Raw genomic sequence first — 56,469 nt, 5'->3', positions numbered from 1 at the left:
CACCACTATTTACCAGGCCAACAAAGGCCAGATCCGCGATCCGGATCTGATCTATCCCGGTCAGGTTTTCCTGACACCGGAAGGGGACCTGAACTGGCCTGCACCTGACGCGGACACCGGCCGGAACGGCTGATAATTGTTGGGTTTTCGAAGCGATTACTGGGGCGGGCGCCAATTTGGTGGCCGCCTCAATTCGTGTTGGACCTTGTCTTTTTGGCAATTGATCGCATATCTACGATAATTGGCGCCGCCCGAAAGGAGTTCCCCGCATGAGCGATCAGGTTTGCCCGCACACCGCAAGCGGCGAAAACGCGTCCGGTCTGTCGGGATGTGAAAGCCTGGCTGCACAGTTCCGGGCGCTTGGGCACCCGGCACGTCTTGCGATCCTGCGGCGCTTGGCCGGCGAGAAAGAAGCTTGCTGCGGCGAAATCGTCAGCGCCTTGCCGCTCGCTCAATCGACCGTGTCTCAGCACCTTCAGGTCTTGAAAGATGCAGGGTTTCTGACCTGCGACACCCGTGGGCGCAATTGCCATTATGTTTTGAATTGGGATCAGATTTCAAAAACGCAGGAAGCATCGGACGCATTCTGGAAGCTTTTGAACTCCGAGCACGACAACGGCGTCCTTAGCGCGGTAAACGAGTTGGCGGCAAACGAATAAGTTACCGGAACGGCCCGCAAAGGGCATCGGGAGAGAATACTTGACGCAATCACATGGGACGTCGGCCGGTTCGGCCCCGTCAAACCCTGCTCATGCACAAAAAGGCGCGCCCGCACAAAAGGCTGTCAGCGCGGAGGAAGGTGACACGCTTTCCACGCTCAAGAACCTTTGGCCATATATCTGGCCGGCTTCACGGCCAGATCTGAAAAAACGGGTTTTGCTGGCAGTTGCTGCGCTTGTGGTGGCTAAGTTCATCACAGTTCTATCGCCCTACTTCTTCGCCTGGGCGACAGATGTTCTTGCTGGCGAGGATGTTGGCCTGCCAGCTTTCCTTTTGGCTCCGGTCATGCTGGTTCTGGCCTACAATGCGGCCCGGGTGATGGCAGTTGCGTTCAACCAGTTGCGCGATGCCCTGTTTGCCCGTGTAGGCCAGCATGCCGTCCGTCAGCTTGCCAAACTGACTTTCCGCCATTTGCATCAACTCTCCTTGCGGTTTCATCTGGCCCGGCGAACCGGTGGCCTGAGCCGTGTCATTGAACGCGGCGTCAAGGGCATTGAGTCGATTGTCCGCTTTACGATCCTCAACGGGTTCCCGACCGTTCTGGAATTCGCGCTTATGGCCGGTGTGATCTGGTTCCAGTTCGGCTTTGCCTATGTCGTAATTGTAGCCGTGATGATTGTGGCTTACGTCTGGTTCACGATTAAGGCCTCCAACTGGCGGATTGCCATCCGCCGGGAAATGAATGACAGCGATACGGATGCCAATTCGAAAGCCATCGACAGCCTGCTGAATTTCGAAACCGTCAAATACTTTGGCAATGAGAAGATGGAAGCCGAACGCTTCGATGTCTCAATGGCCAAGTATGAAAAGGCGGCGACCAAAACCTGGACGTCGCTTGCCTGGCTCAACTTCGGTCAGGCGGTGATCCTGGGGCTCGGCATGGCAGCCTGTATGGGACTGTCCGCCCGTGCGGTCATGGCCGGCGAACAGAACATCGGCGATTTTGTTCTGATCAACGCACTGCTCATGCAGATCTCCATGCCGCTCAATTTCATCGGCTTTCTCTACCGTGAAATCCGTCAGGGGCTGGCCGACATTGAATCGATGTTCGATCTCCTGCTTGTGCCGGCCGAGATCAAGGACAAAGACGGGGCAGCTCCGCTGAAGGCCGTCGAGGGTACCATCCGCTTCAAAGATGTCGAATTCCACTACGATGCAGACCGGCCTATCCTCAAGGGCGTGGATTTTGATGTTCCGGCCGGCAAGACAATCGCCATTGTCGGCCCGTCGGGGGCAGGAAAGTCAACGATCTCAAGGCTGTTGTTCCGGTTCTATGATGTGACCGGCGGCGCCGTTGAGATCGACGGTCAAGATGTCCGCGATGTCACCCAGGAAAGTGTGCGCCATGCGATTGGCATGGTCCCGCAGGATACTGTCCTCTTCAACGACACCATCGCGTACAACATCGGCTACGGGCGGCCGGACGCGAGCGATGATGAGGTGAGGGAAGCGGCGCGCATGGCGCAGATCCACGACTTTATCGAAAACCTGCCGCAAGGCTACCAGTCGGAGGTTGGTGAGCGTGGGCTCAAGCTCTCCGGTGGCGAAAAGCAGCGCGTGGCGATTGCCCGGACAATCTTAAAAGCACCGCCGATCCTGATCCTGGATGAAGCAACCTCGGCTCTGGACACTCATACGGAACGCGAGATCCAGTCGGCTTTGGATCAGGTGTCGAAGAATCGCACGACGCTGGTCATTGCTCACCGTCTATCGACTGTTGTGAATGCTGACCAGATCATCGTGCTCGAAGCTGGTGAAATTGCAGAACGGGGAACACATTCGGAACTGTTGGCAAACGACGGACTGTATGCATCGATGTGGGCGCGCCAGCGCGAAGCCGATGAGGCGGAAGAGCGTTTGCGGGCGGCGCGAGAGAACGACGATCTCGGGATCATTACCCGCGGGCAACCGGCAGATTATGTTCCAGCAAAATAGCCTTGGGACTTCGCTGCGATTGCAGTCATCAAGTAAGTAGCATTTATCGAGCAAAAGAACTCCCGCGCTTAAGCCGCGCGGGAGGTTGGAAAATCCTTGTCATTGGCGCTTGTGAGCCTGTTCGGCATTTTGGCGGCTGTCTCGACAGTCCGGCCGAACAAAAGGTCGGACAGGGCATGTCTCAAACGGCGCAGCTCGTAGTGACGTTCAGCGCGGGCGCGGTTTTCAAATTGGTCTCCGGTGTGGAACATAATGGTCTCCTTCGGTTCGGTGGAGATGTTGTCCCATATTGCGTGTACTTGAAGAATGTGGCTTATATCGTAAGGATATTTCGAAAGTTTGGTATAATGCGTCTAGACGATTTGGAGTTCTTTATCAGGGTCGCTGAGCTTGGCAGCTTGTCAGGTGCAGGCCGGGAGATCGGATTGTCGCCATCGGCAGCAAGTGCTCGGCTAACCAATTTGGAAAAGACGTTTGGAGCCCAACTTTTTGCAAGAACAACCCGGAAAACAGCACTGACTGAAGCTGGGCGCGTCCTTCTTGATCATGCGCGGTCCGCGATCCATGAGCTGCAGCAGGCACGGCAAGCGCTCGAGGCGACGCAGGATTCGCCGCAAGGCGCGTTGCGCATTTCGTGCAACACCTTCTTTGGCCGGAAACACATTCTTCCGCATCTCGTCGAATTCCGTAGCCTTTACCCGGATGTCCAGATTGAAATGGATATTTCAGACCGGATGGTAGATGTCGTACAGGAAGGCTACGACATGGCCATCCGGGGCGCGCCGCTTGCCGACAGCTCACTTCTCGCCCGACGGCTGGGCGGCAATCCGAGAGCGTTGTGCGCATCTCCCGATTACCTTGCCCGAAAAGGGCGGCCCAAAACGCCTGAAGACCTGAACAACCACGATTGCATCAGCATGGCCTCCGTCCCGGTTTGGTATTTCGATGGCCCGGACGGGGAGGTCGGTTTTGAGTTGAAGAAACCCGTCATCAAGGGCGACAGCGGTGATCTGACGTATGATGCCGCGATCCATGGCCTTGGACTGAGCCTGAAATCGCTTGCTCATGTGTGGGAGGATCTGCGGGACGGGCGGCTGGTGGCCGTGATGGAAGACTATCCGGTTGCCCGTGTCGGGGCGATTTGGGCGGTTTATCCGCCAACACGCTTTGTGCCGCCCAAGGTCAGTGTTTTTGTCGATTTTCTGATCTCCAAATACGGCAAACCAGCCTATTGGGAGAGCGATTACCGGGATGCCGTGGCAGCCGGTATCGGTACTGCTCCGGCAAAAAGCGCCTGAACTGCCCCGAAAACGGTTCTCATAGAGAAAAAAAGCTTCTAGAAGCGGGGCAGTGGCCCTGCGCAATAGGTGCGCTCGGCTACCAATGAGCAATTTGCGGTGAGATCTTCGCCGCTCGTAAATGATCCTGCCCGTTTGTGGATGCTGAAAGCAGAACTATGTCGATTGTCGATTCCGTAACGAAATCCCTGGTCCCAGTTCACCGTGAAGGCTGGCCTTTCGTGGCCATTGCGCTGGTTGCGACCCTGGTTGTCGGCTGGTTCGTCGATCCTTTGTTTTGGATCGGTCTCTTTTTCACAGGTTGGGTCTGCTATTTTTTCCGGGATCCGCAAAGGGTGACCCCCGTGGGCGACGGGTTGGTGATTTCCCCGGCGGATGGCGTCGTAAGTCATGTGGGTCCAGTTCGCCCGCCAGAAGAGCTTGAGCTGGGTGCTGAACCTTTGGTGCGGGTTTCGATCTTCATGAACGTCTTCAATTGCCATGTGAACCGGGCACCCGTTGGCGGCAAGATTGTTCGGGTCGCATACCGTGCAGGCAAGTTCCTCAACGCGGAGCTCGACAAGGCCAGTGACGACAACGAACGCAACGGTCTGGTGATTGATCACAACGGCACGAACATTGGCGTGGTCCAGATTGCAGGCTTGGTCGCGCGTCGGATCGTCTGTTTTGTGAAGGAAGGTGAACACCTTTTCGCCGGCGAACGCTTCGGTTTGATCCGCTTCGGCTCCCGGCTTGATGTCTACTTCCCGGCCGGTACGGTGCCAAAGGTCGCGCTTGGTCAAACCATGATTGCGGGTGAAACTGTCCTGGCAGACCTCAATCAGCCGCAGGCTCCGGCACCCACACTAACCCGGGTGAGTTAAGGCGCGATCGTGATCGAGGATACCGGCCCCACACCCGTTAAGACCAAGCGCCAGCCCCGCTTTCGCAAGGTGCCGCTGCGCCTGATTGTGCCGAACATGGTGACGCTTTTGGCATTATGTTCCGGGCTGACGGCAGTCCGCATGGCTTTTGAAGGCCGTTGGGAGTTTGCCGTTGGTGCGGTTTTGATTGCCGCAGTTCTGGATGGGTTGGATGGCCGGGTCGCGCGGCTGATGAAAGGCACATCGAAATTCGGCGCTGAGCTGGATTCGCTGGCCGATTTCGTCAATTTCGGCGTTGTGCCGGCGCTGATGCTCTACATATGGATCCTGAATGAAGCCGGATCGCTCGGCTGGATTTCCGCTCTGATATTTGCCATTTGCGCTGCTCTGCGTCTGGCAAGGTTCAATGTGGCCTTGGACGATCCGGACAAACCGGCCTGGGCTTCTAAATTCTTTACCGGCGTTCCAGCACCTGCCGGTGCATTGACCGTGCTTTTGCCGCTTTATTTCGACTTTCTTGGCCTGTTTCCGCACTGGTTTGCAGACAGTGCCGTGGTCGCCGCTTACACAATCGCAATTGCTTTCCTTCTGATCAGCCGGCTGCCGACATTTTCCGGCAAGAATTTCGGTACGCGAGTGCGCCGGGACTATGTCCTGCCGCTGTTTGTCTTTGCCGTTCTGATCGTTGCACTGACGGCCAGCTATCCGTTCCGGATGCTGGCAGGCGGGTCGGTGCTTTATCTCTTGAGCATTCCGTTTTCCTGGCAGCAACACCGCAAGCTTGTCCTGGCCGACACAGGCAAGAGCATCGATGAAGATGGCGATGAAAGCGATACGGATCTCGACAACATTGCAGACCGTGACAAGGATCACGGCAGCTAACCGCGATACGGTACCGGCGATATGATCTTTCGTGTAAGCACCAAAGGAGATCTGCAGAGCCTGGAGCGGATCTATCCGGCAGCATTTCCGGAAGAGGATCTTCTGCCGGTGGTCCGGTCTTTGGTGACCGGATCCGTCGATGTTCTCTCACTCGTTGCGGAAGACGACGGCAAAGTCGTCGGCCATGTCGCATTTACGATATGCAGTGTTGGCGATGTGTCTGCCGCTCTTTTGGCCCCGCTATGCGTGGACCCGGAACGGCATAAACAAGGGATCGGCACCGCCCTGGTTCGCGAGGGGTTCAAACGTCTGCAAAAGCGCGCAATTGATCAGGTCCTGGTGCTTGGGGATCCGCGATATTATGGCCGTTTCGGCTTCGCGGCTGAACGCGCGATTCGCCCGCCTTATCCAATGCCTGAAGACTGGGCGGATGCTTGGCAGTCCCTGTCGTTCGGGACAGGAGCGGACCAGATAGAAGGCACTCTGGTCGTATCCGGCGTCTGGCAGGATCCGTCCCTCTGGGGCTAGAACTCTCCGTCCTCTCAAACTGACCTCCAATAAGTTTGTATTAAAACCGGGCTCGGAAATCGGGTTTCTCGGTGGCGAATTGTGCGTCAATTAAGCTCCCTCACTTCAACGAGGGACTTAAAATGTTGCAAGACAAAACAATACTTATCACGGGTGCCAGCAGTGGAATCGGTGCAGCGGCTGTGAAGCTGTTTGCCGAAGCTGGCGCCAATCTGGTGATCACGGCAAGGCGAGTCGATCGTCTCGAAGAGGTCAGGAATAGTGTGGGCGATGACGCGGACCGGGTGTTGATTGTGCCTGGAGATGTAAACGATCCGCACTGCGCCAAAGGTCTTGTTGAGGCTGCAAAGGATCATTTCGGCGGACTTGACGGTGCATTTAACAATGCAGGGATCCTGGGCGATCTGGGTCCCGTTGAGGACATGCGCCAGGAAGCGTGGAATACTGTTTTGAATACGAACCTGACAAGCTGTTTTCTTGCAGCCAAACACCAGGTTCCGGCCCTTCGGGAAAACGGCGGAGGAGCCATCGTATTCACCTCCACCTTTGTCGGACACACGGTTGGCATGCCGGGGATGGCAGCTTATGCCGCGTCAAAGGCCGGACTGATTGGCCTGACCCAATGTCTGGCCGCGGAATGCGGTCCCGCCAATATTCGGGTCAATGCACTGCTTCCCGGAGGGACGAAAACGGATATGGCAGGAGACGACCCTGAGTTTCTTGAATTTGTGAAGGGGATGCATGCGCTGAAACGTATGGCTGAACCGGAGGAAATCGCCAGAGCGGCGATGTTCCTTTTGTCCGATGCGGGCTCCTTTGTCACTGGGTCTGCCATGTTGTGTGACGGCGGCAATTCCATCTCCAAAACATGACCCTGGCAACGGCCCGCACTATGCGGGCCGCTTCCTGATGAATTTCTGCTCCATGACCTCGTGGCCCCACTGATCGCCAAGATATTCCTCTGCCAGGTCAAAGCCGTTTTTTTCATAAAGGGCCCGTGCGGCGTCCAAACCCTTCAGGGTCCAGAGATGGATTTCGTTGAAGCCGAGGCGATCGCAATGCGCCAACGCTTTGTTGAGGAGCACTTTGCCGAGCCCCTTGCCGCGCAAACGTTCAGACAGGATGAACCAGCGCAGGTGGGCAATGTTGTTGCTCAGGTCTTCTCCGTCAATTGTGATGGACCCGATCACGGCTTCATTCTCCAAGACGCTCCAGCTGTTGTTCATCGGCCGGTAGACCCGCGGCATGAATTCCGCCATGGCTTGAGAAACAACCCTTTCAAAGGCCGGTCCCATTCCGACAATCGGGCCATGTGTCCGGGCGTGCAATGCCGAAATGTCACCGATCATGCCGGTCTGATAGCCTTCGACAACCGGATACTGTGTTCCGTCAGGCGCAGCTTTGGAGGCGTCGCTGCCAAGGGCCTGGGCATAAGAGGTGAGGGCGTTGGCGATTGTCGCCGTGTCGACGCCCGTGATGTTGGCAAGGGCGGTGCGGGCCTGATTGTCTCCAAACCGGTTGATCGCCATCCAAGTGTCTTTGCCCTTTGGGGTGAGGTGGAGCTGGAAGGCTCGTCCATCGGTCTTGGATTGGGTTTGTACGATTTCGCCCCGAGTTTCCAGCGACTTCAGAAGACGGCTGATCGTGGACTTTTCCAGCTTGAGCCGCGCACCCAACTCCTTTGCCGTCAGGCTGGGGGTGAGGCCAATTTCTATGATTGCGTGAACCCCCGAGCCGGAAAGATCTGTTCCTGCGATCGTCTTTTCCAGAAAGCCAAACTCGCGCACCAGTTTTCTGGACGCTGCACGAATGTCTTCGATGAGGTGAGGGGCCTGTGGTGTCATGACTTTAACATCCGAAATAGTTGTATTAAGCAACTATATAAGCAATGAGCGGTCAGACAGCAAGCTGAAAAAAGAAAAGGCCGCCGGAAACCGGCGGCCTCTTCCACAAGCGGCATTTACTGGAGGTCTACTCGGCCGCGTGCGGGAGTTCTTCCTGGTTCGGTACCTTCGGCGGCGCAGGTTTTGGCATCGACACCACTTTGGCAGCAGGGCGTTCCTTCTCTTGTTCCGGATCCGTCCACTCCACATCCTGGTCAGCGTCAGTGGTGGCTGCGGTGGCCGGAGCAGGTTTGCGCCGGAACCGCTGTGCGATGGATCGCGCCGAGCCGACCCAGACACTTGGCAGCGCAATCATGACCGGGATCATGATCAGTGTCAGGATTGTAGAGAAGGCGAGACCTGAAATCACCGCTGTCGACAGCTGGACCCACCACACCGCGGTGATGCCGCCATAAGCGGTCACCTGATTGGCGAAGTCGAAGTTGATCTGTGTCGCCATCGGGATCAGCCCGGCGATCGTGGTGATCGTTGTCAACAGGATCGGCCGGATCCGCTGTGCTGAGGTTTTCAGGATTGCCTCCAGCGGATCAAGTCCGTCGTCGATGAACCGGTTATACGTATCGATCAGAACAATCGCGTTGTTCACGACAATCCCGGCAAGTGCCACGACCCCGGTCCCGGTCATGATGATCGAGAATTTCTGGCCCGTAACCATCATCCCGAGCAACACGCCAAAGACCGACAGGACCACCGTGGAGAGGGTCAGGAAGGTCTGATAGAACGAGTTATATTGCGTCAGAAGGATGAGGAACATCAAGAAGAGCGATCCAACCATCGCCTTCATCAGGAACTCACCCGATTCCTTTTGGTCCTCATCGGCGCCGCGGAACTGCAGATACACGTTGTCCGGCCAGGTTTGCGCGTCCAGCCACTTCTCCAGCTCACCAACCTGTTCATCCGGTGTGGACCCGGAAGCAGGGTTGACCGTTGCCTTGACCATCATCGAATAGAGGCCATCGCGGCGGACGATTTCCGAAACCTTCTGGGCCGGAGAGCGGTCGACGAAGTTTGCCAGCGGCACAAGACCGAGCGACGTTTGAAGACGCAGTTGGTCAAACCGGTCGATCGTGCGTTCGTCTTCCGGCAAGCGGACACGAATGTCGACCTCGTCCTCGCTGTCGTTCGGACGGTATTTGCCGATCAGGACGCCATTGGTCACCAGCTGAACCATGTTGCCGACCGAGGCGATATGAGCCTGGTAACGACCGGCCTGTTCGCGGTCGATGGCAATTTGCCATTCAATCCCCGGCAGCGGACGGTCGTCTTCCTGGTCGATCAGCGCTTCAACACCGTTCAGATGATTGCGGACGCGGGCAACGTTCTCAACCAGCGTGTCGTAATCCGTCGACTTCAGCTCAAGCTGGATGTCTTTACCGGTCGGCGGGCCACCCTCGATCTTGCGGGTTTCCACCTTGATGCCCGGAATGGAAGCCGTGCGTTCGCGGATGTCTGCAAAGATCTCCTTGGCTTCCCGCCGGCAGCAGAAATTTGCAAGTTCGAGCTGTAGTTCGCCCATGACATCGGCAGGCTTGTCCTGGACACCGCCAACAGATGGGCCACCCGAAGAGCCTCCCGGTGTGAAGGCAGTGGTGACGATGTGGGCCACACCTGCGACCTCCATTACTTCCGCTTCCACCTTGGCAACCTGCTCAAGTGCTTCCGCAGCAGACATGTTGCCCCGTCCAGAGATCAGAACGACCGCCTGATCCGGCTCCTCATCGACGAAGAATTCCACGCCGGTCGGATTGGAGGCGAAGGACATCATGATGTAGCCACACACGGCAATCATTGCGACGATCGTCACGATGTTGCCAATCGGGTTCCCGGCGAGCAGCTTCAGGAAACGGACATAAAAGCCGGTGAAGCCTTTGACCTTCTTCACATCGAAGTGGGACTTGCCGGACAGAAGTTCGGCTTCCGCGCGGTCCTTTGCGGCACGAACAGCAGCCCGTTCCTGCGACCAGCGCACGAACGGACGCAAGATCCGATAGGAGACGTAGCCAAGTGCAACGAACGTGACCAACCCGGCCAAAACACTGACCAGCGGAACCACACCCTCAGGAAGGGCGCCTGCCAGAAGACCCGGCACCAACGGACCGCTTCCAATCGCAAATGCACCGCCGGCTGCAATTGTCACGGCCAGCAAGGCAGCTGCGTGGCGGCCGAGCCAATGCGAGACATCTGCCAGCACGCCACCGGTCACCGGCAGGAACACCATCGCCGTGACCAGCGAGGCCGCCAGAACGATGATCACCATGATGGGCAGGTAGCTCATGAATTCACCGGCAACACCCGGCCACAAAAGCATTGGCAGGAAGGCCACAAGGGTTGTCGCGGTGGACGAGACAATCGGCCAGAACATGAGCTTGGCAGCACGGATATAGGCCTCGCGGTCCTCCATGCCCTCATGCACCTTCCGGTCGGCATACTCTGTCATCACGATGGCGCCATCGACGAGCAGGCCAACGGTCAGAACGAGGCCGAACATGACCATTGTGTTGACCGTGTAGCCAATACCGCCGAGGATCAGGAAGCCCACCATGAAGGATGTCGGGATCGCAAGACCCACGAGCAGTGCGGATCGCATGCCAAGCGCTGCCAGCACCAGGATCATGACCAGGAAGATCGCGGTCAGGATCGAGGACTGCAGAGAGCCGAGGACTTCATAGATGTTGTCGGACTGATCGAGCAGGATGTCGACCTGGATCGTCTCCGGCCAGTCTTTTGAGGCTTCCTCGACAACCGCCCGCACAGCTGCGTTGTTCTCGATGATGTTCGTGCCGATCCGCTTGGTGACTTCCAGCGCGATGGCTGGTTTGCCGTTTACGCGGGTGTAGGAATCTGCATCCTTGAAGGTTCTGCGGATCTCAGCAACGTCGGCTAGGGTCACGACACCTTCACCACTTTGCTTTAGCGGCAGGCTGTAGACGTCAGCCGCGTTTTCAATAAGGCCCGGAACCTTGACGTTGAAGCGCCCTTTGCCGCCGTCAATGAAACCGGCTGGAACCAGCTGGTTGTTGGCGGTCAGCGTGTTCAAAAGCTCTTGCTGGGTGATCGCATAAGATTCCAGCTTCTGGGTGTCGATCAGGACTTCCAGGAGCTCTTCCCGGTGGCCGGAAAGATCGGCAGAGCGGACGGTGTCGACCGCCTCAATCTGGTCTTTCAAACGCCGCGCATGCTGATAGAGCGTACGTTCAGGGACATTGCCGGAGAGCGCCACGAACATGGTCGGGGCAAGGGCAAAGTTCATTTCCGTGATCGTCGGCTCTTCTGCGTCGGCAGGCAATTCACCCTTGGCCTGGTCGACCTTGTCGCGGACGTCTGCAAGGGCCTCGTCCTTGTCGAACGAGATGTCGAACTCCAGAACGATACCGGCATGGCTTTCAGAGGCAATCGCAGTGATTTCCTTCAGGCCATCCAACCCGCGCAGTTCGGTTTCCATCGGCCGCACAAGCAGGCGCTCGGCATCTTCCGGAGAAATGCCCTGCTGGGTGATCGAGATATAGAAGATCGGGAGATCGATGTCGGGGCTGTCTTCCTTGGGGATCGACACATAGGTCATGACCCCTGCGGCCAGCAGCGCGAGCATTAACACGAAGACCGTCTTTGGACGGCGTAGAATTCCTTCGAGCATATTGATCATTGGCTGATCTCCGCGGTTTCAAACACCGGATCCACGAGAACGCCATCAGAAACGTATTCCTGTCCGACCACGATTGCATTGACCGTTTCAGGTAGGCCGCCCACCCACATACCGTCCTGTTCGCCGCCAAGGACGTTGACCGGATAGAATACGGTGACGTTGTCTTCACCGACGCCACGGATGCCAACTTGCCCAGTGTCGTTCAACGTCAGGATGGCTGGCGAGATCTTGTGAGCTTTCTCGACGGGCAATGGCAGCCGGCTGACTGCTGTAACGCCGTCGCGGGCGACACCGTCTTCGTTCGGGATTTCAACCTCAATCCGGAAGGTGCGGGTGTCGGGATTAGCGGAAGGTGAAATGTAGCGGACGTGTCCTTCCAGGTTCTCACCGGTAACAAGCACGACGTCTGCCGGCATGTTCAGAGAGATCTGGCTGATGTTCAATTCGCTCACATCTCCAATAGCGATCATCGGATCGGAATTCACGACAGTGGCGCAGATGCTGCCCTTGTCGAGTTGGGCGCCGATTTCGGCCATCGGGCTTTCGATCACACCATCAATCGGAGAACGGATTACGGTCTGGCGCAAGGCTCGTTCGGCTTCTTCCAACCGAGCTTTGGCCGCATCATGTTGTGCCTGAACCGTCATAACCCGCGTCTCGGCAGTGAAACCCTTGCTACTCAGCTGCGTAGCTGCCTCTTTCAGCATCTCCGCCTCCGCAACTGCAGCCTTGGCTTCAAGAACACGAGATTCCCGCGCGCCGCGGTCAAGAACACACAAGATGTCTCCAGCAGACACCCGCGCGCCCTCACGCGCCGGACGGTCGACGACGTCGTCCGTGATGTGGGAGCGAACAGCAACCTTGGCTTCCGCTTCAGTTCGGCCACGCACTTCCAGAACAGCCTGACGTTCCTCGGCCGTCAGGGTAACAACCTGTACCTTGAAGAGATTGTCCGTGGCTTGTGCGATGCGCTGAGCTGGAGAAGGCGCGGCGTTTTCACCGTCGCCAACGCCACCGATCACCACGGTGCCGCTGTACATCCACGCGCCAATACCGGCGGCAAGGCCGGCAGCGAGGATATAGGAAAACTTGATACGCATTTCGGAGGTCTCCAAATCGGGCTTACTCGGCAGCGGCCTGGGAGGGGGCAGCTGCGTCTTCGGCGATCTTAATAAGGGCTTCCCCGTGGTCTTCGAGGTAGCGGAGTGTGAAATTCATGCAGGCTATCCCGTAATCTCGGGTCCAGTCAGAGCCTGCATGTGTGCATCCGTTCTCATTATCAATTCCGCTTAACAGGCGCAGTTCTTCGTGAACCTGCGCCTTACGGCGTTCAAGCGCACGGCGGAGGACATCCGGCGGAAGTTTTGCAGCGTTCAAGGCAATCAACAGGAAGGGAGATTTAAAAGTGTCTGGCGCTTGCGGTTCGCACAGGGACCGGATGAATTCATCTCGCCCGGCCTGTGTGATGGAATAGACCTTGCGGGATGGTTTTCCGGCTTGCGGTTCCTCACGCGCGGTGACCATGCCTTCCGCTTCCAGGCGCGCCAGGGCAGGGTAGATGGAGCCAAAGCTTGCGTCGTCGAAATAGCTGAACCGGCCTTCTGTCGATTCTTTGCGTATTTCGTATCCGGTGGCGTCCCCACCGGACAGTATGGCTAGGCACAAACCGCGCACACTCATGATTGGCTCCTTCAGCATCTGTCGATGCCGCCAACAGCAAATCTGCGAGTTGCTCTGCTCGCAGCATTCGCAAAACTGTCATATACCGGATCGATATATCGAACTAATATATATCAAGCCAGCATTCCGCAAGGTCTACGCCGCGAAAAAGAAAGCGGATCCTTAATGGAACTTGTACGACACATAGATACTGCGCGGATTTGACAGGTTGCGCCCACAAAGCCGAGCCCTAGGCTTTTACAAAGGCGTCGAACGACAGAGGGCTTCAGAAATGACCGTGAAAGTAGATGCAATCGCAAAACGGTTTCTGCCAAAGGATCCGTTTTTCCGGCTCCTGGTCGTAAACAGTTTGGCGGGTATTGGGATTTCCGGGCTGATGGTCGGCGGAATTCTTTATTCGAACATCGGCAATCTGACAGTTTTGATCAGAGGCGATGACAGCCCTCTGGTGCCGATACTCATGCTTGTCGCCGGATTGGTCATTACACTGGTGTCGGTTGTTGTCGGCTCCGCGATCATGCTTCTCGGGGCTGATCAAACAAAAGGCGGACCGGGTTCAAAATTGCCTTCGCTGTTTGAGCCGAGACTTGAGCCGATCCCGGTAAAGGTAGATACGGTGCGGGCGCATCGCTTTGATGTTCGATAAGCGCGATAAATAACGCCGCGGTTCCGAGTGACCAACCTGTAGATGGGTCACAATGACTGCTATTCAGATCGGCCGAAAAAGGCGCCGACGGTCTGCGGGTCGACCTGATATTGCGGGCTTGGCTGAATAAACAGCGTCATGACACATGCTGCCAAAATGAGCAGCAAACCCAGTGACGAAAGTCTCATTTCGCCGCTCCTGTCGAACATGTGTATCTCCTTGAACTTCTGCCGCGTTGTAAGGGGGCACTCCGTAAAACTACGGTAATTCTTCCTGTAAAACTTTATCGATCGGCAATTTGAGGTAAGAGCTCGCCTCTAAATTGCGTCTTTGTTTGTGGTCGGTATCGCCCTGCCGTTAACCATCACAGGGAAAATACTGGCGCGCAAACAGGCTGCCATCTTGCGTTTTGGTGCACCCACAATTACCAACATTAACGTGTTAATGAGTTGTTAACCTACCGTGGGGGTTGTGGTGGGATATTTCTTGAGAAATTTTCATATCCTTGTTTTTGCGTTCGTTTTTATCTCTGGAGCGGTTTGGGTAGGTCTTAATCCCGATCAGACTGTGACCATGATAAAGCCAGTGGTTGAAGATGCTGAAGAGCTCGCTCAGATGGCTGAAACGGTCTACGTGGCGGTTGCCAGCATCAACTTTGAGGCGTCTGTTAATGAGGCGATCGTTGTCTACACAGCAGCTCTGCGCATGCCGAGCATGGTTCTGGAGCGCGTGGACCACAACCTGAAGCACGCCTCGGAACGTATCACAGGGCTGGGCAGCCATTCCGTTGCGCCGCCATCCGCAGACAAGCTTACGCTTCGCGAAGTCAGTGCCAAGCTGAAGGACCTTTAACGTCCGTTGGCTGGGGGAGCGCCGCTCCTTTAGGAGTGGCGGACGATATCGTCTTCCTGAAGGTAGGTTCCGGATTGCACCTCGATCATTCGAACCGGAATGCGGCCGGGATTGTGCAGAGTATGCTGCGCTCCGAGCGGGACATATGCGGACTGGTTTTCCGTCAGAAGGCTCACCTGACCGTTGATGGTGATCTCCAGCGTCCCGGAAACAACGACCCAATGCTCGGCCCGGTGCAAATGGCTTTGAAGGCTGAGGCGCTTTCCAGGTTTGATCATCATGGACTGAACTGCAAAACGGTCGCCCGCATTGATGCGCTCCGTATAGCCCCAGGGACGGTAGGTGCGCGGATGGCGTTCGGTTTCGCTGCGCCCTTCCGATTCCAGCTGCTCGACCACCTTCTTTACATCCTGCGCCTTGTCCTTGTGGGCAACCAGCACACTGTCTGTGGTCGCAATCACCATGACATCTTCCAGGCCGATGACGGACACCAGCCGTTGGTCGGCATAGGCAAGGCATTCCTTGCAGTCGAGGAAACGGGCATCACCGATCGCCGAGTTTCCGCTGCCGTCTTTGTCAAGTACACCCCAGATCGCTGACCACGAGCCGAGATCATCCCAGTCCGGAGCCATCGGCGCGCAGACTACGTTGTCTGCCTTTTCCATGATCGCATAGTCGATTGAGATGTTTTCCAGAGCTGCAAAGCCGTCCTCATCGAGACGGGTGAAGTCGAGATCACCATGGCGGGTGGCCATCAGCGCGGTAATCGCCTCTGACAAAGCCGGTTGATAAGTCTTGAAGGCCTGGATCATTGTCTTCGCTGAATAGAGAAAAATCCCTGCATTCCAGACATGGGCACCATCGGCCAAAAAGGCTTTTGCCCGCTCAAGGTCCGGCTTTTCAACAAAAGCTGCCACGCCGCGAATCGGGTCGCTGCCCGGCTCAAGTTTGATATACCCGTATCCTGTGTTGGGCTCGGTCGGCGTGATGCCAAATGTGACGATTTTGCCCGACAGGGCAGCGTCCCGCGCATGGTGGACCGCCGTCATGAACACATCTTCCTTGCCGATCAGGTGGTCTGACGGAAGAAGCAGGATCAGGGCATTCGGATCCTGCTCATACGCCAGCAGAGCGGCCATGAGGGCAGGTGGGGCGGTGTTCCGGCCCACCGGTTCCAGCAGGATCGTTGTTGCCGCAGTGTCGATCTCGGCAAGCTGTTCGCCCATCAAGAAGCGATGGCTGTCACCACCGATTACGATCGGATTGGAAAAACCTTCGCCGGAGACCCGCTTGCAGGTCTTTTGGAACAGGCTCTCGCCGCCGAATATCGGCAAAAATTGTTTTGGGCGGTCTTTGCGGGACAGGGGCCAAAGGCGGGATCCAATACCACCAGACAAAATGCAGGGATAAATCATCGAGCCGATTCCTGATGTGAAATTCAATGCTTGTTTGTAAGCGGATAGTTTGCAGGGAAGTGTTAACGTTGCAGCACCAGCTTGCAACCGGAGACACGAAACAGTACTTACGTAATAATATAACAAATCGGGGCAAGCCGTTCCCACAAGGCGAAGTTAATGAGCGAAGCAGCCGACAATCTGGTGCAGTTGACCCGGGCCGGGATCCAAAAGAGCGGCAGCTGGCTTGTGCGCGGTGTCGATTTGACCGTTTCACCCGGTGAAATTGTTACCCTGATAGGTCCGAACGGGTCCGGGAAGTCGACGACGGCGAAGATGGCGTTGGGGATCCATAAGCCAACAGAAGGATTTGCAGTCAGGCGCCACGGTCTCTCCGTTGGGTATGTTCCACAGAAACTTTCGATAGACTGGACGCTGCCGCTAAATGTCAAAAGGTTCATGCGGCTCACCAACCCTTTGTCCGATGCCGAATGCATGGTCGCGCTCGAACGTACCGGTGCGGCCCGATTGGTGGGCGAGGAAATGCGCACGCTGTCTGGCGGCGAGCTGCAACGGGTGATGCTGGCCCGGGCTATTGCGCGGTCGCCGGATCTCCTTGTTCTGGATGAGCCTGTTCAAGGCGTCGATTATGCCGGCGAGATTGCGATTTACAGCCTGATTTCCGAAATCCGGAAGACGATCGGATGCGGCATCTTGATGATTTCGCACGATCTGCACGTGGTCATGGCAGCGGCGGATCAGGTGGTGTGCCTGAATGGTCATGTCTGCTGTCGCGGCACCCCATCCGATGTTAGCAGGGACCAGAATTATCATCAGTTGTTTGGGACTAGAGCCGGTGGTGCGTTGGCAGTCTACGAACACGATCATGATCATGTTCATCTGCCTGATGGTCGCGTCCGCCATTCAGACGGTACGGTCTGCGATCATTGCCCTGGAGAGCATGACCATACACATGAGGCTCACGGGATATCCGGGGGACAGCCTTCGGACGAAACAGCCCCTCATAAACGGGTCGCGGGCGGTGTAGCCGATGCTTGATGATTTTTTCACGCGGGCGTTGATCGCAGGCATTGGCGTGGCCTTGGTCGCAGGACCATTGGGATGTTTCGTGGTCTGGCGCCGCATGTCCTATTTTGGCGACACCCTTTCCCATGCAGCACTACTTGGCGTGGCGCTGGCCTTGTTGCTGGATGTCAACATCACGTTGTCTGTCGGGGCGGTCTCCATTGTGCTCGCACTGCTCCTTCTCGCCCTTCGCCATGGAGATACTCTGCCGTCCGATGCGCTTCTGGGTTTGCTGTCCCATTCTGCGCTCGCGATCGGCCTTGTCTGCCTGGCTTTCATGACCTGGGTTCGAGTGGATCTGTTAGGGCTTTTGTTCGGCGATATACTTTCGGTCACGAGGACGGACATCGCGATGATCTATGGCGGCGGCGCCATTGTTCTCGGCGGACTGCTGCTGATCTGGCGTCAACTTTTTGCGGCGACTGTCAGTTCTGATCTTGCCGGGGCAGAAGGATTGCGCCCGGATCGGGCGGAATTGGTCTTCATGCTACTGACGGCAATTGTCATTGCGATTTCGTTGAAGATCATCGGCGCGCTCCTGATCACGGCGCTGCTAATTTTGCCGGCAGCCGCGGCCCGCAGGTGGGCAGGGTCACCGGAACAAATGGCCGTTATTGCAGCATTCGCCGGCGTGGTAGCTGTGGTTGCAGGGCTCAATGGTTCTCTTTACTACGATACCCCGTCAGGACCGTCGATTGTGGTCGCTGCCATGCTAATTTTTGTGCTCAGCCTTTTTCCGGTTCGAAGGTTGATTCAGAAACTGACCGCTGAAAACCGGGGAGGGATTTAGGACATGGCGCATGCCCATCCGGATCTGACTAAAAACCAGGCGCTGGTGTTCGGCAAACTTTCTGACGCCAGCGGTCCGCTGACGGCCTATGCCCTTCTCGACGACTTGCGTGAGAAGGGGTTTCGCGCGCCGCTTCAGGTCTACCGGGCGTTGGACAAGCTGGTCGACTACGGTCTGGTCCATCGCCTTGAAAGCCTGAACGCTTTTGTTGCCTGCCGCCACAAAGGTTGCGCGGATCATAAGACCGCGGCGTTTGCGATTTGCGAGACTTGCGGCAATGTTCAGGAGTTTTCTCCGGATCGTGCGATAGAAGACTTGCTCAAGTGGACGAAAGAGCAGGAGTTCAGATTGTCGCGCACGACCATCGAGTTGCGCGGGCTCTGCAAGTCTTGTTCAGCGTCTCAGCAAGCTTAAGCCGCAAGCAGCACTGGCGCGATCAGTGATACAGCAACAGCAACAGTGACCGGAATGCGCAGTTTCGGATACCAGCGCGGTGCGGAATGCGACTGCGTTCGCCAGAGGTCGTATCCAAGCCATGCCAGGAAACAGGCGGTAAGCGCCAAACCGGGCCAGATACCGTTCAGGAACAGAGCGAGCCAGCCGAAGATAGATGGCAGGACACCAATCACCAGCCGCATTGGTGACACCGGGCGCGACTGGACAAACGTCATGGCAAATTCCCACCCCCAATAAATCCCGCCGAGAAAAGACAGGATTATGGCAGCGTAGACGTGCTGGGCCGGCAAGATCCAAGCCTGTGCCTCTGCTGGAAGAAACACTGCACCAAAAGAAAGGGCGCCGAAGGGAAGAAACCCCGCGGCAGTAAGCAGAAAAACAGTCAGCGGCACGTCATCATGTGAAACGAGCATGCGGGCAGTTGCTTCGGCACTGTTCGGCATGAAGTCTTCTCCGGGAATGCGTTTGCTTTGCCTACGTGATGAAAGGATTCCCGGATCAGGCAAATCCTGTTTCCATGCAGTTTGAGTATTGGTTGTTTTGGCTGAGCAACAGCGAGCACAGCCATGATCTTCTGGACTGCGTTTCGGATGCAGACGACGGAAACCTCGTTGTTTTTGCCCGTCTTGCTGTAGCCCGCCTCTTCGGTGTCTACTGGTGCTGGCAAAACAACCAAGAGGAAGCGCCGGAGACGCCCACCATGTCGAACGAGCTGGGTATCGGAATCTTGGGATGCGGCAAGACCTCACGGATCTATTTCAACCTCATCCCGAAGTTCAATGGCCTGCAATTGCGGGCGTGCGCGGACCTCAATCGGGAAGTCGCGCTGGTCCGGGCGGACGAGTTTGATATTCGCGCTGAAACAGTTCATGACCTCTTTCAGGCAGAAGACATTTCCGTGATCGTCAATCTGTCGGCGCCCGATGCACATGCCATGATGAGCCGGGAAATTTTGAACAACGGCAAGCATGTCTATTCGGAAAAGCCGTTTGCGCGCACCTCGGCAGAAGGTGCGGCAGTTCGGCAGCACGCGGAAAAGCTTGGGCTTTTTGTCGGATGCGCGCCTGACACGTTTATGGGCGGGGCGCCGCAAACGGCCCGAAAGGCCATTTCGGAAGGCCTGATTGGAGAGGTCACCGGCGCAACGCTTCATGCCATGAACCACGGCATGGAGGCCTGGCATCCAAATCCCGACCTTTTCTACACATCCGGCATTGGTCCAATGGCTGATTTCGGCCCTTATTTCATATGCAGCGTCCTCAATCTGCTTGGGCCGGTCGAGCAAGTATCGGCGATGTCCAGCACACCAGTTAAAACCCGGACAATTGGTCAAGGACCACGCAAGGGCGAAGTTTTCGACGTTGAAACACCGACGACAATCCACGCTGCTTTGTCCGTGATGGACGGACCGTTAGTTGCTTTTTCCGCAAGTTGGGACGTTCAGGCACATGCGCATTCCGCCATGGAAATCTATGGATCCGAGGGAACGCTCTTTTTGCCGGATCCCGTGTTTTTTGGCGGTGACGTAATTCGGGTTCTAAAGGACGGAACACGGGAGGTCCTGAACCAGGAAAACCACCCCTTCGGCCTGCCTAACTTCAAGATCCATGGCCGGGAACGGGCCAACTACCGGTCTGCTGGCTTGGCAGATATGGCCAATGCGGTGCGCCTCGGGCACGATTTCCGTTGTTCCATGGAACGCGCGCTCCACACTGTTGATGTCATCGAGGCTATTCAGACCGCAGCTGCAACCGGCCAACACGTAAAGATCAGCGAAATGCCCACACGGCCAGCTCCGCTCAGCCCGGACCAGGCCAAAGCCCTTCTGCGCTGATAAAATTCGCAATGAAACAATGGGAATTCCGGTTGCGGGCCCTTGATGCCGCTCTTATTGTCCGGCTTTGAAGAGGCGCGGATGAGCCAAGTGGTGGCCAATGCCTTGAGGGAGAGCGGGCATGTTTTTGCTGATTGCCGGATTGATTCTGTTTTTGGGGATACACAGCCTGCCTATGTTCGCTGACAAGCGGGCGGCATTGGAAGAAAAGTTCGGTGTTCTTGGCTACAAAGGCCTGTTTGCTGTGGTCTCCGCTATCGGCTTTGTCATGATCATTTATGGCTACGGCGCTGCCCGCGCCGAAGGCCCCGCGATCCTTTATGACCCGCCATTCTGGTTGCGTCACGTGACCATGCTGTTCATGATTCCTGTCTTCATCTTTCTTGTTGCTGCCTATGTTCCGTGCCGGATAAAAAAGGCACTGAAACACCCGATGCTGGTTGCTGTGAAAATGTGGGCATTCTCCCACCTTCTCACCAATGGCGATCTGGCGTCTGTTCTGTTATTCGGTAGCTTCCTGGTCTGGGCGGTTGCGGATCGCATTTCATTGAAGCGCCGGGGACTTGGCGGCGGTGCAGTGATGACAAAAGAGCCCGGCAAGTTCTCCGACATCATCGTGATTCTTGTTGGTCTCGGTCTTTATGTCCTGTTTGCCTTGAAGCTCCATATGCTTTTGATCGGGGTGCCGGTTGCGTAAGGCACGCGCAAGCGTGTAAATCGCACCTGGATCGGGACAAAAAACAACGAAAAACGGGCAGTTGCCCCACTTGCGCCACGAAGGGCGGTTTTAAGCCCGGTCGGGGAATTGCCCGAGCCGGATCAAATGGATAATGTGCGCCCCTTGATGGGGAGCCAATCCGGATTTCCGGACCGGCGCAGCAGAGTAAATTCAGGAACTAGCCACGTATGTCTGATATTTTTCGTGAGGTCGATGAGGACATCCGCCATGAGAAGTACCGCCGTCTCTGGGACCGTTTCGGGTCTTGGGTGATAGCGGTCGCTGTCTTGATCGTGGTTGGCACCGGTGGTTACCGGGGCTGGCTCTATTGGCAAGACACCCAGTCTCAGTCAGCGGGGGACACATTCCTTGAGGCCGTCAGCTTGTCGGAGGCTGGTCAGTACTCGGAAGCTTCGCAGCTTTATACCGAGCTCGGGTCTTCCATCGGCGGATACCCGGCGCTCGCACAAATGCGCCAGGCAACCGACAAAGCCAATGCCGGTGACGCCACCGCCGCACTGGCTGAGTTCGATGCTCTGTCACGAGATTCGAATCTCGCACCGGCTCTGCAAAACGTAGCGGCTCTTCGCGCTGCCTACATTGCAGTCGACAGCGAGCCGTATGATGCGATTGCTGACCGGATCGAAAGCTTGACCGGCGATACGGATGCTTTTCGTGCTGCAGCCCGGGAACTGCTGGCTCTGAGCGCCTGGAAAAACGGTGATGCAGAGACGGCACTCACCTGGATCACGGCACTGGAAGATGATGCGGAGACCCCGCAAGACATTCGTCAACGCGTGACACTCCTGGGCGGACTGATCCGGGGACAGACCGGGATACCGGCTGAAGAGGGCACTGCGCAGTGATCGGTTTTCTCAAAAACGTTTCAGTCCGGCCATTGGTGGTGACGCTCGCACTGCCGGTCTTTTTGGCCGGATGCGGGTCTGTCAGTGAATTCGGCAGCTCGCTCAATCCGTTCAGCAAGGAAGACATCTTGCCTGGTGAACGGCAGGCTGTTTTTGATGGTATTGACCCGGCAGCCCAAGCTCTTGGCAAGGCGGCGAGCATTGGAGCCGCAACTGGCGGTCAGACCTGGACAAGTGCAGGCGGCGGTCCGGCCAACGATCCGGGCAATGTGGCTGTCTCCGTTTCTGGCAGCCGGGCCTGGCAGGCCAATGTAGGAAGTTCCGGCCGCGGCTTAACGTCTTCAGCCTTGCGGGTTTCCTCCCGCCCGGTGAGCGATGGCAGCCGCATCTATGTCTATAAGCCGAATGGTGAAGTCGTTGCATTGTCCACCGCTGGTGGCCGGCAGTGGACGCAAAACCTGAGGCCTGAAGAGGAACGCGACGTTGGTCCGGGTGGCGGTGTCGTCGTTGACGGCGGCGTTGTTTATGCCGCGACCGGGTACCGTCAGGTGGCGGCCCTTGAAGCCGGTTCCGGCCGGGTCATCTGGACCGCGGAAATGGATACACCAGCTCGTGGGGCTCCCGCAGCCGGTGGTGGTCACGTATTTGTCGTGAGCCAGTCCAACGAAGTCTATGCGTTTTCCAAGGAAGACGGTACTGTGGCCTGGACTTTTGCCGGGATCGAAGAGACTGCCGGCGTTCTGTCTGCTGCAAATCCTGCCATCTCCGGCAACCGGGTGATTGTGCCATTCTCCTCCGGTGAAATCATGGCCATCAACATCAAGTCCGGCGAGCCGGATTGGATTGATGGTGTGTCTCGCGGCTTCCGCACACTTGCTCTTTCCGGTCTCGCAGATGTTTCTGCGAGCCCGGTTGTCTCCGGCAACACGGTTGTCGCAACCGGCGTTGCCGGTCGCACGGTGGCTGTTGATGTCCGAACCGGACAGCGTCAGTGGGATCAAAACCTTGGCAGCGTTCATACGCCGGTTGTCTCCGGAAACGCTGTGTTCATGGTGGATCTTGACGACCGCATGGTCGCGCTTGATCGCTCGAGCGGTGAAACCATGTGGGCAACACAATTGCCGAAACCGGAAAAGAAGAAGCGCCGCCGCAATTGGGCTGGTCCGATCCTGGCCAATGGCGCGCTCGTCGCCTTTTCCAGTGATGGCCAGATCGCCATGGTCGATTCCGCCTCAGGCAACATCATGACAACACAGCGCACCAACACCGATGTCTTTGTGACGCCGATTGCCGCCGGTGGCCGTGTGGTTGTCCTGACCGGCCGGGATGGCGTTGCCGCGTTTAACTGATCATTGGGCGCTGAGGCTCTAGTTAAGTCTCAACGTTTCAAAACTGGTCGAGCTATAGTATCTGAGCACCTCATCTTTGCCTGCCAGGCAAAGATGAGGTGCTTTGAGTTTGTTAAAGGGCGGGATCCTTTGGTTGATCCGCCTCTTAGGAGTGAATGCCGTGGGCGCTACCGTCGCCATCGTTGGACGGCCGAATGTCGGCAAGTCCACACTGTTCAACCGTCTTGTCGGAAAGCGCTTGGCGCTGGTCGATGACACGCCGGGTGTGACCCGTGACCGCCGTCCGGGCGAAGCCCGCCTCGGCGACCTGCGCTTCACGATCATTGACACCGCCGGTTTGGAGGACGCCGATAAAGCGTCGTTGGAAGGCCGCATGCGCCGGCAGACCGAAGAAGCGATCGAAACCGCTGACGCAGTGTTGTTCGTGATTGATGCGCGTGCCGGGGTGACACCGCTCGACGCCCACTTTGCAGCTGTTGCGCGTAAGACAACGCGGCCTGTGATCCTGCTCGCCAACAAGGCAGAGGGCCGTGCAGGAGTGAGTGGCCTTTATGAATCCTTTTCGCTGGGGCTCGGAGAGCCGATAGCGGTTTCCGCGGAGCACGGCGAAGGCCTGTCCGATCTCTATGACGCTCTGAAGCCCCATGTTGACCGGGTGACAGAAGAAGAGGACGCAAAACGCGAGGAAGCCGTCACCAACGTGGATGTCGACGAGGACGGTGAGATCGTCGACAACGAAGATCCGGTCGGGACAATAGAGCGGCCGTTGCGTGTTGCCATCGTTGGCCGTCCAAATGCCGGCAAATCCACGCTGATCAACCAGATGGTGGGCGAAGACCGCATGCTGACTGGCCCGGAAGCGGGCATCACGCGCGATTCCATCTCCGTCGACTGGACCTGGCACGACCGGCACATCAAACTCTTTGACACGGCCGGGATCCGCAAGAAAGCCCGTGTTCAGGAGAAGCTGGAAAAGCTCTCTGTCGCCGACGCCCTGCGAGCCATCAAGTTTGCCGAGGTCGTTGTTGTCACACTTGATGCGACGATGTCGTTTGAAAAGCAGGATCTGCAGATCATTGATCTTGTGGCCCGTGAAGGCCGGGCCTTGGTGATCGCCGTCAACAAATGGGATTTGATCGAAGACCGGGAAGAAGCCTGGAAGAAGATCCGCGATGCCAACGAACGGTATTTCAACCAGATCCGCGGCGTCCGCATTGTGACCTTGTCCGGTATTCAGGGGCAGGGCATTGACCGGTTGGTTGAAGGTGTTTTTGCCGCCTATGATGCCTGGAACGCACGTGTGTCAACGGCTGGGCTGAACCGGTGGCTGGAGCGGGCAACCACTTCGCACCCGCCACCTGCAGTCGCAGGCCGGCGCGTTCGTATCCGCTACATGACGCAGCCGAAAACCCGGCCGCCGCACTTCGTGGCTTTCAGTTCCCGTCCGGAGCAGCTGCCGGAAAGCTACACCCGGTATCTGATCAATTCTCTTCGTGAGAAATTCGATATCCAGGGGACGCCGATCCGGTTGTCTTACCGCAAGGGCGACAATCCCTATGCGCCAAAGAAAAAGCGCAAGATCCAATAACGGCTGCCGCGCAGCCATGTCTCAGGTCCCGGTATTTTGCCGGGACCCATTTCTTCAAATAAATTGATTTTCAAGGAGATCTTCCATGTCATCCGATCGGCTTGCCTTTACCGAAGCGCTCGCACAAAAGGCCGGACTTGTCGCGCTGGATTATTTCAGGAAGCTCGACACCCTGACGATCACGCAAAAAGGTCATCAGGACCTTGTGAGTGAAGCGGACCGGAATGTGGAGACGCTCATTCGCGACGCGTTGTCCGAAGCCTATCCGGATGACGGGATCCTGGGTGAAGAACATGGCATGGAAGAAGGCGACAGCGGCTTCACCTGGGTGATTGATCCAATCGACGGCACGGCGAACTTCGTCACCGGCATCCCGCAGTGGTGTGTGATCATCGCCTGTGTCCAGCAGGGCCAGACCCTTCTGGGTGTGATCCATGATCCGGTTGCCGGAGAGACCTTCTCGGCGCTGGCAGGCGGCGGAGCCTTTCTGAATGGCAAGCCGATCAAGGTGTCAGACAGCGAAAGCGTGTCCGTTGGCTCCGTCGGGGTCGGCTTTAATGGCCGCACGTCCGTGACCGATGCGGTCAATGCAGTCGGAGCGCTGGTGTCCAAGGGCGGGGTTTTCTTCCGCAACGCCTCAGGCGGCCTGATGCTCGCCTATACTGGTGCCGGACGTCTGATCGGCTACATTGAGTCTCACATGAACGCCTGGGACTGCCTGGCCGGCATGCTTCTCATACAGGAAGCTGGCGGCCGTGTTCAGGAACAGGACATTGCCAAAGCACTCTATCACGGGACACGCGTTGTCACCGGTGCGCCAGGTGTCTTTGCGGAACTGACCGACATCGCCGAGAGCTCCTTCGCCCCGCTGCAGGCTGCGGAGTAAAGGGTTTACTTGGAGAGACCGTCAAACATGCTGGTCGATCAGGATCGGGTTGCCGTCCGGATCGAGCAGCATCAAACTGCCGGGACCGGTTGTCGTCTCGTCCACTTCTTGGACGAAACTGTAGCCCTTGTCTTTCAGCGTTTTCTGTAGCGCGCGGATATCTGTAAACGCGTCGAGTTTTTTCGCGTCTTGGTCCCAGCCGGGATTGAAGGTCAGGATGTTTTTCTCAAACATGTCCTGAAACAGGCCAATGACTGTCTCGCCATTTTTCATAATGACCCAGCCGTCGGACCCGGACCCGCCTAGATCGGAAAATCCAAGACCCTCGTAAAATGCCTTTGACTTGGCAAGATCTTTGACAGTCAGGCTGATTGAAAACGCTCCGAGCTGCATGGGTGTAGTCCTCCGTTTTAAAACAAGGGATCAGCAAAGCGAACTTTAGCGCGTCTTTCTACTTATAGCGTGTCGCGTTTATTTGAATTCAGGCTACTTTAGGTTTCGCGTACGAGGCAAAGCCGAGTGGCAGCGAAACCTGGATTCGTTTAAACGCGATTTGCTCTAAAAGCTGACCCACTCGCGGCTGACGCGGTCATAGAGTTTGCCGGTCTCATAGACATCGGTCTTCACGAGCTCGACCAGCTCGGGCGCGATGTCTCGTGGATGCGGCAGGTTTTCCGGTGGCTCTCCCGGCATCGCCTTGGCCCGAAGCCCTGTGCGGACCGGACCGGGGTCTGCCAGGTTGATCTTCATGCTGGTTTTGAGGCTTTCACTCGCCCAGGTGCGGGCCATGGCCTCAACTCCGGCCTTTGAGATGGACTGCAGCCCCCAGAAAGCCGGGCAGGTGCTGGCCTGCACAGAAGTCAGGAAGAGGGCGCGGCCGGCGTCCGACTGGCGCAGCAGAGGATCCAGAGACCGGATCAACCGCCAATTGGCGGTCACGTTGACCGACATGACTTTTTCGAAGTCTTTCGGACTGATATGGCCGAGCGGGGACAAGATACCCAGCATCCCGGCATTGCCGATGAAGACATCGAGTTTCTTCCAGCGCTCGTAGATCGCGGCGCCCAACCGGTCCAGGGCGTCATGATCCGTGAGGTCGACAGGAACAAGTGTTGCCTGGCCGCCTGCGGACTGGATCTCGTCATCGAGATCCTCAAGACCGCCAACGGTGCGGGCGATTGCAATCACATGCGCGCCGCGCGCTGCCAGTTGTTTGGCGAGTTGATATCCAATACCGCGCGATGCACCGGTCACCAGGGCGACCCGGCCTTCAAAATCCTGTGTCATGTTGCTCGCTAATTCCTTAGCCGACTTCCACCAGACGCGGCGCACTGACAAAGTCCTGATCCTCGGACAGATCGGTCAGCGGTGTCGGGTAGTCGCCAGTAAAACAATGGTCTGTAAATTGCGGGTTTTCGTTGTCCCGGCCGTCATAGCCTGCGGCCCGGTAAATTCCGTCCACGGAGAGGAAGGCAAGGCTGTCGGCGCCGATGTAGTTGCACATCTCCTCCAGCCCATATTTCGCGGCCAGCAGCTTCTCACGAACGGGCGTGTCGATGCCGTAGTAGTCGGAATGCTTGATCGGCGGGCTCGCCAAGCGGAAATGCACTTCCTTGGCGCCGGCGTCGCGGATCATCTGCACGATCTTCACGGACGTCGTGCCGCGGACAAGGCTGTCATCCACAAGCACAACGCGCTTGCCTTCTATTTGCGAGCGGTTGGCGGAGTGCTTCATCTTCACGCCAAGTGCACGGATCTGCTGGGTCGGTTCAATGAAGGTCCGGCCCACATAGTGATTGCGGATGATACCGAGTTCAAACGGAATGCCGCTTTCCTGGCTGTAGCCGATTGCCGCCGGAACACCGCTATCCGGCACCGGAACAATAACATCAGCATCCACGTGAGATTCACGCGCAAGCTCGCGGCCCATGTCCCGGCGCACATCATAGACACTGCGGCCGCCAACGATGGAGTCGGGACGCGAGAAGTAGACATACTCGAAGATGTCCGGGCGGGCAGGGCACTTGCCAAACGGGAAGAAGGACTGGATGCCGGTGGATGTGCAGACGATGACTTCGCCGTTTTCCACGTCCCGGATGAATTTCGCACCGATGATGTCAAGCGCACAGGTTTCAGACGCGAGGATTGGAGCGCCATTGAGGTCACCCAGGACCAGCGGACGGATGCCGAGCGGATCCCGCGCGCCAATCAGCTTTTTCGATGTCAGTGCCACGAGGGCGTACGCGCCTTCCATCTGGGTGATGGCTTCTACAAACCGGTCGACGATCTTCTGTTCCCGGGAACGGGCCACGAGCTGCAGGACAACTTCCGAGTCGGATGTGGACTGACAGATCGCGCCGTCGCGGATCAGCTGCTGGCGCAGGGTCAGCGCATTTGTGAAGTTGCCGTTGTGGCAGATCGCAATGCCGCCGCCTTCCAGTTCGGCGAACAGCGGCTGCACGTTGCGCAGGATGGTTTCGCCGGTCGTGGAGTAGCGCACATGGCCGATGGCGGCACGGCCGGTGAGGCGGCCGATTGTCTCTGCATCGGAGAAATGGTCTCCGACAAGGCCCAGATGGCGTTCCGCGCGGAACTGCTCATTGTCGAAGGTCACGATACCGGCCGCTTCCTGGCCGCGGTGCTGCAGGGCATGCAGGCCAAGCGCGGTCAGCGCGCTGGCATCTTCATGACCCAGAATGCCGAACACACCGCACTCTTCGCGCAATGTGTCGTCATTGATGTCAAACGGCTCATGGAAATCGGTTGCGCCAGTCATGGCGACCACTCCTTCATTCTGGCCGGTTTGCGAGCCGGTCCGGATACTGTCGTTAGTCTAAACGGGCGCCAGTTTTCGGCGTCAGTTGCTGTCCGTAGTCAGCTGTTCCAGTCCCTGACGTTCAGAGTCGCTGTAGGCGGGTTCTTCCGCCGGCGCGCTGGAGCGTTGTCCGCCTGTTAGCTCATTTTCCCGGATCTTGTCCAGAATCGCTTTTTCCGGATCTTCTGGCAAGACCGCGACCAATCGTTCGCCAACCGACAACAGGATCGGCAAGGATTTGGCGTTTTGTACCCAGCGCGGCTGTTGTTCCGGCTGGACGAACCAGTTGAAGAACATCATGGCCACAACGACCAGCAACAGGCCGCGGACGGCGCCGAAGACAAAGCCGAGCGTGCGATCAAGCGCGCCTATGCGGCTGTCCAGGATGAAATCGGAAATACGCATGGTGATGTAGCTGACGACGATCAGCGTCACCAGGAAGACGGCGGCCGCAGAAACACCCATCGCCACCAGATCTTGCGAGATGTACTGCTGGGTGTAGGGCATGACACGCTCATAGAGCATGAATGCGGCGACGGCCGCGGCGACCCAGGAAACAATGGAAAGAACTTCTCGGACAAATCCGCGGATCATCGCCAGAACCGCCGAGATGAGCATGATGACCAGAAGCAGTCCGTCCAGCAGCGTAATCGGCATGTTTCCGATAAGTCCTCTGTCTGGCGCCTAAGCGCGAAAATTACACTCTCTAGCGGGTCTGATGATGCGTCAGGTTGCCCCTTGTGCACCAGTCTCCGCTGTCAGTTTGGCGATGAAGTCCCCAAGTTCCGGCAATCCCGTTGCCTTGAAGGGAGTCGCTGCACCGTCCTTGAGGTTGCCCTCTGGACAATAAGCCTGATCAAAGCCGAGTTTTTCGGCTTCTTTCAGTCTTGACTGAGCTTGTGCCACGGGCCGGATGGCTCCCGACAAACTGACCTCGCCGAAATAGACGCAATTGGCCGGAAGGGCAAGCCCGCTGAGAGAAGAGACAAGGGCCGCAGCGACGGCAAGATCTGCACCCGGTTCGTTGATTTTGAGCCCGCCTGCGACATTGAGATAGACATCATGCTGCGAGAACCGGACGCCGCAACGCGCTTCCAGAACCGCAAGGATCATGGAAAGGCGCGCGGTGTCCCAGCCGATCACAGCGCGCCGGGGCGTTCCAAGGGAGGATTGTGCAACCAGGGCCTGGATTTCGATGAGGAGCGGCCGCGAGCCTTCAAGGCCGGCAAAGACCGCTGCGCCGGGCGCAGTGGTGTTGCGGTCTCCGAGGAACAGCGCTGACGGGTTGGGCACTTCCTGAAGACCTTTACCGGTCATTTCGAAAACACCGATCTCGTCGGTGGCACCAAACCGGTTTTTCACCGAGCGCAGGATCCGGTATTGATGGGCGCCGTCGCCCTCAAAATATAGAACCGCGTCCACCATGTGCTCGACAACACGTGGACCGGCGATCTGGCCATCCTTGGTGACATGGCCGACAAGCACCAGCGTGGTGCCGTTTTTCTTTGCGTAGCGTACCATCGCCTGAGCAGACGCCCGTACCTGGGTAACAGTGCCTGGCGGCGAGTCCGCCTGATCTGTCCAGAGCGTCTGAACGGAATCCAAGATCAACATCGCCGGGGCTTTGTCGGCCTCCAGTGTTGCCAGAATGTCTTCAACGCTTGTTTCCGCAGCCAGGGCTACGGGCGCATCGGCCAGACCAAGGCGCTCAGCCCGCAATCGCACCTGGCCGATCGCTTCCTCGCCGGAGATGTAGACGGTCTTGTGACCGAGGCTGGCGAGTTGAGCTGCCGCTTGAATCAAAAGGGTTGATTTACCGATCCCGGGATCGCCTCCGACAAGCAGTGCCGAGCCGCGGACAAAGCCGCCGCCGGTCACCCGGTCCAGCTCGGCAACCTTGGTTTGAATGCGCGGCGCTTCCTTGGTGTCTCCGGTCAGGCCGACCAGTGGAACGACGCGCCCCTTGGATTTCGAGGCCCGGCTCGGACCTCCGCCAATGCCGCCGCCGGTCTGCTCCTCAACGATGGTGTTCCACTCACCGCAGGATTCGCAGCGGCCGACCCATTTTGCGGTGACCGCTCCGCAGGACTGGCAAACGAAAGATGTGGACCGGCGGGCCATCTAATAAAACTCCAATCAACCCAGCGGGCCGTAGATGCGCTCAAAGCGGCGTCCGAGGCTTGTCAGATATTCGTAGTCGATGGTCTCCGCATAGGCCGCCATGTCAGCGGCCGCAACATTTGGCCCCAGCATTTCCACAAGCCCGCCGCGCTGAACGAGATGTTCTGGAATGTCGGTGACGTCGAGCGTGATCATGTCCATGGAGATCCGGCCAAGGATTGAGGCCTTATGGCCGCCAATCATTCCGAAACCACCAGGACGGTCATCTGAGGAGCTGGCACGCCGCAACAACCCGTCCGCATAACCTGCCGCGACGACCGCATTGCGCAGCGCCCGTTTCGCTGTTTGGGTTGCGCCGTAGCCGATCGCATCACCTTTAGGAACATTTCGCACAATCATGATGCGGGCTTCCACTTTGGCGACCGGCTGCATCGGGTTGTCGCCATGATCAAAAGCCCGGCCGCCATAAAGAGAAATGCCGGGACGGACGAGATCGAAGTGATAGTCTGGTCCCATCAAGACGCCAGCGGAATTGGCAAGGGAACGCGGAACACCCTTGAACGGGGAGGTGAGCTCGGTAAACCGGGCAAGCTGCTCCTGGTTCATCGGATGGTCCGGATCCGAGCCGCAAGCCAGATGCGACATGAAGAGGCTCGGTTTAAAGGGGCCCATAAGTTCCAGATCAGCGAGCGCCGTTCCAAACTCGTCGCCAGACAATCCAAGCCGATGAATTCCTGTGTCGACATGGACTGCTGCTGGAAAACTCTTTCTGGCAGTCCTGCAAAGAGCGGCCCACTCTTTCAATTCGTCCAGGGACCCGAGGACCGGCCGAACATCGTGTTGAAGAAGCAGATCGGCCGTGTCCGGAAACAAGCCGTCAAGCGCATAGATGGTGGCACTTGGAAGTGTTTGACGGAGCGCCATGGCTTCAGTTGGTACCGCAACAAAGAACGTCCGGCAGCCTTCCTCAAAGAGCCGTTTTGCCGTTTCCGCTTGCCCAGTTCCGTAAGCATTTGCCTTGATAGTCGCCGCGCACTCGCTACCCGGCGCCAATCTCGACCTCAGGAGAGACCAGTTTGCTGCAATGGCGTCCAGATCAACAGTCAGACGGCCGCCATAAAGGGCGGAGGAGTAGGCATTTATCGGCTTTTCGGACACGAGGCTGACAGGTCTCCGGACAGAATCGGATTTCGCAGTGCATCAACCTGCCGACATTAGAAGGTTCGCCGCTGCCTGCAAAGCGTTTGGTTTGGGCAGAGTGTGCCCGTCCTATCGCCAAAATGGTCAAGCCGGCCTTGGTCAATGATCCAAACCGGCTTGGAAGTGCAATCCTACTCGTAGCGCTCCGGCAGGTGATCGTCTTCCGCCAGATCGGAGAAGCGGGTGTACTGACCTTCGAAGTGAAGGTTCGCGGTGCCGGTCGGGCCGTGACGTTGCTTGGCAAGAATGACTTCCGCCTTGCCCTTCAGCCGCTCCATATTGTCCCGCCAGATCTCGTATTCCGGCGAGCCTTCATCCGGTTCCGTCTTGGACAGGTAATACTCCTCACGGAACACAAACATAACCACGTCGGCGTCCTGCTCGATGGACCCGGATTCACGCAAGTCCGACATCATCGGGCGTTTGTCATCGCGCGATTCCACCTGACGCGACAGCTGGGAAAGCGCAATAATTGGAACATTGAGCTCCTTTGCGAGTGCTTTCAGCCCGGTCGTGATTTCCGTAATTTCCTGAACGCGGTTGCCCTGGTTTTTGGCCGAGCCGGACAGGAGCTGGATATAGTCAACGATGAGCAGATCAAGACCGCGTTGACGCTTCAAACGGCGGGCTTTGGCCACCAGTGAAGCGATGGAAATACCACCGGTCTGATCGACATGAAGCGGAACGGACTGCATGGTTTGCGCACAGGCGGCCAGTTTCTCAAACTCGGCTTCTGAAATGTCGCCGCGGCGGATTTTCGAAGACGAGATCTCAGCCTGTTCAGAGATGATACGGGTTGCGAGCTGTTCGGCCGACATTTCGAGCGAGAAGAAACCGACCACACCGCCGTTGACAGTCTTGATGGACCCGTCCGGTTGTTCTTCAGCCTGATAGCTTTGCGCAATGTTGTACGCAATGTTGGTTGCAAGCGAGGTTTTGCCCATCGCGGGACGCCCGGCAAGAACGATCAAGTCAGAATGCTGCAGACCGCCCATCAGCCTGTCGAGTTCACGCAAGCCGGTGGAGATCCCGGACAAAGCGCCTTCCCGATTGTAGGCAGCGTGGGCCATTTCGATGGTTTCGGTCAGCGCATCGCCAAAGGAGACAAACCCGCCTTCGCTGCGCCCGGTTTCGGCCAGTTCAAACAGGCGGCGTTCGGCGTCGTCAATCTGTTGCTCTGGCGGTACGTCGATCGGCGCGTCAAATGCAATGTTGACCATATCTTCGCCGATCCGGATCAGGTTCCGGCGGATGGCAAGATCATAGATGGTGCGGCCGTAGTCTTCCGCGTTGATGATGGATGCGGCATCGCCGGCAAGGCGCAACAAGAACTGTGTCGCCGACAGGTCTGCGATTTTTGCGTCGGCCGGATAAAACGTCTTGAGGGTGATCGGGGAGGCCGTCTTGCCCGCACGGATCAGGTGGCCGATTTTCTCAAAGACATCCTGATGCGGTGGCACGAAGAAGTGGTGCGGTTCCAGAAAGTCGGACACGCGGTAGAACGTCTCGTTGTTGACGAGGATCGCGCCAAGAAGCTGCCGCTCGGCTTCCGCGTTATGCGGAGCCAGACGCTGCACATCTTCTTCTGTCTCGACCTTCTGCAAAGTACCCTTCATGCCTGCCCCCGATAACCGTGTTGTCATCGGAAATAGCCTCAGACCGGTATGGGCTCAAGCTGCAAAAAAGCTTGACGCAGATTCCCACCGACGTCCACAGATCAACGGGGAAAGATTTAAAAGGCGCTTGACTCAAACAGCCTTTGAGGCCTCAGGGAGCGGCTATTAGTCGTTGATATTAAATATGTTTTTAAATAGTCAATGATTAGTTAATGGAAAATCCAACACTTTCAATGCGTTGGCCGGATATGTGAAGTCGGCACGCGAGGCGGCATTCAAAAAGCAAGCTGGCAAAAGAAAACGGCGCCCGAATGAGCGCCGTTTCCCAGAAGTTTTTCAAAGGCTGGATCGAAGCAATCAAGCTTCTTCTTCAGAAACCGCTTCTTCGGTTGCATCAGCTTCTTCGCCTTCACCTTCGCCTTCTTCATCGTCTTCTTCAAATTCGAAAACGTCCTGTTCAGGTGCAGTGAGGTCTTCCCCGGCGGCCTGACGAGTTGCTTCGTCTTCGGAGCGTGCGACGTTGACAGAGACACCAACTTCGACTTCCGGGTGCAGCTGGATGACAACTGAGTGCAGGCCGATTGTCTTGATCGGAGTGCGCAGCTCAACCTGGCCGCGGCCAACGGAGAAGCCGCCTGCGGTCAGGCCTTCGGCGATATCACGTGTGGATACTGAACCGTAGAGCTGGCCGGTTTCACCAGCGGAGCGGATCATGACCAGAGCTTCGCCGTCGAGTTTGGACGCAACAGCTTCAGCTTCGCTCTTGCGCTCAAGGTTCCGGGCTTCCAGCTGGGCACGTTCGTTTTCGAAGCGTTCCAGGTTTGCCTTGTTGGCGCGCAGTGCCTTGCCTTGCGGCAAAAGGAAGTTGCGTGCGTAGCCGTCACGCACCTTTACGGTGTCGCCCATCTGGCCAAGTCTGGCGATACGCTCAAGAAGGATAACTTGCATGGATTTTCTCCTACTGTCCCGCCATCTTTATTGTGCATGATGACGGTTAGAGACCGTTTGCCCGCGGTCCCAATTCGGGTTCTGCCGGGCGGACCCGGCAGAAGGCATCTCCTGACCTTTAAGGAGGTGCTTAGCTGATGACGAACGGCAACAGGCCGAGCAGGCGGGCGCGCTTGATCGCACGGGACAGTTCACGCTGCTTTTTCGCGGAGACCGCGGTGATGCGGCTCGGGACGATCTTGCCGCGCTCGGAAATGTAGCGCTGCAGCAGACGGATGTCCTTGTAGTCGATCTTCGGCGCGTTGGAGCCTGAGAACGGGCAGGTCTTCCGGCGACGGAAGAAAGGACGACGGCTTGGGGTCTGTGAAATATCAACCATTTTAACTTACTCCCCTTCAGCACGGCGCGGAGCGCGGTCGCCACCACGATCACCACCACGGTCGCCGCCGCGGTCACCACCACGGCCACCACGGTCGCCACCACGATCACCAAAGCGTCCGCCACCGCGGCCGCCGCGATCGTCGCGGTCACGTTTCTGCATCATTGCAGACGGCTCTTCGTCCAGTTCATCGACCTTGAAGGTCATGAAGCGCAGAACGTCTTCGGAAAGACCCATCTGACGTTCCATCTCGGCAACCGCTGCATGTGGCGCGGTGATGTTCATCAGCGTGTAATGCGCTTTGCGGTTTTTCTTAATGCGGTATGCGAGGGTCCGCAGACCCCAGTTTTCCACCTTGCCGATCGTACCGCCAGCGCCTTCGATGAGGCCCTTGTACTGTTCGACGAGGGTTTCGACCTGCTGGGCCGAAACATCCTGGCGTGCCAGGAAGATATGCTCGTAAAGAGGCATGGAAAATAGCCTTTCCTTCGGTTGACAACACAGGTTCGGCGCAAAGCCTCCTCGTAAGCCCGGAAAGGCTACGAGAAATCTTACGGGAGTGGGAACACGGGAAGTCGGATACTCTTTAGATATCCTGGCAAACGCCCTTCCGTTCAGCCCCCGGCCAAACCCGGATGAAGCGCGCTGTATACTCTGATTTTGGAAAAATGCAAGTGGGGGGCGAGCCGCCGACCCCCTTGTGCCTCAGTTACCCTAAAAACCGAAATCCCGCGGTTTCATGTTTTGCCGCCCACCAGCCTCGGCCGAGACCTCAACTTCCTGCCCAACCTCAATCCGCCCCGGCTTCAAAACCGAGGCATAAAGACCGAACTTGACGTCGAAGCCTTGGGAGATTGCTTTCAGGATCAGCGGTTCTGAAGACAGCCCGTCCTGTTTGGCGGTGACCATCACACAGCGTTCGGTCGGGTGGGTGATCTTGAGCCGGACATCACCAATTGTGAGGACGCGCCCCAGCAAATCCTCTGCGCTCATATGGTCCGGCGTGTTCAGCAAAAGGTTTGCGCGGAACCGGCGCGGGTCGAGATCCAGATGCGGAGACCGCGCCTGAAGCGCCTTCACCTCAGAGGACAGGATAATATGGACGGCACCGTCATCAAAATGCGTTGCGTCTTGGTCTTCAACGACTGTAACCGGCTGCCCGAGAAAGTCCGAGAGGCGGTGGGGCAAATCCCTGGAGCTGATTGGCTCCAATTTTTCTCCAGGAAGGCCAATGTGAACTTCATTGGCTTGTGTTTCTGCCCGGAGAAACAGCAAGTTGTCGATGCACTGGAAGTGGCTGGTGGATTTGCCACTGCCAAGTTTGCCGCTCGCATCCGCCAAAGCATACGCTCGGTCGCCAATCAGGCCGCGGTCATCAATGAAAGCCGCGTTCAACGGTTCCCCCAAAAGGGATTTGACGGGAAAACGCCAGATGGACTGGATGTTCATGCCTGCCGCCGCGACGAACGCTTTTGTCTTTCAGAAACGCCCAATCCCCTCAAAACTTCCCTTATCGCTCTTGACACTTTACCCTCGTCCGTTTCATAGCCTGCCGCCAAGGCACGTGGGCTTTTTATCAAAATGCCCAATCAAAAACGCTCTTCCTTGTAGCAACAGCTCGCGGCAAAAACAAAAATCACCGCTGGTTGAGGCCAATTCGGAGACTAATCCAGATGACCACCGCATTCACATTCCCCGGCCAGGGCAGCCAGGCTGTTGGCATGGGCAAGCTTCTCGCCGACACGTTTCCGGAAGCCAGGGCTGTCTTCGACGAAGTGGACGATGCGTTGGACCAAAAACTGTCTGACATCATGTGGAACGGCCCGGAAGGCGATTTGACGCTGACCGCCAATGCCCAGCCGGCTCTGATGGCCGTCAGTCTTGCAACCATGCGAGTTCTGGAAGCCAAGGGCCTGGATCTGAAAGCGTCCGTTTCCTTCGTTGCCGGTCACTCGCTGGGTGAGTACTCCGCTCTTGCGGCTGCCGGTAGCCTTGATGTTGCGACAGCTGCGAAGCTCCTGCGCGTGCGCGGCAACGCCATGCAAAACGCTGTTCCGGTCGGGCAGGGCGCGATGGCCGCGCTTCTGGGTCTCGATTTCGAGGCTGCTGCCGAAATTGCCAAGGATGCCGCGCAGGGCGAAGTCTGCCAGGCAGCCAACGACAATGCACCCGGCCAGGTGGTTGTGTCCGGTCATGTGGCCGCTGTTGAGCGCGCCGTTGAAATCGCCAAGGCACGCGGCGCGCGCCGGGCCGTGCTTCTGCCGGTAAGTGCGCCGTTCCATTGTTCGCTGATGGGGCCGGCTGCAGAGGCCATGGCTGAAGCGCTGACCAATGCCGATATCAAGGCTCCAGTCGTGCCGCTCGTTGCCAATGTTCTTGCAACGCCGATCACCGATCCGGTTGATATCCGCGACCGTTTGGTCGAGCAGGTGACCGGCACTGTGCGCTGGCGGGAAAGCATCTCCTGGCTGGCCGGCGAGGGCGTCGACACATTTGTTGAGGTTGGAACCGGCAAGGTCCTGACCGGCATGGTCAAGCGGATTGCCAAGGAAGCCAGCGGCATGGCCATCAATTCGCCGGACGACATTGACGCGGTCATCGAAAAGCTGTCCAGCTAAGATCCATAAAACAAAAACGAAGAACCCGGCCCGGCCAGGGCCTGTGCCATACGGCGCGAAACGCAAGGAAGGACGTCATATGTTCAGCTTGGAAGGCAAGAATGCGCTGATCACCGGTGCGACAGGCGGGATCGGGGAATCGATTGCCCGGGCGCTTCATGCTCAAGGAGCCACTGTCTCCCTGTCCGGTACCCGCGCCGAAAAGCTCGAAGCTTTGGCGGCCGACCTCGGCGAACGCGCTTTCGTGACACCGGCAAACCTCTCGGACCGCGAGGCTGTCATTGGCTTGCTGCCGGCAGCTGAAGAGAAGATGGGGTCGGTGGACATCCTGGTCAACAATGCCGGGATCACCCGAGACAACATCTTCATGCGCATGAAGGACGAAGAGTGGGACCAGGTGCTGGAAGTCAACCTGACGTCCGGCTTCCTTCTGTGCCGTGCCGCGATCAAGGGCATGATGAAGCGCCGCACTGGCCGCATCGTCGGCATCACGTCTGTTGTGGGCGTGACCGGAAACCCGGGGCAGGTCAACTATGCCGCAGCCAAATCCGGCATGATCGGAATGTACAAGTCTTTGGCGCGTGAAGTGGCAAGCCGCAACATCACCGTCAACTGTATCGCACCGGGTTTCATTGAAACCGCGATGACCGATGCGCTCAATGACAAGCAGAAAGATTCGATTTTGACCAGCGTGCCGGCAGGCCGTTTGGGCACAGCTGCCGAGATTGCGGCGGCCGCAACCTATCTTGCCAGCGACGAGGCCGCATATGTCACAGGGCAAACGCTGCACGTCAATGGCGGTATGGCAATGATTTAAAAGGATGATTTGCTGAGCAGGCAAAAATAATCCCGGCCGCAAAGAAGCGGCTCTGACCGGCTGGTAATGGTCAACAAAGTGTGTTACCTACCCGCCGATTGTTACAAATTGCACATCTTGGCCCGGTCTCAGGCCGGGGTGTGCAAAGACACACTTGAGTACAGTGAGTTCGGTCCGCCGCGTTTTAAGTCAACCGGTCCGGCGCCGTGCCGCGAGTGATGAACAGACGAAAACCAAGGAAGTAAAAGATGAGCGATATCGCGGATCGAGTTAAGAAAATCGTTGTCGAGCACCTCGGCGTAGACGCAGAGAAGGTTGTTGAAGGCGCAAGCTTCATCGACGATCTGGGCGCAGACAGCCTCGACACCGTTGAGCTGGTCATGGCTTTTGAAGAAGAATTCGGCGTTGAAATTCCGGACACTGCAGCTGAAACCATCCTGACCGTTGGCGACGCTGTAAAATTCCTGGAAGCCAACAAGTAAGGGGTATCCCCTTAGCTTGAACCTTATTTGAAGATCGGGCCGGCGGGGTAGTGTATCCCGCCAGGCCCTTCTAACGTAAGTGCGGGTGTATGAGGCGAGTAGTCGTAACAGGGTTGGGCATGGTAACGCCGCTGGGCGGCACTGCCGATGTCACTTGGAAGAATATCCTTGAAGGCAAAAGCGGTGCGAACAAGGTCACCGATTTCAAAATCGATGATGTTGCCTGCCAAATTGCGGCTCAGATACCGCGTGGCTCTTCCGACGAAGGCAACTTCAATCCGGACGACTGGATGGAAGTGAAAGAGCAGCGCAAGGTTGATGATTTCATCCTTTATGCGATTGCAGCCTCCGACCAGGCACTTGCGGACAGCGGCTGGAAACCCACGACCTATGAGGATCAGACCCGCTCCGGTGTTCTGATTGGATCGGGTATCGGCGGTTTGCAGGGAATTGAGCAAGCAGCTCATATCCTCGCCGAAAAGGGCCCGCGCCGTGTTTCCCCGTTCTTTATCCCGGGTCGGCTGATTAACCTTGCTGGTGGCTATGTATCGATCCGGCATGGTTTGAAGGGTCCCAACCATGCCGTCGTGACGGCCTGTTCAACTGGGGCTCACGCCATTGGCGACGCATCGCGGCTGATTGCCTATGGCGATGCCGATGTGATGGTGGCTGGCGGGACTGAGTCTCCGATTTGCCGTTTGTCTCTTGTCGGGTTTTCAGCCTGTCGAGCGCTGTCGACCGGCTTCAATGATGATCCTGAGAGAGGCTCGCGTCCGTATGACACCGACCGAGATGGTTTTGTCATGGGTGAGGGAGCCGGTATCGTCGTCTTGGAAGAGTATGAGCATGCGGTTGCTCGAGGCGCGAAGATTTATGCGGAAGTTGTTGGGTACGGCCTGTCTGGTGACGCCTATCACATAACAGCTCCGTCCATGGACGGTGATGGCGCCTATCGATGCATGGAAGCGGCCTTGAACCGCGCGGGCTTGACGGCAGCCGACGTCGATTACGTCAACGCCCATGGCACGTCGACGCCTCTAGGGGATGAAATCGAACTTGGAGCCGTAACCCGACTTGCCGGTGATCATGCGCCCAATCTGACGATGTCTTCCACCAAGTCATCTATCGGTCACCTCTTGGGTGCTGCTGGTGCTGTTGAGGCGATTTTCTCCGTCTTGGCAATTCGCGACGGAATAGCTCCGCCGACGATCAACCTGGACAATCCGTCCGTTGAAACCGAAATCGACCTTGTGGCCCACAATGCCAAACAAATGAACATTGATGTTGCGTTGTCGAACTCTTTCGGCTTCGGTGGAACCAATGCGTCACTTGTTTTCCGCAAAGTTGCCGCATAACGCATTCACAGTACATCGGGCGGGGAACCGATTCGTTGGCTCGGCCCGAGTGTCTTACACGTGACTGCAGTGTGACAGGCCCGTGAGTTCTTGTCAGGAGGTGCGATAGGCCATGGGCATTAAGCCGAAAAGTCCGCGCGAAGCGTTACAACCCGAGCAGGCACCAGCTCCTCCACAACGCTCACGTCATGTGCGCAACCCGATTGTTATTTTGATCAATATGGTCATTTCGCTGGCGGTCTTCGGGCTGGCAGCTGTTGGCGGCGCGCTGTATTTCGGCAAGCACATGTTTGAGCAGGCCGGACCGCTCACAGAAGAAGCGACGATCATCATTCCGTCTGGTTCCGGTCTGACCGGGATCACCGATCGCCTCGCAGCAAAAGGCGTGATCGACGACACCATGCTGGATGAGTGGGTCTTCCAGCTTGGTACCCGGTTCTACAAGAGTGCGACCAAGCTGAAAGCCGGTGAATACGCATTCGCGCCCGGTGTCTCCATGAACGACGTCATGACGGATCTGGTCGAAGGCAAAGCCGTGACGCATTCTGTCACGATTCCCGAAGGCTGGACCACCGCGCAAATCATCGAACGGGTCCGCGAACATCCGATCCTGGTCGGCGAGATTACAGAAGTACCTGCTGAAGGCGCACTTCTGCCTGAAACCTACACATTTGCGCGCGGAGCAACCCGCCAGTCTGTTTTGGATCAGATGAAGGCCTCGCAGGATAAACTTCTGGCTGAAATATGGGAGCGCCGGGTAGAGGATCTGCCGGTGGAAACACCGGAAGACCTTGTCATCCTGGCTTCTATCGTAGAAAAGGAAACGGCGCTTGCCGACGAGCGGCCTCGGGTTGCCGGCGTCTTTGTCAATCGCTTGAACCAGAATATGCGCCTGCAATCGGATCCGACGATCCTTTACGGCCTTTATGGCGGGCAAGCGTGGCTCAAGGACCGCTCTGCGATCAAGCAGTCGGAAATCGACGCCGAAAACAATTACAACACCTATCAGATAAACGGCTTGCCGCCGGGGCCCATCGGCAATCCGGGCCGCGCTGCCATGGAAGCAGTTGCCAATCCATCCCGGACAAAGGATTTGTTCTTTGTCGCCGACGGGACGGGCGGACACATTTTTGCAGAAACATATGATCAGCACCGCGCCAACGTACGCAAATGGCGCGAGATAGAGCGGCAACGCCGTCAGACAGAACAAAACTGACCGCACGCTGACACGATTTGGGGCACCGCATTTTGGCGGTCGAAACCGGTAGAGATCCGGAGGGGCATATGGCACTTGCCAGCATGACAGGGTTCGCGCGCGCGCCCGGTGAAACCGGCGTCGTTCGTTGGACTTGGGAACTAAGGTCCGTAAACGGAAAATCTCTCGACCTCCGCATCCGCATCCCAACCGGCCTTGAAGCGCTGGAACCCAAGATCCGGGAGCGCTGTAGCAAGGTTCTGCGCCGGGGCAACATCTCCATTGGTCTGTCGATGCAGCGGGATCAGGCGGAAAATCAGCTTCAGGTGAACGAAGCCGCCCTGGAATCTGTCTTGTCCGCGATCAAGTTGCTTGAAACCAGAATTCCAAATGTGGCTCCCCCCACCCTCGATGGAATTCTGGCGCAAAAGGGTGTTTTCGAGCTCAAGGAGCAGGAAGACGATGAGGCGGCGCAGCAGGCCTTGCACAGCGCTCTTTTGACCTCACTCGATGCGGCGCTGATTGATCTTGTTGACATGCGCCATTCTGAAGGCGCGGCGATCGGCAAGGTCGTTCACCAGCAAATCGATACGATTGCGAGCCTGACACAGGCCGCCGAAGACCTGCCAGCGCGCCAGCCGGAGGCTATCAAGGCCCGGCTGAAGAAGATGGTCGAGGAACTTCTTGATGCATCGGAGACAAAACTCGATCCGCAGCGCCTGCATCAAGAGGCGGTCTTTCTCGCGACAAAAGCAGATATCCGGGAAGAGCTTGACCGTCTGCACGCCCATGTGAATGCGGTGAGGGAGCTGCTCGACACGGGTGGCGCTATTGGCCGCCGTGTTGATTTTCTTGCACAAGAATTTAACCGGGAAGCCAATACCCTGTGTTCAAAGTCCAATGATGTGGACCTTACGGCAATCGGGCTGGACTTGAAGGCCGTCATAGATCAAATGCGCGAGCAGATACAGAACCTGGAGTGAAACGGTCATGACGGACACGGCAGTTGGAACGCGTGTAAGTGCGGATGAAGCCGAGCAGCAACGCCGCGGCCTCATGCTTGTGTTGTCCTCGCCATCAGGTGCCGGCAAGTCGACCATCGCCCGGCTGTTGCTGGAAAAGGAAGACAATCTCGAACTTTCCATTTCTGCGACGACCCGGCCACGCCGGTCGAGCGAAGTGGATGGGGTGCATTACCACTTCCTCGATCCCAACCGGTTCGAACAAATGCGGGCGCATGACGAGCTGCTGGAATGGGCGGAAGTCCACGGCAATTATTATGCGACGCCCCGCGGTCCCGTTGAAAACGCCATTGAAAACGGCCGGGACATTCTGTTTGATATCGACATCCAGGGCACGTTTCAGCTCTACGAAAAGATGCGCGACGACGTCGTTTCGATCTTCATTCTGCCGCCCTCCATCGCCGAAATGAAATCCCGGCTCTACCGCCGCGCGGAAGACGCGGATGATGTCATTGCCAAGCGGATGAAAACCGCCGTAGGCGAAATGCGTCACTGGTCAAAGTACGACTACGTGGTCGTGAATGACGATCTGGAACGGGCCTACGAAAATGTCCGGGCGATCCTGAAAGCTGAACGCCTCAAGCAGGCACGGTCGCCAAAAATCGGCTCCTTGATTCAAGGCATGGTGGACGACCTAGAAGTCGAATTGGACTCCAAAGGCTAAGTACCCGGGCGCTGCTCCAACGCGCTCAGAAGCGCAAGATGCCTAGAGTGCGCCTGCCGCATGAAACGTGTTCGCCAGGTTCACAAATCCTGCGATGTCAATTTCTTCTGCGCGGGCGGTTGGTTTAAGCCCAGCTTTTTCAATCAAGCGTTCTGCATCCGGAGACAGGGACTTCAGACTTGCGCGCAGCATCTTGCGGCGCTGTCCAAACGCAGCCGCAGTCAATTTTTCCAAGCTGGAAAGATTGCAGGGTAGGGGTGCAGGATTGGGGGTGAGATGCACGACCGCAGATGTGACTTTCGGTGGTGGGGTAAATGCCTTCGGGCTGATGTCGAACAAGATACCGCCGTTGCAGCGCCAACCGGCAAGAACTCCGAGCCGGCCATAGGCTTTGGAGCCGGGCGCTGCCGCGATACGTTCTCCGACTTCCTTTTGAAACATCAAGGTCAGCGACGACCAGAAGGGCGGCCAGTCGGGCGTGGTGATCCAGTTGATCAGCAGTTGAGTGCCGACATTATAAGGAAGGTTGGCCGCAATCCGCACTTTCCCACCACCCGTGATAGCAACCGGATCAATCTCAAGAGCATCGCCTTCGATGACTTCCAGGCGTCCGGGGTAATGATACGCTATTTCCGCCAATGCTGGCAGGCACCGGCTGTCTTTTTCAATCGCGACGACTTTCTTTGCACCAGCGGCCAGCAGAGCCCGGGTTAAGCCGCCCGGACCAGGGCCGATTTCGAGGATCGTATGATCCTCAAGGCTCCCAGCCGACCGTGCTATACGGGATGTCAGATTGAGGTCCAAAAGGAAATTTTGACCAAGCGATTTTTTTGCATTCAATCCATGAGCTGCGATGACGTCGCGCAAGGGCGGAAGATCGTCGATTTGGGCCATGCCGCGATTGATTTCCTAAAGCGTTTCAGGATGGGCCAGCGCATGTGCCATGCGGATGGCGGCACAGAAGCTGTCGATCCGTGCCATGCCGGTGCCAGCAAGCGTGTAGGCCGTGCCGTGGTCAGGAGACGTGCGGATGAAAGGCAGGCCCAGCGTGACATTAACGCTGTCGTCGAAGCCGATGGTTTTAGCAGGTACCAGAACCTGATCGTGATACATGCCGAGCGCGCAGTCATACTTCAGTCGGGCTTCGGGGTGAAACATTGTGTCCGCAGGGTGAGGGCCTGAAGCAGCAATGCCCATTGCTTTCAGCCGCTCAACAGCTGGAACAATGACATCCTGATCTTCCGTCCCCAAAGCGCCATTCTCGCCCGCATGCGGATTGAGGCCGCACAAAGCGAGGCGCGGGTTCTTGAAGCCGAACCGGCTCGTCATATCGTTTGCAACGATTTTGGCGGTCTCGACGATCAGATCTTCTGTCAACTGCTGAGGAACAGCGGAAAGGGGAACATGAATGGTGACCGGCACCACCATCAGATCCGGCCCTGCAATCATCATCACGGGTTTGGAGAGTTGGCCGGGCCAATTTTCTTCGGCCAATGCACCTAGAAACTCAGTGTGGCCGGGATGTTTGAAACTAGCCTTATAAAGCGCAGACTTGTTGATCGGATTGGTGACGATACCAATCGCAAAACCGTCAAATACGTCTTTCACACACGCTTCAATCGAGGCGATGACCGAAGCGGCTGCCGCAGGATCTTCTTCGCCTGGCGTATCGGTTAGGCTGGGTCCCGTTTGAACCACGGGCAGGGCATGGGAAAAACGATCCGAAGCTTGTTCTGGTGAGCAGCTTTCGAAGTGGACGGGAAGTTCGAGTTTTTCTGCCCGCTGACTTAGCAGCTGGAGGTCACCGCGCACGTAGAAGGGCGGAAGGCCGAGCCTCTTCCGATTGAACCAGGCCTGGAGGGTCAGGTCCGGGCCAATTCCGGCTGGTTCGCCGAGGGTGATGGCGACGGGTTTTCCTGAGCTTCGCATCTTGGAGCGCGGCATATTGATCAGCGATAGATGATCGTTGAGCGGCGCTTGGCATCCATCAGCAATCGGCGGGCTTGGCTCTCGCCTTCTTTGGCCCGCAATTCGTTTTCCAGCTTGGTGCGCATGGCAATGTCCGACTGGATCTCACGTTTCCCGCAAATGGCTATCATTTCAAATCCGACTGGGGTCGGGTTCGGATCGGTCAGTTTGCCCGGTCCCAGCTTTTTCACCTGATCAATGATATTCGGCGGAATTTCGGTTTCTAGCCGCCGTCCGATTGGCTGGACAACAACTTCCTTGTATTGGCCAAGGACGGAGCCCATGTCCTCGCAGCTGGAGACCGCTTTGCGCATCTGAGCGATTTCCCGGCGGCGTTGGGATTTGAAGCCATTGGAGGAGTTTTTCGGAACAACAACGATCACGCGCTGGAGATCATATTCTATGGATGTGGCCCGGTCTTCTTCATCGGTCTTGCGAAGGGCCGCGATGATATCGGATTCATCGACGTCGACACCGCCGCTAAAACGGGCGCGGACCAGCTTGCCCCAGATGAGTTGCGCTCGCAGGCGTTTCTTCAGGGTCTCCGCTCTCACTCCGCCCTGTCCGAGCGCTTGGGTCAGTCTGGCGGGGGTAAGTTTCACGTTCCGAGCAATATTGGCGTACGCGTTGTCGACTTCACTGTCGCTGACGCTCATGCCCATGCGGGTCGCCTCACCGACCTTGACTTGATCGTCGATCAGTTCCTGCACGGCCTCACGCCGGGCAACAGAAGCACTCTTTCGCAGAGTTAGCGTAATGAGCCGGGCACGCTGGGTGATGTCATAGTCGGTTATCGGCACATCGTTGACGATCACCTTGATTGCCGCATCAGCAGACGGTGCGATTGGCGCTGCCAAGAGTAGAGCCACGAGTGCGGACAAGATGACGAAGCGATTGCGCATGAAACTTCCGTGAGTTTTGGCCATGTTTGACGACACTGGATAACAAAGTGCACGCCAGAATAAAAGAGAAACCCGATGTTTCTCAGCATCTGGCTTATTTGGGGCATTCTGGTGGCAGGCCAGTGAAATAATAGCCCTACTTAAAGCAAAATCACTAGTTGTTGATCGCGTTGCTTTGAATCTGAGTATTTCCGAGTGTTCTCAAGCCAACCCGGAAAAACAAGAGGCGATTGGTTGTGTCGCCATCGTTGCGGCTGCGGTCTTCTGAATAGGACAATGAAAGCGAGAAGCCCTCGTCGTCATAGCCGACACCGACGCCGTCCTGAACGACGTTACTGTTCTGAAGATCGTAGCGCATGGAGCCGAACACACGCCAATTCTCCTGCAGCCGCAGGCTGGCTGAGCCGAGCAATTCTTCGCGCGTATCGTCAATGCCAACGTTCGGCTGGGCATCAAGGAAGGCGTAGGCGACCGATGAGACCACAGGTCCGTAGATGGCGCTGGCTTGGGCTTGCAAACGGTTGATCGAGAAGTCGTCCTTGTCGAACCGTGCCTGCGTACCGAGCTTCACACCGTATTTGGTGTCCAGATAGAGGCTACCGACATAGTCGGACAGATCGGATTCAAGTCCGGAATCCTGTGTCGCGCCAAGAATATCCGGGACCTTGTAGGAGTTCTCGCCGGCGAGATGATAGGACCGGCCGAAAAGGCCGGTTAGATAGTGGCCACTGTTCAGTTGAAGCTTGTAGTTCAAGCCCACATTGAGGCGGGTGCCGCCTTCAGCGCGGTCGAAACCGGAGAACTTGTCCGTGTCAAACAGGGTGGTCGTGTCGAAGACGATACTCTGTGCATCCTCGTTCGGCAGTTCCCCGATGCGCTGTTCGTTCGGGCGGGCGATGATCTGCGCGATCGGCTCGAAAATCTGGTTGCCGCCGTTGAAGCTTGCGATGATTGGATAGCTGTATTCCAGACCGATCGCCGGCATGGCACGGCCCACAAAACTCTCACCTGCGAGCGCTGTAACATCCGCATCCGGGGAGGCCAGGAAGAACAGATCGCCCTTCATATACGCGAACGGCGTAAATGTTTGACCCAGTGGATCGACAAAGGTCCGGCGCCAGTTGCCGTCGACCGACAGACGCGAAAACGTGCCGTCCACTCCGCGGAAGCGGGCATTGGTGCCGCCATCAATGGAAAAGGCGTCTGTTTCTTCACGGGTCAGCGAGGTGAAGTTTGCAGCCAGCGAAAGCTCACCATCCAGAACAGGGTCCGCAAATACGAAATCGTAGTCGACGACCGGCAGCACCAAGGGTTGTTTGCTCTGCAAGTTGCTTCCAACCGGCGAGAAACCATCCGCGTTGAAATTGCTCGACGTATAATCAGCCTGGGCAATCTGGAAGCCGTAGGTGTTGAAACTGAGAGCGTTGCGCTCAGTCAGGCCCTCGAAGTAAATCCGTGAGGTTTCATTCCCGCCCCAGCTTGTAAAGGAATAGTCTTCGAAGAAGGCCCGGTCACTCTTGTAAGTGACATCCCACCCGAGGTTCCAGGCGCCGGTCACATTGAATGTGCCTGTCGTTCGGAATGCACCGCGCATGTCGCTGTCGGCGCGTTGGGTATTAAACTGGTCCGGATCAAGCTGATAGATGCCACCGGCTGACAGCGAGAAGTCACCCCGCCGGAATTTCTGCCGGAAATCAACGTCGACAAAAAGCCCTTGCCTGGTCAGCGGAGTAAATGTTGTCGTCAGATCGCGGTGCGGGCTCAAGGCCCAGTAGTAAGGAATATTCGCCCCGAACCCGAGCTTGTCCGCAATCACCCAGTTGGGAATTAGAAAGCCGGAATGACGCTTGACGGTCGGATCAGGCATCGACAGGAACGGTGCATAAAGGACCGGCTGTCCGTAGAACTCGAGCGAAGGCTGCTCGAACCGGATCACCTTTTCCTGTTTGTCATGGACAATCGTTTTGGAGCGGATGCGCCAGAGCGGCGCTTTGCCCGCCGGACGCGATGGATTTGTGTAGACCGTGTAGACACCATTTTCCACGACAGTGACGTTGCCGTCTTCACGGGTTGCCTGCTCGGCAATCAGCCGCGTTCTGTTCGGCATGTCGATCTGAAGCGAGCGGGCGAAGGCCTGCGCAAAATCTTCCGACATCTGCAACTCTTCGGTTCGAAGAATGTTGCCTTCGGTATCGAGGAAGATGACGTTGCCTGTAGCCGTTAACTGCTGAGTACCACGGTTGAAAACGATCTGAGCCGCCTGAACCGTGTTGCCGTCGTAGTAGACCTGCACTTCGCCGCGCGCGGTAATGATGTCACGGTCGAAATCGTAGGTGAGGTTGTTTGCCTCAAGCAAAAGGTCTTCGTCAGCGGCGGGGGCTTCGCTGTTAAAAAAATCAAGGTTCTGTGCGGATGCAGAGTGCGGGGCCGTCAATATACCAGCTGACACGGCAAGAGCGCTGACGGCTGCCAACAGGCATGCGCGTCCGGCCCAAGTCTCTGTGTTCAGAAAAAACGGAAACGTCATGCGCCTTACCCGTCTTCCTGATGCAAGAGAATTGTCAAACCCATAAGTACCCCAAATATTCCCGGCGCCCACGCAGCAACCAACGGAGGCACGATTCCCGCCCCTCCGAAGTCCTTGGCCAGTTCCGTAAGAACGTAAAGCACGAACCCGGACAGGATTCCACCCAGAATCATCCGTCCCAATCCACCAAATCGCGAAACTTTAAGGGAAACCGCCGCTGCAATCAGGATCATGGCAATCAACAGCAATGGCCGCGCGAGCAGCGATTGATATTGTAGATTGTAACGATAGGCTGGCAAACCCGCGTTTCTCGCCAGATCGATAAACCGGGGCAGGTTCCAGAATGAAATCGATTCGGGCGATCCGATGCTCTCGCGAACCTCTGTCGCAGTCAGGAACGTGCTGATTTGATAGACGCTGTAAGACTGTGGATCGTTTTCGGTAGTGTAGACGATGGCATTGTCGAGATACCATGTCTCGTTTCCAAGACGTGCCTGTTCTGCTTCGATCCGCTCACGGAACGTACCGTCTTCATCAAAGGTGAAGACCGTCACCCTTAAAAGGCGTGTCCCGTTGTCCAGAAGCTGAGAAGCGCGCAGCACGGACTCCCCATCAAGGCCGTCCTGACGGACCCAGACCTCTCCGGAGCTCTGCAACAAAAAGGTCTGATCGGCCCCAAACAATCCGGCAGCAGCTTCTTCTGATTTTTGCTGAAGGTAGACTGCAGCCGGATTGTAGACCGTGATTGAAAAGATCCCGAGGAACAGGCCGACCAAAACCGCTGGCGTCGAAAACTGCCAAACCGAAATGCCGGCGGCCCGCGTCACAACCAGCTCCAAAGCCCGGCTGAGTGTTACGAAGGCTGCGATCGCACCGAAGAGAACCGTGAACGGGATGACCTGCTCCAGCAGGAGTGGGACCCGCAGGAGCGAAATATAGGCGACCCGCATCACGGTGAAACCTTCCCGGTCGCTGCCGCGCCGGACAAGTTCCAGAACGTCGAACAGGAAGAGCAGCACTGCTGCGAACAGGAAAAGGCCAAGGATCGCTTTGATAAAGCGGCCGGAGAAATAGACTGAGAGGGTCCGTCCCAGGATCATGACGCGCTCCCGGCCCGATTCCTGGTCAATTTTGCGGTGATAGCTTCAACCCAGTCTCCGATCATGAGCTGGAACCGTTGGAGGGCCTGAGACTGTTTGCCCTGGTGCCCGCGGAGGATCGAAACAAGGGCCAATCCACCGCCCAGAACCGGAACCACATACCGCATTGCATAGAGCACTGCAGAATCGTTGGAAATTGCTGTGATGCCAAAACCGGTTGTGCGCAAAAGAACGCAGCAGGTGATCGCGCCAACGATGGCCATGCCGCGCCCCTGCCGGGTCGTCCGTGCAACGCCAAGGAATGCAAAAACAATCAGGGCGAATGACAGGCAGTAGAGCGGCAAACTGAACCGCTCATGAATTTCAGCCCGAAGCCGTTCCGGATGTGTGACCGCGAAATAATCATTTCCGGGCGGGCCAAGGAGGTTTGCAGTGCTTCTTTCGCTCGGTTTGAAGACCGGTTCGCTTGCCTCCGGGATCAGGTTGGACAGATCGAAGGCATAGGATTGAAAGCGGACGATCGACATATCCCCGACCTGTTTCGGCCGCCGCTGGATCGTGCCGTTCTGCATCACCAGCAATGTCCGGCCGGCCGCCTCGACGATATTTCCGGTTTCAGCCTGGTAGGTGAAAGCCGTATCCGGATCCCGCGTGTCGTGCATCAAAAGACCGTCGAGCGTACCTTTGCCCGAACGGTTCCGGATGTGGAAGGTCAGTCCTTCTTCAACGTTGATGAAGCGGCCCGGTTTGACGATGTTGGCAACGAGGTCTGCGCGCACACGTGTGATTTCGGTTCGAAGCTGGGCAAGGCCAGCGGGCGCGACATAGAGCGATAAGGCAGACACCAGCAGCATGATGATGGTGGCAAACGCAAGCACGGGCTTGAGCACCAGAAATCTGGATCCACCGCTTGCATCAATCACGATCAGCTCGCTGTCGCCGGAGAGCGAGTTCAAAACCAGTATGAGCGCGATCATGAGCGCAAAGGGCGCGACCGTGACGATCAGAAACGGCAGAGCCAGCATGGTGATGCCGATGAACTGGACGATCGTCTGCCCCTTGGACGTCACAAGGTCCAGCTGCCGGAGCGCCTGCGTTGCCCAAACGACCCCCGTCATGGCGGCGAGCGTGAGCGTGAACGCATAGGCGGTGCGCCGAATGATGTAGCGTTCCAGCGTGTTCATGGCAGCTGCCGGATACTCCGTACAAATCTCATAAAATTTGACTTTATGTTCAATAACACGGGATGTGGTGAATGGCCCATGAAAGAAGATGGTTAATATACATTAATTTGCAACTGATCTTGCCGAAAACGCTTTAAAACGCCATCATTTAGCAATCTAGGCCGTGTGGACGAATTGGAGACGCGTTTCGTGAGACAGGTACCGATATATGGCGGCGACGGTCCTGCAGAGCGTATTGGACATACGCTCCAGGGACTGTCGGTGTCAGATCGACGGTTTTTGTCTAACCCAAGGGGCCGGGTTTCCATACCTCAATTCCGGCGCAAATCTGTCTTGATGATGCACAAGCATCACCATCACCAGATTTCCTTGATCTTGATAGATGCCAATCCCGGCGAAATGCATCTCCAATTCGCCCACACGGCCTAGGGATATCTCCCGGCAAGGACACAACGGTGTCCTGTTTTACATCCTGATGACTTCGACCGACCTGCAAGGACAAACGATGACTAAGCTGAACAAGATCTCCTTTTCTAAAATCGACGCTCCGTCAAAGGGGATTGTGGTTGCTTTGGCAGGCGAGGCATTGGCAACGGGAGCTGCGACAGCAGGACTGGTCGGGGATTTGACCGGCGGCCTGGCGAATGTCGCGGAGATCGGAGGGTTCTCCGGAAAGAAAAAGACCAGCCTCGACCTTGTCGCACCAGGTGGTCTTTCACTCGATCGGCTGATCATTTTCGGGACTGGTGCAGTGGACGGGTTGACACGTGATGACTGGCGCGCGTTCGGTGGTGCAGTATTTGCCAGCCTTAAATCGACCAAGGCAGAGACGGCGACAGTCGTTCTTGAGGCCCCGGAAGGCGATGAGCTGGATGCGGAGCTTGCAGCTGAATTCGCAATGGGCGCCAAACTGCGCGCTTATGAATTCGACAAGTACAAATCCAAAAAGGACGACGACAAGGCCAAGAAAACGCTCAAGCTGACCCTTCAAGTTGCAGATCCCAAGGCCGCGCGGAAAGCCTGGTCCACTGCGGAAGGCATTGCCGATGGGGTGATCCTGGCCCGTGATCTGGTCAACGAGCCGGCAAATGTTCTTGGACCGGTCGAATTCGCGGCCAAGGCCGCAGAGCTGGAGGCTCTTGGAGTTGAGGTCGAAATCCTCGGCGAAAAGGAAATGAAGAAGCTCAAGATGGCTGCGCTTCTCGGCGTTTCGCAAGGATCGGTCCGTCCGCCGCGCCTTGCCGTCATGCGCTGGAATGGTGGCAAGAAAGGTGCAGCGCCCGTCGCCCTGGTGGGCAAGGGCGTGGTTTTCGACACCGGCGGGATCTCCATCAAACCCGCCGGCGGTATGGAAGACATGAAGGGTGACATGGGTGGTGCGGCGGCCGTCACAGGCGCCATGCACGCAGTTGCCGCCCGCAAGGCCAAGGCAAATGTAGTGGGTGTCATCGGTCTTGTCGAAAACATGCCGGACGGCAACGCACAACGGCCCGGCGATATCGTGACCGCCATGTCGGGAACGACCATCGAGATCCTGAATACCGACGCCGAAGGCCGTCTCGTTCTGGCCGATGCCATGTGGTACACGCAGGAAAAATACAAGCCGGCAATCATGATCGACCTTGCAACACTGACCGGTGCGGTCCTGGTTGCACTCGGCAATTTGAACGCGGGTCTCTTCTCAAACAATGATGAGCTTGCCGACAAGCTGTTGGAGGCTGCCAAGGCCAGTGGTGAGCCGCTGTGGCGCCTGCCGTTGTCGAAGGATTATGACAAGATCATCGACGCGCCGAATGCCGACGTGAAGAATACCGGTGGGCGGTGGGCCGGATCCATCACCGCTGCGCAGTTCCTGCAGCGCTTTTCCAACGACGTGCCGTGGGCGCATCTGGACATTGCCGGCACCGCTTTCGGAGCGCCCAAGGATGATATCTGCCAAAGCTGGGCGTCCGGCTACGGCGTTCGCCTGCTCAACCAGCTGGTGGCCGACCACTACGAGAGCTGATTGAAAAGAGCTGAAAACAAAGAAAAACCCGCCGAATAGGCGGGTTTTTCATGGACTGAAGTGTCCGTAAATCAGCAGGTCTTATAGGCCTGACATGCGGTCGCAGGTTCGACCAGAAAACCCATGCCGACAGTGGCTCCAGCTACACAAGCCACCAATCCGCAAAACACAACTACTCGTGCAAGCATACACAATCCCCATCTCGGCCGGGTCGGGAAACCGTACCCCAGCCATAACGCCAGATCTTGAAAGATCGTCCCCGGCGGTAAGCCTAACGAACGGTTATTTTCGGAAGGTTAATGCAACGACTCGGCTATGGTGTCCACGGTCGGTTTTGTGTTGACGCAATTTGCCGCTCTTCCTGTGGCCGAGCTGCATCACTTCTTGCCACCACTGCATGTTAGTCCTGTGCATGGTGACTGATAGTGAGTCTTCAAAAAGGTGTTGTTGAAACCTTATGAGCGTTGAAGTTGTCTTTTATCATCTCTTGCACAAGCCGCTGGAGCTGGCGTTGCCGGAGCTTCTTCAAAAGTGCCTGGAACGTAACTGGAAAGTGGTTGTGCAAACCGGATCCCAGGAGCGGTGCAACGCGCTCGATGCACACTTGTGGACCTATCAGGACGACAGCTTCCTGCCGCACGGCACCAAGGCCGATGGTTATGCGGAACATCAACCGATCTATCTGACCTTCGAGCAAGACAACCCGAACGAGGCGGATGTGCGGTTTCTGGTGGACCGGGCCGCGCCGCCGACACTCGACCCTTACAAACGCGCGATCTACATGTTTGACGGCAATGATCAGGGGGCGGTCGACGAAGCGCGAACGGCTTGGAAGGAGGCCAAATCCTCCGGTTTCCAGATCGCTTATTGGCAGCAAACGGAAGCGGGCGGCTGGGAGCGTAAGGCATGAGCGACAAGACGGTTCACTCCGACAGCGCATTTATGGCGCGCCGGGATGCGGCTCGGGACCGGATTGACGCACTGACCGGCGCCAAGGGGGGCGCTGCGGATGACCGGCTGGCGTGGTTCCATACGGTCTACCGTGAAGCTGGCGGTGATCCGGCCGCTGTTCCGTGGGCGGACTTGGCACCCAAGCAGGCAATTGTCGATTGGCTGGCTGAAAATCCGGGAAACGGTAAACGCGCCATCGATATCGGGTGCGGCCTTGGAGACAATGCGGAGGCTCTCGCGGCTGCGGGGTACAAAACCGAGGCCTTCGATCTGTCGGAAGACGCTATTTTGTGGGCGCAAAAACGGTTTCCGGACAGTTTTGTCTCATACCGTGCGGCAGATCTTTTTCAGTTACCAAGCGAGTGGCTGGCTGCGTTCGATCTGGTTCAGGAGTGCTACACCATTCAGGCGCTTGATGGCGACTTGCGCACCAAGGCGATTGAGGTCATGGCCGGTCTGGTTGCACCGGGTGGACAATTGCTTCTGATCAACCGCAGCCAGGATGAGACCGGCGCAGCCAAGGGACCGCCATGGCCGATGAAACCGTCTGAATGGCAGCGTTTCGAAACGTTCGGTCTGACGATGGTCCGCGAAGAGTTTTATGAAATTGAGCGTCCGGGCCGGATCATTCCCCATGTCCGGGCGGTATTTTTTCGTAAGTGGTAAGCCAGTACCTTAGTCCAGTTCTGGTGACAGTGCTTTAGATCAAAGGGGTGTCTCATAGTTCGCAATTGACCGGAGGAATTCCGGTTGATGCCGGATGATTGAATGCTTCCGGTGTTTTGATCAAATGAAGTGTACAGTCTAAGGAAATAGTTGTCGCCGATTTGTCAGCGAAGGCCGCAAGTTTACTGCGCCATCATGTGGAAACTGCCTCAGAGGCAGGGAAATTCTTTGCATTGACAGAGTTCCTGCCGCTAAGTGAAGCGCTGCCGGGTTCATTAACGGCTGGCAGCTGGGTTAAGCTCTTTTAGGGGATGGGAAATGGGATTCTTTGATTTTGTGAAAGATGCGGGCAAGAGCCTATGGGGCGATGATGAGGCACCGGAAGACAGCGCCAAGGCGATTGAAAAGGAAGTCGCCAAACTTGGTCTTGATGGCGACGTAAAAGTCGAAGTCGAAGGCGACACCGTGAAAGTTGCTGGAGCTGCACCAACCCAGGAAGCGCGCGAAAAACTGATCCTGGCGGTCGGCAACGTACTGGGTATTGCTAAGGTCGAAGAAGAGATCGAAGTGGCCGCCGCCGAGCCGGAAGCCAAGTTCCACACGGTGGAAAAAGGTGACACGCTTTGGGCGGTTTCTGAAAAAGCCTATGGCAATGGTGCCAAATACGAGGCTATTTTCGAAGCCAACAAGCCGATGCTCTCTCATCCGGACAAAATCTATCCGGGTCAGGTCTTGCGCATTCCGGCGCTTTAAGAACATGAATTAAAAGAATAGGTTGAGGAGATCTACCCGTGACCCAAAAACTGAAAATCTCCTCAGCCGAACTGGTGGCGCAGGCGCGGGCGAAAATCGAAGAAATCGACGCCAAGGACGCCATCGCGTTGGTCGAGGACCCGCAAGTTCAGTTTGTTGACCTGCGCGATGTCCGCGAGCGCAAGCACTCTGGATACATTCCAGGCAGCTTTCACTGTCCGCGTGGCATGACAGAATTCTGGGTTGATCCGGAAAGCCCTTATTTCAAGGAGATTTTCGGCCAGGACAAGAAGTTCGTCTTCCACTGCGCCGCTGGCTGGCGCTCGGCGCTAACGGTTGCAACCCTGAAATCCATGGGGTTTGAAGCCGCCCACATCACCGACGGTTTCGCTGATTGGGTCAAACAGGGCGGTCCGGTCGAAAAAGACGATTGAGGGCGGGGCAGCCGAACAGAATAGCCGTCATCCCCGCCCTGTGCGGGGGCCACGCGATTTTGCGCTGAAACCGGCGGACACGGGTGCCCATGGATCCCCGTACAAGTCGGGGATGACCGCGGAGAATGGTGTACGGCTGTTTCAAAAGCCGCAGCCCGTCAAGCGGTAATTCTCGCGAGCAGTTCCGGCACCTTGCCGATGTGGTCGATCTGGTAAAAACGGTCGGATGCTTCCGGAACATCGGCTTCTTCGAGCGCCCGTGTCTGGCCGAAGGGCACATGCGTTCCATAAGAGCCCGCGGCGAGTGCCGGCAGCACATCGGATTTCAGCGAGTTACCGATCATCATGGCCTCTTGAGCCCCTGTGCCGTGGCGGCGGAACAGGGTTTCATAGGTCTCCGGCGTCTTTTCCGATACAATCTCCAAAGCGTCGAAATAGCGGTCGAGCCCCGACCCGGTGGCCTTGCGCTCCTGATCGAACAGATCGCCCTTGGTGATCATGACCAGCCTGTAGTGATCTTTGACCGCCTTCAGCGTTTCCAGGACATAGGGCAGGGGCGTTGCCGGTTCGCTCAAGATCTCCCGTCCAGCTTCGAGGATCTGGGAAACCACACTTGCCGGCACTTTCCGGTCGGTGACCTCAATCGCGGTTTCGATCATCGACAGAGTAAAGCTTTTGATGCCGTAACCATAATGCAGGATGTTGCGTTTTTCCGCGTTCAGCAGCCGGTCTTTGAGACCTTGCGGATCGGTGTATTCGGCGAGCAACTCTGCAAACCGGTCCTCCGTCAGCCGGAACAAATGTTCGTTGTGCCAGAGCGTGTCATCGG

Annotated in this window: 57 protein-coding genes (2 of these 57 cut by a window edge); 31 read left to right on the top strand and 26 right to left on the bottom strand. The window is 57.0% G+C overall.

The window, feature by feature from the left end; all coding sequences use genetic code 11:
* The 3 genes from SADFL11_RS08080 to SADFL11_RS08070 form a co-directional block, all read left to right on the top strand.
* Positions 1-133, top strand: partial view of a LysM peptidoglycan-binding domain-containing protein gene (locus SADFL11_RS08080; RefSeq protein WP_008190212.1) — the final stretch only. Its footprint begins 1,511 nt before the window's first position; only the last 133 of its 1,644 coding nucleotides appear in the window; its start codon lies beyond the left edge, outside the window; it ends in the stop codon at positions 131-133.
* 136 nt (positions 134-269) lie between these two features.
* Positions 270-659 carry an ArsR/SmtB family transcription factor gene (locus tag SADFL11_RS08075; RefSeq protein ID WP_008191854.1) on the top strand — a complete coding sequence of 130 codons (390 nt, stop codon included), beginning with the start codon at positions 270-272 and terminating at the stop codon, positions 657-659.
* Positions 660-699: 40 nt separating this feature from the next.
* A complete protein-coding gene (locus tag SADFL11_RS08070) occupies positions 700-2,655 on the top strand; it encodes an ABCB family ABC transporter ATP-binding protein/permease (RefSeq protein ID WP_008195941.1) in 1,956 nt (651 codons plus the stop codon).
* Positions 2,656-2,723: 68 nt separating this feature from the next.
* Here the strand turns inward: SADFL11_RS08070 and SADFL11_RS08065 are convergent, their stop codons facing one another.
* A complete protein-coding gene (locus tag SADFL11_RS08065; protein ID WP_008196479.1) occupies positions 2,724-2,906 on the bottom strand; it encodes a hypothetical protein in 183 nt (60 codons plus the stop codon).
* Positions 2,907-3,002: 96 nt separating this feature from the next.
* Here SADFL11_RS08065 and SADFL11_RS08060 point away from each other — a divergent pair, with 96 nt between their 5' ends.
* The 5 genes from SADFL11_RS08060 (at position 3,003) to SADFL11_RS08040 (ending at position 7,098) form a co-directional block, all read left to right on the top strand.
* On the top strand, positions 3,003-3,953 hold the full coding sequence (locus SADFL11_RS08060) for a LysR family transcriptional regulator (protein WP_040451838.1): 951 nt from the start codon (positions 3,003-3,005) through the stop codon (positions 3,951-3,953).
* Positions 3,954-4,090: 137 nt separating this feature from the next.
* A complete protein-coding gene (locus SADFL11_RS08055) occupies positions 4,091-4,816 on the top strand; it encodes a phosphatidylserine decarboxylase (RefSeq protein WP_265936777.1) in 726 nt (241 codons plus the stop codon).
* Between the two features lie 69 nt (positions 4,817-4,885).
* The gene (pssA, locus tag SADFL11_RS08050; protein ID WP_008193244.1) at positions 4,886-5,698 is read left to right on the top strand and encodes a CDP-diacylglycerol--serine O-phosphatidyltransferase; all 813 of its coding nucleotides are present in this window, start codon (positions 4,886-4,888) and stop codon (positions 5,696-5,698) included.
* A gap of 21 nt (positions 5,699-5,719) precedes the next feature.
* Positions 5,720-6,226, top strand: a complete 507-nt coding sequence (locus SADFL11_RS08045; RefSeq protein ID WP_008191054.1) for a GNAT family N-acetyltransferase — start codon at positions 5,720-5,722, stop codon at positions 6,224-6,226.
* Between the two features lie 122 nt (positions 6,227-6,348).
* The gene (locus SADFL11_RS08040) at positions 6,349-7,098 is read left to right on the top strand and encodes an SDR family oxidoreductase (protein WP_008188911.1); all 750 of its coding nucleotides are present in this window, start codon (positions 6,349-6,351) and stop codon (positions 7,096-7,098) included.
* Positions 7,099-7,116: 18 nt separating this feature from the next.
* Here SADFL11_RS08040 and SADFL11_RS08035 read toward each other — a convergent pair whose 3' ends face one another.
* From SADFL11_RS08035 to SADFL11_RS08020, 4 genes are all read right to left on the bottom strand, one after another.
* A complete protein-coding gene (locus SADFL11_RS08035) occupies positions 7,117-8,070 on the bottom strand; it encodes a helix-turn-helix domain-containing GNAT family N-acetyltransferase (protein ID WP_008195513.1) in 954 nt (317 codons plus the stop codon).
* Between the two features lie 127 nt (positions 8,071-8,197).
* Positions 8,198-11,773: an efflux RND transporter permease subunit gene (locus SADFL11_RS25565; RefSeq protein ID WP_008194971.1), complete on the bottom strand. Its 3,576-nt coding sequence runs from the start codon at positions 11,771-11,773 to the stop codon at positions 8,198-8,200.
* Positions 11,770-12,873 (bottom strand): efflux RND transporter periplasmic adaptor subunit, encoded by a 1,104-nt coding sequence (locus tag SADFL11_RS08025; RefSeq protein WP_008196758.1) that lies wholly within the window; start codon positions 12,871-12,873, stop codon positions 11,770-11,772. Before SADFL11_RS08025 ends, SADFL11_RS25565 begins: the two co-directional genes overlap by 4 nt.
* Positions 12,874-12,895: 22 nt before the next feature.
* Positions 12,896-13,453, bottom strand: coding sequence for a PadR family transcriptional regulator (locus tag SADFL11_RS08020; RefSeq protein WP_040453288.1), 558 nt, complete (start codon positions 13,451-13,453; stop codon positions 12,896-12,898).
* A gap of 271 nt (positions 13,454-13,724) precedes the next feature.
* Here SADFL11_RS08020 and SADFL11_RS08015 point away from each other — a divergent pair, with 271 nt between their 5' ends.
* The gene (locus tag SADFL11_RS08015) at positions 13,725-14,099 is read left to right on the top strand and encodes a hypothetical protein (protein ID WP_008190315.1); all 375 of its coding nucleotides are present in this window, start codon (positions 13,725-13,727) and stop codon (positions 14,097-14,099) included.
* A gap of 59 nt (positions 14,100-14,158) precedes the next feature.
* On the opposite strand, the gene SADFL11_RS25705 is transcribed toward SADFL11_RS08015, so the two are convergent.
* On the bottom strand, positions 14,159-14,287 hold the full coding sequence (locus tag SADFL11_RS25705; protein ID WP_265936776.1) for a hypothetical protein: 129 nt from the start codon (positions 14,285-14,287) through the stop codon (positions 14,159-14,161).
* 298 nt (positions 14,288-14,585) lie between these two features.
* On the opposite strand from SADFL11_RS25705, the gene SADFL11_RS08010 reads away from it, so the two are divergent.
* Positions 14,586-14,951 (top strand): hypothetical protein, encoded by a 366-nt coding sequence (locus tag SADFL11_RS08010; protein ID WP_209002765.1) that lies wholly within the window; start codon positions 14,586-14,588, stop codon positions 14,949-14,951.
* 29 nt (positions 14,952-14,980) lie between these two features.
* Here SADFL11_RS08010 and SADFL11_RS08005 read toward each other — a convergent pair whose 3' ends face one another.
* On the bottom strand, positions 14,981-16,366 hold the full coding sequence (locus tag SADFL11_RS08005; protein WP_008194087.1) for a mannose-1-phosphate guanylyltransferase/mannose-6-phosphate isomerase: 1,386 nt from the start codon (positions 16,364-16,366) through the stop codon (positions 14,981-14,983).
* A gap of 159 nt (positions 16,367-16,525) precedes the next feature.
* Here SADFL11_RS08005 and SADFL11_RS08000 point away from each other — a divergent pair, with 159 nt between their 5' ends.
* Genes SADFL11_RS08000 through SADFL11_RS07990 form a run of 3 tightly spaced genes read left to right on the top strand, consistent with a single transcriptional unit; the run spans position 16,526 to position 18,635 of the window.
* Positions 16,526-17,404, top strand: a complete 879-nt coding sequence (locus SADFL11_RS08000; protein WP_008189782.1) for an ATP-binding cassette domain-containing protein — start codon at positions 16,526-16,528, stop codon at positions 17,402-17,404.
* On the top strand, positions 17,397-18,221 hold the full coding sequence (locus SADFL11_RS07995) for a metal ABC transporter permease (protein ID WP_008196428.1): 825 nt from the start codon (positions 17,397-17,399) through the stop codon (positions 18,219-18,221). Before SADFL11_RS08000 ends, SADFL11_RS07995 begins: the two co-directional genes overlap by 8 nt.
* 3 nt (positions 18,222-18,224) lie before the next feature.
* On the top strand, positions 18,225-18,635 hold the full coding sequence (locus SADFL11_RS07990; protein ID WP_008194805.1) for a Fur family transcriptional regulator: 411 nt from the start codon (positions 18,225-18,227) through the stop codon (positions 18,633-18,635).
* Here SADFL11_RS07990 and SADFL11_RS07985 read toward each other — a convergent pair.
* Entirely contained in the window at positions 18,632-19,120 is a 489-nt protein-coding gene (locus SADFL11_RS07985; protein WP_040451844.1) for a DUF3429 domain-containing protein, read from the bottom strand. The genes SADFL11_RS07990 and SADFL11_RS07985 overlap by 4 nt on opposite strands.
* Before the next feature lie 38 nt (positions 19,121-19,158).
* Here SADFL11_RS07985 and SADFL11_RS07980 point away from each other — a divergent pair, with 38 nt between their 5' ends.
* The 6 genes from SADFL11_RS07980 to SADFL11_RS07955 all read left to right on the top strand — a co-directional run bounded on the left by SADFL11_RS07980 (position 19,159) and on the right by SADFL11_RS07955 (position 25,918).
* Positions 19,159-20,511 carry a Gfo/Idh/MocA family protein gene (locus tag SADFL11_RS07980; RefSeq protein ID WP_322962275.1) on the top strand — a complete coding sequence of 451 codons (1,353 nt, stop codon included), beginning with the start codon at positions 19,159-19,161 and terminating at the stop codon, positions 20,509-20,511.
* Between the two features lie 121 nt (positions 20,512-20,632).
* Positions 20,633-21,208, top strand: a complete 576-nt coding sequence (locus SADFL11_RS07975; protein ID WP_040451846.1) for an NnrU family protein — start codon at positions 20,633-20,635, stop codon at positions 21,206-21,208.
* A 209-nt stretch (positions 21,209-21,417) separates the two neighbouring features.
* Positions 21,418-22,095 (top strand): tetratricopeptide repeat protein, encoded by a 678-nt coding sequence (locus SADFL11_RS07970; protein ID WP_008195024.1) that lies wholly within the window; start codon positions 21,418-21,420, stop codon positions 22,093-22,095.
* The gene (locus SADFL11_RS07965; RefSeq protein WP_208981442.1) at positions 22,092-23,444 is read left to right on the top strand and encodes an outer membrane protein assembly factor BamB family protein; all 1,353 of its coding nucleotides are present in this window, start codon (positions 22,092-22,094) and stop codon (positions 23,442-23,444) included. Before SADFL11_RS07970 ends, SADFL11_RS07965 begins: the two co-directional genes overlap by 4 nt.
* A gap of 160 nt (positions 23,445-23,604) precedes the next feature.
* Positions 23,605-25,032: a ribosome biogenesis GTPase Der gene (der, locus tag SADFL11_RS07960; RefSeq protein WP_040453293.1), complete on the top strand. Its 1,428-nt coding sequence runs from the start codon at positions 23,605-23,607 to the stop codon at positions 25,030-25,032.
* An 85-nt stretch (positions 25,033-25,117) separates the two neighbouring features.
* Positions 25,118-25,918, top strand: a complete 801-nt coding sequence (locus SADFL11_RS07955; RefSeq protein WP_008191177.1) for an inositol monophosphatase family protein — start codon at positions 25,118-25,120, stop codon at positions 25,916-25,918.
* Positions 25,919-25,939: 21 nt separating this feature from the next.
* Here SADFL11_RS07955 and SADFL11_RS07950 read toward each other — a convergent pair whose 3' ends face one another.
* The 11 genes from SADFL11_RS07950 to SADFL11_RS07900 all read right to left on the bottom strand — a co-directional run bounded on the left by SADFL11_RS07950 (position 25,940) and on the right by SADFL11_RS07900 (position 36,446).
* Entirely contained in the window at positions 25,940-26,311 is a 372-nt protein-coding gene (locus SADFL11_RS07950; protein ID WP_008196216.1) for a VOC family protein, read from the bottom strand.
* 165 nt (positions 26,312-26,476) lie between these two features.
* Entirely contained in the window at positions 26,477-27,205 is a 729-nt protein-coding gene (locus SADFL11_RS07945) for an SDR family NAD(P)-dependent oxidoreductase (RefSeq protein ID WP_008193688.1), read from the bottom strand.
* 16 nt (positions 27,206-27,221) lie between these two features.
* Entirely contained in the window at positions 27,222-28,694 is a 1,473-nt protein-coding gene (purF, locus tag SADFL11_RS07940) for an amidophosphoribosyltransferase (protein ID WP_040451849.1), read from the bottom strand.
* Between the two features lie 81 nt (positions 28,695-28,775).
* Positions 28,776-29,390: a CvpA family protein gene (locus SADFL11_RS07935; RefSeq protein ID WP_008192143.1), complete on the bottom strand. Its 615-nt coding sequence runs from the start codon at positions 29,388-29,390 to the stop codon at positions 28,776-28,778.
* A gap of 69 nt (positions 29,391-29,459) precedes the next feature.
* On the bottom strand, positions 29,460-30,854 hold the full coding sequence (gene radA / locus SADFL11_RS07930; protein WP_008192429.1) for a DNA repair protein RadA: 1,395 nt from the start codon (positions 30,852-30,854) through the stop codon (positions 29,460-29,462).
* A gap of 15 nt (positions 30,855-30,869) precedes the next feature.
* Positions 30,870-32,012 (bottom strand): alanine racemase, encoded by a 1,143-nt coding sequence (gene alr / locus SADFL11_RS07925; protein ID WP_008192023.1) that lies wholly within the window; start codon positions 32,010-32,012, stop codon positions 30,870-30,872.
* Positions 32,013-32,185: 173 nt separating this feature from the next.
* Positions 32,186-33,670, bottom strand: coding sequence for a replicative DNA helicase (locus SADFL11_RS07920; protein WP_008188790.1), 1,485 nt, complete (start codon positions 33,668-33,670; stop codon positions 32,186-32,188).
* A 357-nt stretch (positions 33,671-34,027) separates the two neighbouring features.
* Entirely contained in the window at positions 34,028-34,618 is a 591-nt protein-coding gene (rplI, locus tag SADFL11_RS07915; RefSeq protein WP_008190241.1) for a 50S ribosomal protein L9, read from the bottom strand.
* A 130-nt stretch (positions 34,619-34,748) separates the two neighbouring features.
* Entirely contained in the window at positions 34,749-34,997 is a 249-nt protein-coding gene (gene rpsR / locus SADFL11_RS07910) for a 30S ribosomal protein S18 (protein ID WP_008195755.1), read from the bottom strand.
* 6 nt (positions 34,998-35,003) lie between these two features.
* Positions 35,004-35,468 carry a 30S ribosomal protein S6 gene (gene rpsF, locus SADFL11_RS07905; RefSeq protein ID WP_008188757.1) on the bottom strand — a complete coding sequence of 155 codons (465 nt, stop codon included), beginning with the start codon at positions 35,466-35,468 and terminating at the stop codon, positions 35,004-35,006.
* Between the two features lie 243 nt (positions 35,469-35,711).
* The gene (locus tag SADFL11_RS07900) at positions 35,712-36,446 is read right to left on the bottom strand and encodes an MOSC domain-containing protein (protein ID WP_134852952.1); all 735 of its coding nucleotides are present in this window, start codon (positions 36,444-36,446) and stop codon (positions 35,712-35,714) included.
* Between the two features lie 224 nt (positions 36,447-36,670).
* On the opposite strand from SADFL11_RS07900, the gene fabD reads away from it, so the two are divergent.
* The 7 genes from fabD (at position 36,671) to gmk (ending at position 43,150) form a co-directional block, all read left to right on the top strand.
* Complete coding sequence (fabD, locus tag SADFL11_RS07895; protein ID WP_008193306.1) at positions 36,671-37,615, top strand: ACP S-malonyltransferase; 945 nt, start codon at positions 36,671-36,673, stop codon at positions 37,613-37,615.
* Between the two features lie 79 nt (positions 37,616-37,694).
* Complete coding sequence (gene fabG, locus SADFL11_RS07890) at positions 37,695-38,432, top strand: 3-oxoacyl-[acyl-carrier-protein] reductase (RefSeq protein ID WP_040451852.1); 738 nt, start codon at positions 37,695-37,697, stop codon at positions 38,430-38,432.
* A 248-nt stretch (positions 38,433-38,680) separates the two neighbouring features.
* A complete protein-coding gene (locus SADFL11_RS07885) occupies positions 38,681-38,914 on the top strand; it encodes an acyl carrier protein (RefSeq protein ID WP_008194310.1) in 234 nt (77 codons plus the stop codon).
* 89 nt (positions 38,915-39,003) lie between these two features.
* Positions 39,004-40,269 (top strand): beta-ketoacyl-ACP synthase II, encoded by a 1,266-nt coding sequence (gene fabF, locus SADFL11_RS07880; RefSeq protein ID WP_134852951.1) that lies wholly within the window; start codon positions 39,004-39,006, stop codon positions 40,267-40,269.
* A gap of 112 nt (positions 40,270-40,381) precedes the next feature.
* Positions 40,382-41,485: an endolytic transglycosylase MltG gene (mltG, locus tag SADFL11_RS07875; protein WP_040451854.1), complete on the top strand. Its 1,104-nt coding sequence runs from the start codon at positions 40,382-40,384 to the stop codon at positions 41,483-41,485.
* A 68-nt stretch (positions 41,486-41,553) separates the two neighbouring features.
* Positions 41,554-42,447, top strand: a complete 894-nt coding sequence (locus SADFL11_RS07870; protein WP_040451855.1) for a YicC/YloC family endoribonuclease — start codon at positions 41,554-41,556, stop codon at positions 42,445-42,447.
* A gap of 7 nt (positions 42,448-42,454) precedes the next feature.
* The gene (gene gmk / locus SADFL11_RS07865; RefSeq protein WP_008190497.1) at positions 42,455-43,150 is read left to right on the top strand and encodes a guanylate kinase; all 696 of its coding nucleotides are present in this window, start codon (positions 42,455-42,457) and stop codon (positions 43,148-43,150) included.
* 42 nt (positions 43,151-43,192) lie between these two features.
* On the opposite strand, the gene rsmA is transcribed toward gmk, so the two are convergent.
* The 6 genes from rsmA to lptF form a co-directional block, all read right to left on the bottom strand.
* Complete coding sequence (gene rsmA, locus SADFL11_RS07860) at positions 43,193-44,044, bottom strand: 16S rRNA (adenine(1518)-N(6)/adenine(1519)-N(6))-dimethyltransferase RsmA (RefSeq protein ID WP_008196011.1); 852 nt, start codon at positions 44,042-44,044, stop codon at positions 43,193-43,195.
* Between the two features lie 15 nt (positions 44,045-44,059).
* Positions 44,060-45,094: a 4-hydroxythreonine-4-phosphate dehydrogenase PdxA gene (gene pdxA, locus SADFL11_RS07855; RefSeq protein WP_008196234.1), complete on the bottom strand. Its 1,035-nt coding sequence runs from the start codon at positions 45,092-45,094 to the stop codon at positions 44,060-44,062.
* Between the two features lie 5 nt (positions 45,095-45,099).
* Positions 45,100-46,020 carry a peptidylprolyl isomerase gene (locus SADFL11_RS07850; protein WP_050776213.1) on the bottom strand — a complete coding sequence of 307 codons (921 nt, stop codon included), beginning with the start codon at positions 46,018-46,020 and terminating at the stop codon, positions 45,100-45,102.
* Between the two features lie 154 nt (positions 46,021-46,174).
* Entirely contained in the window at positions 46,175-48,547 is a 2,373-nt protein-coding gene (locus SADFL11_RS07845; RefSeq protein WP_008192259.1) for an LPS-assembly protein LptD, read from the bottom strand.
* A 5-nt stretch (positions 48,548-48,552) separates the two neighbouring features.
* Entirely contained in the window at positions 48,553-49,647 is a 1,095-nt protein-coding gene (gene lptG / locus SADFL11_RS07840) for an LPS export ABC transporter permease LptG (protein ID WP_008194286.1), read from the bottom strand.
* Positions 49,644-50,831 (bottom strand): LPS export ABC transporter permease LptF, encoded by a 1,188-nt coding sequence (gene lptF, locus SADFL11_RS07835; protein ID WP_008191985.1) that lies wholly within the window; start codon positions 50,829-50,831, stop codon positions 49,644-49,646. Before lptF ends, lptG begins: the two co-directional genes overlap by 4 nt.
* A 505-nt stretch (positions 50,832-51,336) precedes the next feature.
* On the opposite strand from lptF, the gene SADFL11_RS07830 reads away from it, so the two are divergent.
* From SADFL11_RS07830 to SADFL11_RS07810, 5 genes are all read left to right on the top strand, one after another.
* A complete protein-coding gene (locus SADFL11_RS07830) occupies positions 51,337-52,836 on the top strand; it encodes a leucyl aminopeptidase (RefSeq protein WP_040453300.1) in 1,500 nt (499 codons plus the stop codon).
* A gap of 457 nt (positions 52,837-53,293) precedes the next feature.
* Positions 53,294-53,746 carry a DNA polymerase III subunit chi gene (locus SADFL11_RS07825; RefSeq protein ID WP_008193128.1) on the top strand — a complete coding sequence of 151 codons (453 nt, stop codon included), beginning with the start codon at positions 53,294-53,296 and terminating at the stop codon, positions 53,744-53,746.
* The gene (locus SADFL11_RS07820) at positions 53,743-54,453 is read left to right on the top strand and encodes a class I SAM-dependent methyltransferase (RefSeq protein ID WP_008196642.1); all 711 of its coding nucleotides are present in this window, start codon (positions 53,743-53,745) and stop codon (positions 54,451-54,453) included. The genes SADFL11_RS07825 and SADFL11_RS07820 overlap by 4 nt, the downstream gene beginning before the upstream one ends.
* Positions 54,454-54,771: 318 nt before the next feature.
* Positions 54,772-55,206, top strand: a complete 435-nt coding sequence (lysM, locus tag SADFL11_RS07815; protein ID WP_008191622.1) for a peptidoglycan-binding protein LysM — start codon at positions 54,772-54,774, stop codon at positions 55,204-55,206.
* 38 nt (positions 55,207-55,244) lie between these two features.
* Positions 55,245-55,640, top strand: a complete 396-nt coding sequence (locus SADFL11_RS07810) for a rhodanese-like domain-containing protein (protein WP_008193039.1) — start codon at positions 55,245-55,247, stop codon at positions 55,638-55,640.
* 158 nt (positions 55,641-55,798) lie between these two features.
* On the opposite strand, the gene SADFL11_RS07805 is transcribed toward SADFL11_RS07810, so the two are convergent.
* Positions 55,799-56,469: the 3' portion of an HAD family hydrolase gene (locus SADFL11_RS07805; RefSeq protein WP_008194778.1), read on the bottom strand. It continues 34 nt past the right edge of the window; 671 of the gene's 705 nt are visible here — the last part of the coding sequence; the start codon falls outside the window, past its right edge; it ends in the stop codon at positions 55,799-55,801.

Source organism: Roseibium alexandrii DFL-11 (assembly GCF_000158095.2).
GTDB classification, from domain to species: Bacteria; Pseudomonadota; Alphaproteobacteria; order Rhizobiales; family Stappiaceae; genus Roseibium; species Roseibium alexandrii.
This window is presented reverse-complemented; position numbering and strand designations above follow the sequence as displayed.

Excerpts from the sequence above, each read along its gene's own strand:
- mltG (WP_040451854.1), top strand. The coding sequence starts at position 40,382 with ATGGGCATTAAGCCGAAAAGTCCGCGCGAAGCGTTACAACCCGAGCAG.
- SADFL11_RS07975 (WP_040451846.1), top strand. The coding sequence starts at position 20,633 with ATGTTTTTGCTGATTGCCGGATTGATTCTGTTTTTGGGGATACACAGC.
- rplI (WP_008190241.1), bottom strand. The coding sequence starts at position 34,618 with ATGCAAGTTATCCTTCTTGAGCGTATCGCCAGACTTGGCCAGATGGGC.
- SADFL11_RS07945 (WP_008193688.1), bottom strand. The coding sequence starts at position 27,205 with ATGACACAGGATTTTGAAGGCCGGGTCGCCCTGGTGACCGGTGCATCG.
- SADFL11_RS07900 (WP_134852952.1), bottom strand. The coding sequence starts at position 36,446 with ATGAACATCCAGTCCATCTGGCGTTTTCCCGTCAAATCCCTTTTGGGG.
- SADFL11_RS07970 (WP_008195024.1), top strand. The coding sequence starts at position 21,418 with ATGTCTGATATTTTTCGTGAGGTCGATGAGGACATCCGCCATGAGAAG.
- purF (WP_040451849.1), bottom strand. The coding sequence starts at position 28,694 with ATGACTGGCGCAACCGATTTCCATGAGCCGTTTGACATCAATGACGAC.
- rsmA (WP_008196011.1), bottom strand. The coding sequence starts at position 44,044 with ATGGCCCAAATCGACGATCTTCCGCCCTTGCGCGACGTCATCGCAGCT.
- SADFL11_RS08025 (WP_008196758.1), bottom strand. The coding sequence starts at position 12,873 with ATGCGTATCAAGTTTTCCTATATCCTCGCTGCCGGCCTTGCCGCCGGT.
- SADFL11_RS07955 (WP_008191177.1), top strand. The coding sequence starts at position 25,118 with ATGTCATCCGATCGGCTTGCCTTTACCGAAGCGCTCGCACAAAAGGCC.
- rpsF (WP_008188757.1), bottom strand. The coding sequence starts at position 35,468 with ATGCCTCTTTACGAGCATATCTTCCTGGCACGCCAGGATGTTTCGGCC.
- SADFL11_RS08040 (WP_008188911.1), top strand. The coding sequence starts at position 6,349 with ATGTTGCAAGACAAAACAATACTTATCACGGGTGCCAGCAGTGGAATC.
- SADFL11_RS07920 (WP_008188790.1), bottom strand. The coding sequence starts at position 33,670 with ATGAAGGGTACTTTGCAGAAGGTCGAGACAGAAGAAGATGTGCAGCGT.
- SADFL11_RS07885 (WP_008194310.1), top strand. The coding sequence starts at position 38,681 with ATGAGCGATATCGCGGATCGAGTTAAGAAAATCGTTGTCGAGCACCTC.
- SADFL11_RS07825 (WP_008193128.1), top strand. The coding sequence starts at position 53,294 with ATGAGCGTTGAAGTTGTCTTTTATCATCTCTTGCACAAGCCGCTGGAG.
- SADFL11_RS08020 (WP_040453288.1), bottom strand. The coding sequence starts at position 13,453 with ATGAGTGTGCGCGGTTTGTGCCTAGCCATACTGTCCGGTGGGGACGCC.
- SADFL11_RS07985 (WP_040451844.1), bottom strand. The coding sequence starts at position 19,120 with ATGCCGAACAGTGCCGAAGCAACTGCCCGCATGCTCGTTTCACATGAT.
- SADFL11_RS08060 (WP_040451838.1), top strand. The coding sequence starts at position 3,003 with ATGCGTCTAGACGATTTGGAGTTCTTTATCAGGGTCGCTGAGCTTGGC.
- fabF (WP_134852951.1), top strand. The coding sequence starts at position 39,004 with ATGAGGCGAGTAGTCGTAACAGGGTTGGGCATGGTAACGCCGCTGGGC.
- SADFL11_RS25565 (WP_008194971.1), bottom strand. The coding sequence starts at position 11,773 with ATGATCAATATGCTCGAAGGAATTCTACGCCGTCCAAAGACGGTCTTC.
- gmk (WP_008190497.1), top strand. The coding sequence starts at position 42,455 with ATGACGGACACGGCAGTTGGAACGCGTGTAAGTGCGGATGAAGCCGAG.
- SADFL11_RS07995 (WP_008196428.1), top strand. The coding sequence starts at position 17,397 with ATGCTTGATGATTTTTTCACGCGGGCGTTGATCGCAGGCATTGGCGTG.
- SADFL11_RS07950 (WP_008196216.1), bottom strand. The coding sequence starts at position 26,311 with ATGCAGCTCGGAGCGTTTTCAATCAGCCTGACTGTCAAAGATCTTGCC.
- SADFL11_RS07870 (WP_040451855.1), top strand. The coding sequence starts at position 41,554 with ATGGCACTTGCCAGCATGACAGGGTTCGCGCGCGCGCCCGGTGAAACC.
- SADFL11_RS08000 (WP_008189782.1), top strand. The coding sequence starts at position 16,526 with ATGAGCGAAGCAGCCGACAATCTGGTGCAGTTGACCCGGGCCGGGATC.
- SADFL11_RS07850 (WP_050776213.1), bottom strand. The coding sequence starts at position 46,020 with ATGCGCAATCGCTTCGTCATCTTGTCCGCACTCGTGGCTCTACTCTTG.
- SADFL11_RS07820 (WP_008196642.1), top strand. The coding sequence starts at position 53,743 with ATGAGCGACAAGACGGTTCACTCCGACAGCGCATTTATGGCGCGCCGG.
- lptG (WP_008194286.1), bottom strand. The coding sequence starts at position 49,647 with ATGATCCTGGGACGGACCCTCTCAGTCTATTTCTCCGGCCGCTTTATC.
- SADFL11_RS07830 (WP_040453300.1), top strand. The coding sequence starts at position 51,337 with ATGACTAAGCTGAACAAGATCTCCTTTTCTAAAATCGACGCTCCGTCA.
- SADFL11_RS07980 (WP_322962275.1), top strand. The coding sequence starts at position 19,159 with ATGAAAGGATTCCCGGATCAGGCAAATCCTGTTTCCATGCAGTTTGAG.
- rpsR (WP_008195755.1), bottom strand. The coding sequence starts at position 34,997 with ATGGTTGATATTTCACAGACCCCAAGCCGTCGTCCTTTCTTCCGTCGC.
- lptF (WP_008191985.1), bottom strand. The coding sequence starts at position 50,831 with ATGAACACGCTGGAACGCTACATCATTCGGCGCACCGCCTATGCGTTC.
- SADFL11_RS08065 (WP_008196479.1), bottom strand. The coding sequence starts at position 2,906 with ATGTTCCACACCGGAGACCAATTTGAAAACCGCGCCCGCGCTGAACGT.
- SADFL11_RS08075 (WP_008191854.1), top strand. The coding sequence starts at position 270 with ATGAGCGATCAGGTTTGCCCGCACACCGCAAGCGGCGAAAACGCGTCC.
- lysM (WP_008191622.1), top strand. The coding sequence starts at position 54,772 with ATGGGATTCTTTGATTTTGTGAAAGATGCGGGCAAGAGCCTATGGGGC.
- SADFL11_RS08005 (WP_008194087.1), bottom strand. The coding sequence starts at position 16,366 with ATGATTTATCCCTGCATTTTGTCTGGTGGTATTGGATCCCGCCTTTGG.
- fabG (WP_040451852.1), top strand. The coding sequence starts at position 37,695 with ATGTTCAGCTTGGAAGGCAAGAATGCGCTGATCACCGGTGCGACAGGC.
- pdxA (WP_008196234.1), bottom strand. The coding sequence starts at position 45,094 with ATGCCGCGCTCCAAGATGCGAAGCTCAGGAAAACCCGTCGCCATCACC.
- SADFL11_RS07845 (WP_008192259.1), bottom strand. The coding sequence starts at position 48,547 with ATGACGTTTCCGTTTTTTCTGAACACAGAGACTTGGGCCGGACGCGCA.
- SADFL11_RS25705 (WP_265936776.1), bottom strand. The coding sequence starts at position 14,287 with ATGAGACTTTCGTCACTGGGTTTGCTGCTCATTTTGGCAGCATGTGTC.
- SADFL11_RS07990 (WP_008194805.1), top strand. The coding sequence starts at position 18,225 with ATGGCGCATGCCCATCCGGATCTGACTAAAAACCAGGCGCTGGTGTTC.
- radA (WP_008192429.1), bottom strand. The coding sequence starts at position 30,854 with ATGGCCCGCCGGTCCACATCTTTCGTTTGCCAGTCCTGCGGAGCGGTC.
- SADFL11_RS08045 (WP_008191054.1), top strand. The coding sequence starts at position 5,720 with ATGATCTTTCGTGTAAGCACCAAAGGAGATCTGCAGAGCCTGGAGCGG.
- SADFL11_RS08015 (WP_008190315.1), top strand. The coding sequence starts at position 13,725 with ATGACCGTGAAAGTAGATGCAATCGCAAAACGGTTTCTGCCAAAGGAT.
- fabD (WP_008193306.1), top strand. The coding sequence starts at position 36,671 with ATGACCACCGCATTCACATTCCCCGGCCAGGGCAGCCAGGCTGTTGGC.
- SADFL11_RS08035 (WP_008195513.1), bottom strand. The coding sequence starts at position 8,070 with ATGACACCACAGGCCCCTCACCTCATCGAAGACATTCGTGCAGCGTCC.
- SADFL11_RS07935 (WP_008192143.1), bottom strand. The coding sequence starts at position 29,390 with ATGCCGATTACGCTGCTGGACGGACTGCTTCTGGTCATCATGCTCATC.